This window comes from Curtobacterium sp. MWU13-2055 (assembly GCF_023242305.1).
Classification (GTDB): domain Bacteria; phylum Actinomycetota; class Actinomycetes; order Actinomycetales; family Microbacteriaceae; genus Curtobacterium.
Genome location: NZ_JALLIO010000007.1, coordinates 1 through 56,287, shown reverse-complemented (window position 1 = coordinate 56,287; position 56,287 = coordinate 1). Strand labels below are relative to the sequence as shown.

Annotated in this window: 56 protein-coding genes (1 of these 56 cut by a window edge); 39 read left to right on the top strand and 17 right to left on the bottom strand. The window is 71.3% G+C overall.

Going from position 1 to position 56,287, the window contains the following annotated elements; all coding sequences use genetic code 11:
• On the bottom strand, positions 1-816 hold the beginning of the coding sequence (locus tag M4960_RS14245; protein ID WP_248704575.1) for a S9 family peptidase. It extends 1,356 nt beyond the left edge of the window; the window shows 816 of its 2,172 coding nt (coding positions 1-816); its start codon is at positions 814-816; its stop codon lies off the left edge, out of view.
• 40 nt (positions 817-856) lie between these two features.
• Positions 857-2,239 (bottom strand): Fic family protein, encoded by a 1,383-nt coding sequence (locus tag M4960_RS14240; protein ID WP_248704574.1) that lies wholly within the window; start codon positions 2,237-2,239, stop codon positions 857-859.
• Positions 2,240-2,313: 74 nt separating this feature from the next.
• On the opposite strand from M4960_RS14240, the gene M4960_RS14235 reads away from it, so the two are divergent.
• Entirely contained in the window at positions 2,314-3,513 is a 1,200-nt protein-coding gene (locus tag M4960_RS14235) for an amidohydrolase (protein ID WP_111084558.1), read from the top strand.
• A 111-nt stretch (positions 3,514-3,624) separates the two neighbouring features.
• Here M4960_RS14235 and M4960_RS14230 read toward each other — a convergent pair whose 3' ends face one another.
• Positions 3,625-4,515: an aminodeoxychorismate lyase gene (locus M4960_RS14230; RefSeq protein WP_248704573.1), complete on the bottom strand. Its 891-nt coding sequence runs from the start codon at positions 4,513-4,515 to the stop codon at positions 3,625-3,627.
• A 46-nt stretch (positions 4,516-4,561) separates the two neighbouring features.
• Positions 4,562-4,912 (bottom strand): tryptophan synthase subunit alpha, encoded by a 351-nt coding sequence (locus tag M4960_RS14225; protein ID WP_111084560.1) that lies wholly within the window; start codon positions 4,910-4,912, stop codon positions 4,562-4,564.
• 64 nt (positions 4,913-4,976) lie between these two features.
• Between M4960_RS14225 and M4960_RS14220 the strand changes: the two genes are divergently transcribed.
• On the top strand, positions 4,977-5,495 hold the full coding sequence (locus M4960_RS14220) for an 8-oxo-dGTP diphosphatase (RefSeq protein WP_165932319.1): 519 nt from the start codon (positions 4,977-4,979) through the stop codon (positions 5,493-5,495).
• A gap of 14 nt (positions 5,496-5,509) precedes the next feature.
• Here the strand turns inward: M4960_RS14220 and M4960_RS14215 are convergent, their stop codons facing one another.
• From M4960_RS14215 to M4960_RS14205, 3 genes are all read right to left on the bottom strand, one after another.
• Positions 5,510-5,797: a hypothetical protein gene (locus M4960_RS14215; RefSeq protein ID WP_111084562.1), complete on the bottom strand. Its 288-nt coding sequence runs from the start codon at positions 5,795-5,797 to the stop codon at positions 5,510-5,512.
• A 158-nt stretch (positions 5,798-5,955) separates the two neighbouring features.
• On the bottom strand, positions 5,956-7,524 hold the full coding sequence (locus M4960_RS14210; protein WP_248704572.1) for an ABC transporter permease: 1,569 nt from the start codon (positions 7,522-7,524) through the stop codon (positions 5,956-5,958).
• Between the two features lie 51 nt (positions 7,525-7,575).
• Positions 7,576-9,264: a sodium:proton antiporter gene (locus tag M4960_RS14205; RefSeq protein ID WP_131878592.1), complete on the bottom strand. Its 1,689-nt coding sequence runs from the start codon at positions 9,262-9,264 to the stop codon at positions 7,576-7,578.
• A gap of 117 nt (positions 9,265-9,381) precedes the next feature.
• Here M4960_RS14205 and M4960_RS14200 point away from each other — a divergent pair, with 117 nt between their 5' ends.
• From M4960_RS14200 to M4960_RS14190, 3 genes are all read left to right on the top strand, one after another.
• The gene (locus tag M4960_RS14200) at positions 9,382-10,638 is read left to right on the top strand and encodes an inorganic phosphate transporter (protein WP_123938824.1); all 1,257 of its coding nucleotides are present in this window, start codon (positions 9,382-9,384) and stop codon (positions 10,636-10,638) included.
• A 55-nt stretch (positions 10,639-10,693) separates the two neighbouring features.
• Positions 10,694-10,990, top strand: coding sequence for a hypothetical protein (locus M4960_RS14195; RefSeq protein WP_133936696.1), 297 nt, complete (start codon positions 10,694-10,696; stop codon positions 10,988-10,990).
• A gap of 310 nt (positions 10,991-11,300) precedes the next feature.
• On the top strand, positions 11,301-12,791 hold the full coding sequence (locus M4960_RS14190) for an aspartate ammonia-lyase (RefSeq protein ID WP_248704571.1): 1,491 nt from the start codon (positions 11,301-11,303) through the stop codon (positions 12,789-12,791).
• Positions 12,792-12,855: 64 nt separating this feature from the next.
• Here the strand turns inward: M4960_RS14190 and M4960_RS14185 are convergent, their stop codons facing one another.
• Both M4960_RS14185 and M4960_RS14180 read right to left on the bottom strand, forming a co-directional pair.
• Positions 12,856-13,941: a YihY/virulence factor BrkB family protein gene (locus M4960_RS14185; protein WP_131878596.1), complete on the bottom strand. Its 1,086-nt coding sequence runs from the start codon at positions 13,939-13,941 to the stop codon at positions 12,856-12,858.
• Between the two features lie 237 nt (positions 13,942-14,178).
• Positions 14,179-15,498 carry an MFS transporter gene (locus tag M4960_RS14180; protein WP_248704570.1) on the bottom strand — a complete coding sequence of 440 codons (1,320 nt, stop codon included), beginning with the start codon at positions 15,496-15,498 and terminating at the stop codon, positions 14,179-14,181.
• Between the two features lie 69 nt (positions 15,499-15,567).
• Here M4960_RS14180 and M4960_RS14175 point away from each other — a divergent pair, with 69 nt between their 5' ends.
• The 3 genes from M4960_RS14175 (at position 15,568) to M4960_RS14165 (ending at position 19,092) form a co-directional block, all read left to right on the top strand.
• Positions 15,568-15,939: an FKBP-type peptidyl-prolyl cis-trans isomerase gene (locus M4960_RS14175; RefSeq protein ID WP_123293932.1), complete on the top strand. Its 372-nt coding sequence runs from the start codon at positions 15,568-15,570 to the stop codon at positions 15,937-15,939.
• A complete protein-coding gene (locus M4960_RS14170; RefSeq protein ID WP_248704569.1) occupies positions 15,939-16,775 on the top strand; it encodes an aldo/keto reductase in 837 nt (278 codons plus the stop codon). Before M4960_RS14175 ends, M4960_RS14170 begins: the two co-directional genes overlap by 1 nt.
• 73 nt (positions 16,776-16,848) lie before the next feature.
• Positions 16,849-19,092, top strand: a complete 2,244-nt coding sequence (locus M4960_RS14165; RefSeq protein WP_248704568.1) for an AAA family ATPase — start codon at positions 16,849-16,851, stop codon at positions 19,090-19,092.
• A 155-nt stretch (positions 19,093-19,247) separates the two neighbouring features.
• Here the strand turns inward: M4960_RS14165 and M4960_RS14160 are convergent, their stop codons facing one another.
• The 3 genes from M4960_RS14160 to M4960_RS14150 are packed head-to-tail and all read right to left on the bottom strand — an operon-like array spanning position 19,248 to position 21,708.
• Positions 19,248-19,523, bottom strand: coding sequence for a protealysin inhibitor emfourin (locus M4960_RS14160; protein WP_248704567.1), 276 nt, complete (start codon positions 19,521-19,523; stop codon positions 19,248-19,250).
• Positions 19,524-19,561: 38 nt separating this feature from the next.
• Positions 19,562-20,611: a M4 family metallopeptidase gene (locus M4960_RS14155; protein WP_248704566.1), complete on the bottom strand. Its 1,050-nt coding sequence runs from the start codon at positions 20,609-20,611 to the stop codon at positions 19,562-19,564.
• Between the two features lie 41 nt (positions 20,612-20,652).
• A complete protein-coding gene (locus M4960_RS14150; protein WP_248704565.1) occupies positions 20,653-21,708 on the bottom strand; it encodes a glycoside hydrolase family 6 protein in 1,056 nt (351 codons plus the stop codon).
• Between the two features lie 143 nt (positions 21,709-21,851).
• On the opposite strand from M4960_RS14150, the gene M4960_RS14145 reads away from it, so the two are divergent.
• From M4960_RS14145 to M4960_RS14110, 8 genes are all read left to right on the top strand, one after another.
• On the top strand, positions 21,852-22,298 hold the full coding sequence (locus M4960_RS14145) for a VanZ family protein (protein ID WP_123293926.1): 447 nt from the start codon (positions 21,852-21,854) through the stop codon (positions 22,296-22,298).
• A gap of 102 nt (positions 22,299-22,400) precedes the next feature.
• On the top strand, positions 22,401-22,670 hold the full coding sequence (gene rpsO, locus M4960_RS14140; protein WP_070416523.1) for a 30S ribosomal protein S15: 270 nt from the start codon (positions 22,401-22,403) through the stop codon (positions 22,668-22,670).
• A gap of 137 nt (positions 22,671-22,807) precedes the next feature.
• Positions 22,808-23,425, top strand: a complete 618-nt coding sequence (locus tag M4960_RS14135; protein WP_123938818.1) for a CE1759 family FMN reductase — start codon at positions 22,808-22,810, stop codon at positions 23,423-23,425.
• A 126-nt stretch (positions 23,426-23,551) separates the two neighbouring features.
• A complete protein-coding gene (locus tag M4960_RS14130; RefSeq protein ID WP_248704564.1) occupies positions 23,552-23,917 on the top strand; it encodes a hypothetical protein in 366 nt (121 codons plus the stop codon).
• 2 nt (positions 23,918-23,919) lie between these two features.
• A complete protein-coding gene (locus tag M4960_RS14125) occupies positions 23,920-24,879 on the top strand; it encodes an FAD:protein FMN transferase (RefSeq protein ID WP_248704563.1) in 960 nt (319 codons plus the stop codon).
• Positions 24,879-25,436 (top strand): ferric reductase-like transmembrane domain-containing protein, encoded by a 558-nt coding sequence (locus tag M4960_RS14120; RefSeq protein ID WP_248704562.1) that lies wholly within the window; start codon positions 24,879-24,881, stop codon positions 25,434-25,436. The genes M4960_RS14125 and M4960_RS14120 overlap by 1 nt, the downstream gene beginning before the upstream one ends.
• Positions 25,433-26,704 (top strand): NADH-ubiquinone oxidoreductase-F iron-sulfur binding region domain-containing protein, encoded by a 1,272-nt coding sequence (locus tag M4960_RS14115; protein ID WP_248704561.1) that lies wholly within the window; start codon positions 25,433-25,435, stop codon positions 26,702-26,704. Before M4960_RS14120 ends, M4960_RS14115 begins: the two co-directional genes overlap by 4 nt.
• Positions 26,705-26,742: 38 nt before the next feature.
• The gene (locus M4960_RS14110) at positions 26,743-26,952 is read left to right on the top strand and encodes a ferredoxin (protein ID WP_248704560.1); all 210 of its coding nucleotides are present in this window, start codon (positions 26,743-26,745) and stop codon (positions 26,950-26,952) included.
• Positions 26,953-26,962: 10 nt separating this feature from the next.
• Here the strand turns inward: M4960_RS14110 and M4960_RS14105 are convergent, their stop codons facing one another.
• Complete coding sequence (locus M4960_RS14105) at positions 26,963-28,177, bottom strand: lytic transglycosylase domain-containing protein (RefSeq protein ID WP_123293921.1); 1,215 nt, start codon at positions 28,175-28,177, stop codon at positions 26,963-26,965.
• A 281-nt stretch (positions 28,178-28,458) separates the two neighbouring features.
• On the opposite strand from M4960_RS14105, the gene M4960_RS14100 reads away from it, so the two are divergent.
• Positions 28,459-30,726: a polyribonucleotide nucleotidyltransferase gene (locus M4960_RS14100; protein ID WP_123293920.1), complete on the top strand. Its 2,268-nt coding sequence runs from the start codon at positions 28,459-28,461 to the stop codon at positions 30,724-30,726.
• 69 nt (positions 30,727-30,795) lie between these two features.
• On the opposite strand, the gene M4960_RS14095 is transcribed toward M4960_RS14100, so the two are convergent.
• A complete protein-coding gene (locus tag M4960_RS14095) occupies positions 30,796-31,323 on the bottom strand; it encodes a YbhB/YbcL family Raf kinase inhibitor-like protein (protein WP_248704559.1) in 528 nt (175 codons plus the stop codon).
• A gap of 248 nt (positions 31,324-31,571) precedes the next feature.
• On the opposite strand from M4960_RS14095, the gene M4960_RS14090 reads away from it, so the two are divergent.
• A complete protein-coding gene (locus M4960_RS14090) occupies positions 31,572-32,537 on the top strand; it encodes a ferritin-like domain-containing protein (protein WP_248704558.1) in 966 nt (321 codons plus the stop codon).
• A 255-nt stretch (positions 32,538-32,792) separates the two neighbouring features.
• Here M4960_RS14090 and M4960_RS14085 read toward each other — a convergent pair whose 3' ends face one another.
• Positions 32,793-33,440 carry a TetR/AcrR family transcriptional regulator gene (locus M4960_RS14085; protein WP_123341038.1) on the bottom strand — a complete coding sequence of 216 codons (648 nt, stop codon included), beginning with the start codon at positions 33,438-33,440 and terminating at the stop codon, positions 32,793-32,795.
• Between the two features lie 246 nt (positions 33,441-33,686).
• Here M4960_RS14085 and M4960_RS14080 point away from each other — a divergent pair, with 246 nt between their 5' ends.
• Positions 33,687-35,021, top strand: coding sequence for a pitrilysin family protein (locus M4960_RS14080; RefSeq protein ID WP_123938811.1), 1,335 nt, complete (start codon positions 33,687-33,689; stop codon positions 35,019-35,021).
• Between the two features lie 8 nt (positions 35,022-35,029).
• Positions 35,030-35,632, top strand: coding sequence for a histidine phosphatase family protein (locus M4960_RS14075; protein WP_111084585.1), 603 nt, complete (start codon positions 35,030-35,032; stop codon positions 35,630-35,632).
• On the opposite strand, the gene M4960_RS14070 is transcribed toward M4960_RS14075, so the two are convergent.
• Entirely contained in the window at positions 35,629-36,120 is a 492-nt protein-coding gene (locus M4960_RS14070; protein WP_248704557.1) for a GNAT family N-acetyltransferase, read from the bottom strand. The genes M4960_RS14075 and M4960_RS14070 overlap by 4 nt on opposite strands.
• Before the next feature lie 23 nt (positions 36,121-36,143).
• Between M4960_RS14070 and M4960_RS14065 the strand changes: the two genes are divergently transcribed.
• Together M4960_RS14065 and M4960_RS14060 are read left to right on the top strand one after the other, a co-directional pair.
• Complete coding sequence (locus M4960_RS14065; RefSeq protein ID WP_248704556.1) at positions 36,144-36,890, top strand: 4-hydroxy-tetrahydrodipicolinate reductase; 747 nt, start codon at positions 36,144-36,146, stop codon at positions 36,888-36,890.
• A 4-nt stretch (positions 36,891-36,894) separates the two neighbouring features.
• Positions 36,895-37,365: a tetratricopeptide repeat protein gene (locus M4960_RS14060; protein ID WP_374114422.1), complete on the top strand. Its 471-nt coding sequence runs from the start codon at positions 36,895-36,897 to the stop codon at positions 37,363-37,365.
• A gap of 7 nt (positions 37,366-37,372) precedes the next feature.
• On the opposite strand, the gene M4960_RS14055 is transcribed toward M4960_RS14060, so the two are convergent.
• A complete protein-coding gene (locus M4960_RS14055) occupies positions 37,373-38,293 on the bottom strand; it encodes a TIGR01777 family oxidoreductase (RefSeq protein WP_248704555.1) in 921 nt (306 codons plus the stop codon).
• Positions 38,294-38,347: 54 nt separating this feature from the next.
• On the opposite strand from M4960_RS14055, the gene M4960_RS14050 reads away from it, so the two are divergent.
• The 17 genes from M4960_RS14050 to dapF all read left to right on the top strand — a co-directional run bounded on the left by M4960_RS14050 (position 38,348) and on the right by dapF (position 56,212).
• Entirely contained in the window at positions 38,348-39,178 is an 831-nt protein-coding gene (locus M4960_RS14050; RefSeq protein ID WP_248704554.1) for a thymidylate synthase, read from the top strand.
• Entirely contained in the window at positions 39,178-39,663 is a 486-nt protein-coding gene (locus tag M4960_RS14045) for a dihydrofolate reductase (protein ID WP_248704553.1), read from the top strand. The genes M4960_RS14050 and M4960_RS14045 overlap by 1 nt, the downstream gene beginning before the upstream one ends.
• A 212-nt stretch (positions 39,664-39,875) precedes the next feature.
• Entirely contained in the window at positions 39,876-40,853 is a 978-nt protein-coding gene (gene dapA, locus M4960_RS14040) for a 4-hydroxy-tetrahydrodipicolinate synthase (protein WP_111084638.1), read from the top strand.
• Between the two features lie 49 nt (positions 40,854-40,902).
• A complete protein-coding gene (locus tag M4960_RS14035) occupies positions 40,903-42,579 on the top strand; it encodes a ribonuclease J (RefSeq protein ID WP_131878632.1) in 1,677 nt (558 codons plus the stop codon).
• Between the two features lie 137 nt (positions 42,580-42,716).
• Complete coding sequence (locus M4960_RS14030; protein ID WP_248704552.1) at positions 42,717-43,718, top strand: efflux RND transporter periplasmic adaptor subunit; 1,002 nt, start codon at positions 42,717-42,719, stop codon at positions 43,716-43,718.
• Complete coding sequence (locus M4960_RS14025) at positions 43,715-44,413, top strand: ABC transporter ATP-binding protein (protein ID WP_248704551.1); 699 nt, start codon at positions 43,715-43,717, stop codon at positions 44,411-44,413. The genes M4960_RS14030 and M4960_RS14025 overlap by 4 nt, the downstream gene beginning before the upstream one ends.
• Positions 44,410-45,639 carry an ABC transporter permease gene (locus M4960_RS14020; RefSeq protein ID WP_248704550.1) on the top strand — a complete coding sequence of 410 codons (1,230 nt, stop codon included), beginning with the start codon at positions 44,410-44,412 and terminating at the stop codon, positions 45,637-45,639. The genes M4960_RS14025 and M4960_RS14020 overlap by 4 nt, the downstream gene beginning before the upstream one ends.
• 68 nt (positions 45,640-45,707) lie before the next feature.
• Positions 45,708-48,617 (top strand): DNA translocase FtsK, encoded by a 2,910-nt coding sequence (locus tag M4960_RS14015; protein ID WP_248704549.1) that lies wholly within the window; start codon positions 45,708-45,710, stop codon positions 48,615-48,617.
• On the top strand, positions 48,614-49,282 hold the full coding sequence (gene pgsA, locus M4960_RS14010; RefSeq protein ID WP_173169677.1) for a CDP-diacylglycerol--glycerol-3-phosphate 3-phosphatidyltransferase: 669 nt from the start codon (positions 48,614-48,616) through the stop codon (positions 49,280-49,282). The genes M4960_RS14015 and pgsA overlap by 4 nt, the downstream gene beginning before the upstream one ends.
• Complete coding sequence (locus tag M4960_RS14005) at positions 49,279-49,824, top strand: CinA family protein (RefSeq protein WP_248704548.1); 546 nt, start codon at positions 49,279-49,281, stop codon at positions 49,822-49,824. The genes pgsA and M4960_RS14005 overlap by 4 nt, the downstream gene beginning before the upstream one ends.
• A 154-nt stretch (positions 49,825-49,978) precedes the next feature.
• Positions 49,979-50,287, top strand: a complete 309-nt coding sequence (locus M4960_RS14000; protein WP_027464765.1) for a helix-turn-helix domain-containing protein — start codon at positions 49,979-49,981, stop codon at positions 50,285-50,287.
• Between the two features lie 107 nt (positions 50,288-50,394).
• Positions 50,395-50,619, top strand: coding sequence for a DUF3046 domain-containing protein (locus tag M4960_RS13995; protein ID WP_111084594.1), 225 nt, complete (start codon positions 50,395-50,397; stop codon positions 50,617-50,619).
• A gap of 282 nt (positions 50,620-50,901) precedes the next feature.
• Entirely contained in the window at positions 50,902-51,963 is a 1,062-nt protein-coding gene (recA, locus tag M4960_RS13990) for a recombinase RecA (RefSeq protein ID WP_111084595.1), read from the top strand.
• Positions 51,960-52,823 carry a regulatory protein RecX gene (locus M4960_RS19805; protein ID WP_248704547.1) on the top strand — a complete coding sequence of 288 codons (864 nt, stop codon included), beginning with the start codon at positions 51,960-51,962 and terminating at the stop codon, positions 52,821-52,823. The genes recA and M4960_RS19805 overlap by 4 nt, the downstream gene beginning before the upstream one ends.
• A 26-nt stretch (positions 52,824-52,849) precedes the next feature.
• On the top strand, positions 52,850-54,343 hold the full coding sequence (gene miaB / locus M4960_RS13980) for a tRNA (N6-isopentenyl adenosine(37)-C2)-methylthiotransferase MiaB (RefSeq protein WP_123938804.1): 1,494 nt from the start codon (positions 52,850-52,852) through the stop codon (positions 54,341-54,343).
• A 70-nt stretch (positions 54,344-54,413) separates the two neighbouring features.
• Entirely contained in the window at positions 54,414-55,325 is a 912-nt protein-coding gene (miaA, locus tag M4960_RS13975; RefSeq protein WP_248704658.1) for a tRNA (adenosine(37)-N6)-dimethylallyltransferase MiaA, read from the top strand.
• On the top strand, positions 55,322-56,212 hold the full coding sequence (dapF, locus tag M4960_RS13970) for a diaminopimelate epimerase (RefSeq protein ID WP_123341027.1): 891 nt from the start codon (positions 55,322-55,324) through the stop codon (positions 56,210-56,212). The genes miaA and dapF overlap by 4 nt, the downstream gene beginning before the upstream one ends.
• Positions 56,213-56,287 lie beyond the last annotated feature (75 nt).

Genomic DNA, 56,287 nt, shown 5'->3' with positions numbered 1-56,287 from the left:
GGCGTCGAGCACCAGGGCCTCGGACGTGATCTTCGACCCGAGCTCGATGACGATGTACTGCGACGACCGGGTGACGCCGACGCCGACCCAGTAGCGGTCGTCGGGTTCCTCGAAGACCAGGACGTCGTCGGACGCGGCCGTGCCGACGGCGTGCCGCCAGATCTTGTCCGGACGCCACGACTCGTCGACGGTCGGGTAGAAGACGTACCGGCCGGCCGGGTCGAAGGTCGCGCCCGCCCCGGTGTTCGGGATGGCGTCGCCGAGGTCGGTGCCGGAGGCCAGGTCGCGCACGTGCAGGGTGTACCGCTCGTCGCCCTCGACGTCGATGCCGTAGACCAGGCGGGTGCCGTCGTCGCTGATGTCGTAGGTGCCGAGGGAGAAGAACTCGTGGCCGTCGGCCAGGGCGTTGCCGTCGAGGACGACCTGCTCGCCGGGGAGGGTCGACTCGCCCTCGACGACGGCCGGCGGGGTCCAGTCGTCCGGACCGGCGATCGGCGCACGGCAGTGCACGCCGTACTGGCTGCCCTCGGCCGTGCGGGTGAAGTACCACCAGTCGCCCATGCGCACCGGCACTGAGAGGTCGGTCTCCTGCACACGGTTCTTGACCTCGGCGAAGACGCGGTCGCGCAGCGGGGCGAGGTGGTCGGTGGCGGCGTCGGTGTAGGCGTTCTCGGCCTCGAGGTACGCCAGGGTGTCCGGCGACTCCTTGTCACGCAGCCACTCGTAGTCGTCGACGAAGTCGATGCCGTGGTGGGTCCGCGTCACGGGCCGCTTGGCGGCGGTGGGCGGGGTGGCCTGGGAGTGCTCGGTGCTCACCGTCCCACCCTATGCGCACGGCCCCGTGGCGAGCCGGGCGTCACGCCGCCCGGAACCGGTCGGACCGCGTCCGCCCGACCGCCCCGCCCGGAACCGGTCGCGCCGCGTCCGCCGGCCGCCCCGCCCCGAACCGATCGGACCGCGTCCGACCGGCCACCCCCGCGCGGACCCGCTGCTCGAAGGCCTCGAGCTCGTCCACGACGGCCGGTGCGACCCAGGCACGGTCACGCCGCCGCTCGGTGACCGGACGCAGCACCCCGGCGCGCACGAGGTCTGCGGCCACGCAGCCGGCCAGGTCCTCGTCGACCGGTCCGTCGTCGACACCGGCGAGGAGGTCCTGCAGTCGGGCCTCGGTCAGGACCGGGTCGTCGGAGAGCGCCCGTCCGACGGCGGCGTGGGCTCTCGTGGCACACGGACCCGCCATCCGGTCGGCCGCGTGCTCGTCGAGCAGCAGGGCGGTCACGGTCGCCTCGTCGCACACGGTGCCGATGGCGATCGCGACGTCTGCCACGAGGGCGTCCACGACCCCGTCGCGGTACCGCTCGAGGTGCCGGAAGTACCGGCCCCGATCCGCTGCGAGCGCGGTGGCGATCGGCGCGGTCACCGTCGTCGTGACGCCCCGGCGTCGCAGCACGGCGCTGATCAGCGCACGTCCGATCCGGCCGTTGCCGTCGGTGAACGGGTGGATGGACTCGAACTGGGCGTGCCCGATCGCGGCCTGGGCGATCGGGTGCAGGTCCGTCCGGTGCAGGAACGCGAACAGGTCGGCCATGAGGGGCGCGACGAGCTCCGGCGGCGGCGGGACGTACGTCGCCAGCCGCGGGGTGTCACCGCCACCGATCCAGTTCTGGACGCTGCGGTAGCGCCCGGCGTACCGCCCGTCGACCGGGTCGTCGCGCATGAGCAGCCGGTGCGCCTCGAGCAGCGCGGCCTCGGTGATCACGCCCGTGTCCGCTGCCGCGACCAACCCCTCGATCGCTCCGGCGGCGCGGACGACGACGGTCGCACTCGGGTTCGCGCGGATGCCCACGAGGGCTCGGGCGCAGTCGTCGAGCGACGCGGACTCGTCCTCGATCCGCGACGAGGCGACGGCCTCGGTCCGACCGATCACCGACCCGAGCGGGGCGAGCCGGGAACCGTGGTGGACGTCGAGCGACCGGAGCGCCGCGGCTGCGCGGTCGAGCAGCGCCTCGGTCCGGGCATCGGGCTCCCACCGAGCACGAGCGATCCGCGGCGGGAGCGACACCCGGACGGACGTGGTCATCCGATCGGCGCGGGAACCCCGGTGGGCGCTGCGCCACGGACGCTCCGCGCTGCCGTGCACGGGCCATCCGCGGTGCACGAGCACGCCGCTGTGCGCGGTCTGGCCCCCGAGCGCGGTCGAGCCGTCGTGGACGTCCGGGGTCTCGTTCCGATGCACCATGCCGGGAGCGTAGGGACCCCCGGACGCCCGACGCCAGGAATTCGTATTTCGCCGGTCCGCGTAGCGTTGGTGGCATGAGCAACTCCTTCGCGATCACCGGTGCCCACGTCGTCCCCGTCTCCGCCCCCGCCTTCGACGGCGGCGCGGTCGTCGTCGAGGACGGCCGCATCACCGCGATCGGCCCGGACGTCACACCACCCCCGGGGATCACCGTCGTGGACGCAGCCGGTGCGTGGCTCGTCCCCGGGTTCGTCGAGTCGCACGGCCACGTCGGCATCCACGAGGAGGCGAACGGCGAGGCCGGCAACGACACGAACGAGATGACCGGCCCGAACATGGCCGGGGTCCGTGCGATCGACGCGATCGACATCGACGACGAGGGCTTCCGCGACGCGCTCGCCGGGGGCATCACGAGCATCGTCGTGAAGCCGGGGTCCGGCAACCCGATCGGCGGCCAGACCGTCGCCATCAAGACCTGGGGCGGGCGCACCGTCGACGAACAGCTGATCTCGGACTCGGTGAGCATCAAGAGCGCGCTCGGCGAGAACCCGAAGCGGGTGTACGGCGGCAAGGGCCAGACGCCGTCGACGCGCCTGGGCGTCGCGAAGATCATCCGTGACGCCTTCGTCGAGGCCCAGAACTACCGTGCCGCCCGTGACGCCGCCGCCGCGAAGGGTGAGCCGTTCGCGCGTGACCTGACGAAGGAGGCGCTCGTCCGGGTCCTCGACGGCGAACTCGTCTGGGACCAGCACACCCACCGCCACGACGACATCGCCACCGCCATCCGGCTGTCCGAGGAGTTCGGCTACCGCCTGGTCGTGAACCACGGCACCGAGGCGCACAAGATCGCCAGCCTGCTCGCCGAGAAGGACATCCCGGTCATCTACGGCCCGCTGTTCACGAGCCGCTCGAAGGTGGAGCTCCGTGACCGGGGGATCCCGAACCTCGCCACCATCGCCGCCGCCGGCGTCCGGGTCGCGATCACCACCGACGCCCCTGTCGTGCCGATCGGCATGCTCGTCGACCAGGCCACCGCCGCGGTGAAGGAGGGCCTGCCCGCACAGACCGCGCTCGAGGCGCTCACCGTCAACCCAGCCGAGTTCCTGGGCTTCGGTGACCGTGTCGGTCGGCTGGCCGTGGGCCACGACGCCGACCTCGTGCTCTGGGACGGCGACCCGCTCGACGCGACCAGTCGCGCGACACGTGTCTGGATCGACGGCCGGCAGGTCTTCGAGTGGGCGGACGGCGTCGGCGTCACCACCCCGCGCTGGTAGCGGGGGAGAGCCGGGAGGCCCGGATCGCGACGTGCCCGCACGTCGCGATCCGGGCCTCCCGTCCGTGGCGCCGGGGGCGCTGGGTGGTGACGGCCGGCGGACCCGGCCGGCTCAGACCTCGCGCGCCAGCAGGAACTCGTTGATGCGGTCCGTCAGGTCCGCGTCGATCGCGCGGGCGTCGCCGTTCACGGAGCGGATCGGCGCCGCCTGGCGGACGCTCGACACGAGCCAGAGTGCGTCGGCGGCCTGCAGGTCGGCGAGCGTGACGAGTTCGTAGGCGGTCTCGATGCCCTCCTGCTCGGCGAAGCGGAAGACGTCGGCCTGCGTCGTGCCGGCCAGGATCCCGATGTCGGTGCGCGGCGTGACGAGCCGGTCGCCGACCTTCAGGATCAGGTTCGCGCGCGTGCCCTCGAGCACGTAGCCGTCGCTCGACACGAACAGGGCGTCGTCGGCACCGCGCCGGGCGGCCTCGCGCAGGGCGGCCATGTTGACCGCGTACGACAGGGTCTTCGCGCCCTGCAGCAGCCACGGCGAGGTGCGCTCCACGTCGTGGCGGTAGCCGCGGTCCAGCACGACGACGGAGATGCCCTCGGTGCGCGCGGCGGTCGAGTCGACGGACGGCGCGGCGTACACCCAGCCGGTGGGTCGGTCGGTGCCCTCGACGCCACGGGTCAGGACGGTCTTCGCGAAGGCCTCGCGGACCGGGTCGAGCCGGGCGCAGACGGCTTCGATCGCCTGCCGCCAGGCGTCGGGGTCCGGCGCGGGCAGGTCGAGCATCGCGGCGGAGCGGCCGAACCGGGCGAGGTGGGCCTCGAGGGCCTGCGGACGACCGTCGACCACCGTGATCGTCTCGAACACGCCGTCGCCCCGGGTGACGCCGAGGTCCTGCACCTGCAGGTGCTCCTCGAGCGGCTTCGCCCAGGTGAAGGCGTCCGCTGCGGGGTCGTGCGGCGCGGCGTCGCGGGAGGGCTGGTTGAGGATCGCGAGCACGGTTTCGGTCATGCGCCCATCCAACCGCACGCGCGTCCGCGCACGTTGTGCGTGGACGTCAGCTCGCGTCGGGCAGGGCACCCATGAGCTTCCACACCGCCGGCGTCAACTCGGGGTGCTGCAGCGCGATGCGGCGCAACCGGTGGTACTCCTCGCCGAGGACGGTGCCCTGACCGGACGCGGGGTGCATCGACCACTGGGCGTGCCGCTTGCCGATCGCGGCGTCGAGGTCGACCGCGTCGGCCCGGAGGATGAGCACGACCTGCTCGTCCACCGTGGGGAGCGTCGGCATGAACTCCCACGGGTCCTCGCCCTGACGGCTCCGGTGCTCGACGAGCATCGAGATCTCCTCGGCAGCCTCGGCGCGCAGCACTTCGAGGCTGCGCCCGGTCCTGCGGGGCTCAGCCATGGTGCCCCCGCAGCACGCCTGCCATGGGAAGAGCGTACGACACATCTTCGGCCAGACTGGACGGGTGACCCCGCGCGACGAGAGCAAGTCCCAGCACCCCCGAGTGGTCGTCGTCTACCTGCTGCGCGACGGCGCGAGCGGGCCCGAGGTGCTGCTCGGGGAGAAGCGCCGCGGCCTCGGTACCGGCCGGCTGGTCGGCCCGGGCGGCAAGCGCGAGCCCGGTGAGACGGCGGTCGAGACCGCCGTGCGCGAGGTGCGCGAAGAGGTCGGCCTGCGGCTCGAGACGGTCGACCTGGAGGCCCGTGGCACGTTGGACTACCGGTTCCCGTACCGGCCGTCCTGGTCCCAGGTCTCGGACGTCTTCGTGTGTCGCCGCTGGCAGGGCAGCCCGTCGGGCTCCGACGAGCTCGAGCCGCGGTGGATCCCGGTCGCCGACGTCCCCTACGAGGCGATGTGGGACGACGCGAAGTACTGGCTCCCCGGAGTGCTCCGCGGGGGGTCGGTGCGTGCACGCTTCACGTTCGCCGACGACGACGCGACGGTCGCGGGCTTCACCGGGACGGGTGTCGAGACGCCCGCGTAGAGCGGATCAGCGGATCAGCGGGTCTGCTGGGTGCGGGTGCTGCCGGTGCGTGCTTCCTCGGCGGCGGCGATGACCTCGGCGTCCCCGCTGCGACCGCCGAGGGGCCTGACGAAGAAGTCGATGATCCCGAACACGATCGCGCCGACCATGGCGAACATCGCCCAGCCGACGAAGAGCCCGGCGGTGTTCCGGCCGTCGGCGGGTGCGAGCACGATGCTCGCGACGTAGAAGCCGACCGTCAGCACGAGGAGCACGACGACGACGGTGACGAGGACGCGGTGCCAGGTGATGCGGGGGTTCATGCCCCCAGGATACGCGCCGCCGACGCCTCACAGGTCCGCGTGCCCGCACGGACGATGCACGTGCATCATGCGACAGAGCACGCGTTGTTCGACTGGTGCATCGTCGGAACTTGCGCACGCAGTCGGTCTGCGCGAGCGGCGCGATCGTCAGGAACGAGCTACCGGTCCGCGTGCCGGCCGTGCGGGAGCTCGTCCCCGGCGTCGACGCGAGCCGACGTGTCGGAGCGAGCCGGGGCCCTGGAGCCCTCGGCGCGTGGGACGGGACGCGTGCGCGGTCCGGTCCCCGCGCCTCCCGTGCGGTCCCCGGTCCGCTGCACGGGGATGCGGCCGGTGGGGGTGGTCTCGGTCTCGAGGCCGTCGCGGCCGCCGGTGAAGACGTCGCCGCCGACGCGGGCGTCCTCCCAGTCGTCGTCGCTCAGGACGCTCAGGGTGCCCGTCTCGGTGGACTCGAGGCCGTGGCGCTCGAGCTCGGCGTCGCGTTCCTTGCCGAGGAACTCACGGTTCGCGGTGTTGGCGTCCTGGAACATCGTCGTCCGGCCCGTGACGATGGCGCGGATGCGTCGGCGCTCCCACCACTTCTTGCCGAAGTACATGAGCACGAGGCCGACCGCGGCGTAGCAGCCCATCGTGATCAGGCCACGGGCCGGGCCGGGGCCGACGCCGTAGATCTGGTGCTTGATCATGTCGACCATGCTCGACCCGACCACGACGTTGTTGAGCCAGGCGAACGGCTCCGGCATGAACCACTTCGGGTACGCCCCGCCGGACGACGGCATCGACAGGAACACGAAGCAGATCATGGCGGGGGCGGCGATGAACCGGCCGACGAAGTAGCTCAGCCCGTTGACGGCGAGACCGATCGCGACGATCCACCCCCACGCGATGAGCACGAGCTGGATCCAGTGGCCGTGGATGGCGCCGACGACCGGACCGGCGAGCGTGTTCGTGATGAGGGAGATGACGAGGCCGCCGACGACGATGACGGTCATGCGGGTGCGGTGCCGGAGCGGGCCACCCATGATCCCGATGAACATCGCGACCATGTAGCCGCCGATGCACCAGGCGAGCATCACGTACATCGGGACGGTGCCGTACTCGTCCCACGCGGGCAGGGGAGCGAGCTCGGTGGTCTTCGGGGTCGCGACCCCGATCCCGGTCAGGACCGCGGTCAGCGTCGCCGGTACGAGGCTCGCGACCTGGAACTGGTGGGCGCTCGCCTTGAAGAACTCGTTCGTCGCGGGGTCGTACGCGACCGCCATCGAGCCGGCGATGACGTCACGCTTCGCTGCGGCCAGGGAGTCGTAGGTGTGGAACACGAACTCGCCCGGCAAGGCCTTCTGCACCGCAGCGACGAGTGTCGGGTCACTGCCGACCAGGGCGATCGGGACGTCGTGCGGGTGCGGTGCGTGGAACGCGAAGACGTAGCAGAGGCAGAAGCCGACGATGAAGAACAGCGGCATCCAGAGCTGCAGGCCGATGAGCTGGAGCGACGGGTGCAACGTCGAGTACCAGCGGCGGTACGCACCGTGCTGCTGCGGTGCCGGCACGGGTGCCTGTCGGCGCGGAGCCGGTCGGGTGGAACCGGCGACCTTCGCGCCGCGACGGGGCTTGGTCCCGCGGGCCGAGGGCCGGGTGCTGCGTGGCTTCGGCGCCGACGTCGGCCGGGACCCTCCGGGACGGTCCGGGGTGTCGTCGTTCCTGTTGACGTCGTTCCGCGGCGTGCTCACTCGGCGCTGTGCTCCTGTTCTCGGACGGAGCGCCAGGATACGCCGAGGCCCTCAGGAGCGGCTGCGTGACGCCTGCGCCGAGTCCATCGCGAGTTCTTCGGCGTCGAGGGTCACGAGCACGCGGCGCATGACCTCTTCGTCGAGGTTGCCCTTCTCGCGCTCCTCGAGCACGATCTCGCGTCGTCGGTCGAGCAGCTCGCGCCGGATGTCCTGGATCTGCGAGCCACGCAGGCGCATCGGGGCGTTGCGCTCCTCGACCTCTTCCTCGAGGGCGTCCTGCCGGAACGTCTCGACCTGCCGCTCGAGCCGTGCCTTCAGCCGGTTCACCACGGAGTCGACGGCGACGGCGCCGTACTGCTTCGACCAGTCCGGACGTCGCTTCTCGAGCAGCTCGATGGCGGCCTCGGTCGTGCGCTGGTTCAGTCGCATCTCGCTCCGGACGTCCTCTTCGCCCTCGGCCGGGTCCTGCACCTTGAGTGCACGGATGACGAAGGGCAGCGTCAGGCCCTGCAGCAGCAGCGTGCCGACGGTGACGAAGAACGCGATGATGAAGATCGTGTCCTGCGCGGGGATCTGCGTCGGGCTCGCGACCACGGACACCGCGGCGGCGAGGGTCACCACGCCGCGCATGCCGGTCCACGAGATGACGGTGAGCTCGCGCCAGTTGAGCTTCGGCTCGGCCGTCCCGCGCATCCACCGCAGTGACGGGTGGCCGCGGGAGAGCTTGATGCGCAGCGGACGGAGCCATCGCCCGTTGAAGCGGTTGCGCACGTACGACTCGAAGATGAAGAGGGGCCGCACCAGGATCACGACGCCGAGCACCACGGCCGCGGCGGTGAGCGTCTGGCCGAGACTCCGTTCGCTCTCGACCAGATCCTGCACCACGGTGTTGAGCTGCAGGCCGATCAGGGCGAAGACGAAGCCCTCGAGGATGACGTCGATGCTGGTCCAGAGCGGGCGCTCCTGCAGGCGGGTGGCGTAGCCCTCCTTCGGCGAGTTGTAGCCGATGTACAGGCCGGCCGTGACGACCGCGATGACGCCGGAGCCGGAGAGGTCCTCGGCCAGGATGTACGCGACGAAGGGCAGCAGGATGCTCATGATCGTCTCGACCACGGGGTCGTTGAGCCGCATCCGGATCCAGTGCACGACGACGCCGAGCACGATGCCGACGGCCAGGCCGACGCCGATCGCCAGGCCGAAGATGCCGAGGTCCTGCCAGATGGTGAGCGACGTCCCCGCGATGATCAGGGTGAACACGCGCACCAGGGTCAGGGACGCGGCGTCGTTGATCAGGCTCTCGCCGGACAGCACCGTCATCACCCGGCGGGGGAGCCCGAGCTTGCGACCGATCGCGGCGGCGGACACCGCGTCCGGCGGGGCGACGATCGCACCGAGCAGGATCGCCGCGGGCAGGGTCATGTCCGGGATCAGGAAGTACGCCACCGCGCCGACCACGAGTGCCGTCACGATGACCAGGAAGATGCCGAGACGCCGGATCTGCTTGATCGACGTCCGGAAGCTCTGCCACGACACGTCGAGCGCCGCCGAGTAGAGCAGCGGCGGCAGGATCACCGTCAGGATCACCTCGGAGTCGATCTCCATCGCGGGGAGTCCCGGCAGGAACGACGCTGCGAGCGCGACCGCCGTCACGAGCAGGGGAGCGGGGAGTCCCTTCGCCCGTGCGAACCCGGTCACCGCGAGCGATCCGACCAACAGGATGAGGAGCTCGACGGTGTCCATGGGACTCATTCTCGCATCGGCATGGTTCCGAATCTGAACGAGTCTGAAGCTCCGGTGAACAGCAGGTTGCCGATCAGGTTTGCTCCGGAGGCCGTCGATGGGGAACACTGGCCCGCGGTGGACATCACACTCATAGTCGTCCTGGTCATCGCGTTGGCCCTCTTCTTCGACTTCACAAACGGTTTTCACGACACCGCCAACGCGATGGCGACTCCGATCGCGACCGGGGCCATGAAGCCCAAGGTCGCGGTCACGGTCGCCGCGGTGCTCAACCTCGTCGGTGCGTTCCTCAGCACCGCGGTGGCGACCTCGATCTCGCACGGCCTCATCAACGAGGGCCCGGGCGGCGTCGCGATCTCACCGGAGATGATCTTCGCGGGGCTCATCGGAGCGGTCGTGTGGAACATGATCACGTGGCTCCGCGGGCTGCCCTCGTCGTCGTCGCACGCGCTGTTCGGCGGACTGATCGGAGCTGCGATCGTCGGCGCCGGGTTCCAGTCCGTCAACTACGTCGCGCTGCTGACGGTCGTCATCATCCCGGCCTTCGCGTCCCCGGTGATCGCGTCGCTCGTGTCGTTCCTGTCGACACGCATCGCGTACCGGATCACGAAGCGCCCGGTCTTCCCGAACGAGCGCGGCGGCTTCCGTGTCGGGCAGATCTTCACCTCGTCGATGGTGTCGCTCGCCCACGGCACGAACGACGCCCAGAAGACGATGGGTGTCATCACGCTGACGCTGATCGCCTCCGGGGCGCAGTCGTCGAACCAGGGCGTGCAGTTCTGGGTCGTCGTCGCCTGTGCCCTGGCGATCGCGCTCGGCACCTACACGGGCGGGTGGCGCATCATCCGCACGCTCGGGTCCGGCATCACCGAGATCCGGGCCACCCAGGGCTTCGCCGCCGAGGCCTCGACCGCCGCGACGATCCTGGCGTCCAGCCACCTCGGCTTCGCGCTCTCGACCACGCAGGTGTCCTCCGGCTCGATCATCGGCGCCGGGCTCGGCCGCCGCGGCTCGAAGATCCAGTGGTCCACCGCCGGCAAGATCGTCATCGCCTGGTTCATCACGCTGCCCGCCGCCGCAGCCGTGGGCGCGGTGGCCTCGGGCATCGCGCGCTTGGGCGTCATGGGGCTCGTCATCGATGCCATCGTCGGCGCCGCCGTGATCCTCGGCCTGTACCTGTGGTCGCTCCGGAAGCCGCACGAGGGTGCCTCGGCCATCGAGGTCGACGTCGCCGCGAACGCCGTGTACACCCGCAAGGAACTGCGCGATCTGCAGCGCAAGAAGCGCGCCGACGCCGTCGCGGACCGCCGCGCAGCGCTGAGCCGCGAGCGCACGCTCCGCCGCATGGCCGCACGCAAGGGAGGCCGTCGCTGATGGGAATCGCGCTTGACGGACGCCGTTTCGCATTCCTCACGGTGGGAGATCGCTGATGGGTATCGACTGGTTCGCGTTCGTCACCGTGGCGCTCGTCGCCGTGGTCTCGTCGTGCTTCGTCGTCGCCGTGTACTCCGTCGGTCTCCGGTTCTGGAGCGCCGCGGACACCCGCGCGGGCAAGTTCACCGTGAAGGACGACGGCACGATCGGTCCGGCGACCGCCGGGTTCCCGAACCCCGCCGGAGCGACGACCGCGGTGCGTGCCTTCCGTGCGCTCGCGATCCTCTGCTTCGCGGTCTGCGGCGCCGTCGTGCTGTACGGCATCTACCTCATCGTCCCCCAGTTCCACTGACGCGGGGCGCGCGCGACGCGCGCGCGACGCGCCTTTCGTGAGCAGAAATGGTCGAGTGCCCTCCGGCGACCCGACCATTCCTGCTCACCATCCACGGGCACGCGATCGCTCGCGTCCACCGGACGGGAGGCCCGTGGCGGCCTGGCACCGTGCCTCCCGTCCGGCTGGGTGTGGGCGGCGCTGACGCGACGCGCGCTTCGTGAGCAGAAATGGTCGAGTGCGTTCCGGCCACCCGACCATTCCTGCTCACCATGTGCGCGCTCCCGCCCGGCTCCCGGACCGGCCGGACGGACTGGGCTAGCCTCGACATGTGACCGGCAACGAAGCAGCACAGGCCCCCATCGGGGCGCAGACCCGTACCGAGAGCGACTCGCTGGGGTCGCGCGAGGTCCCGATCGACGCCTACTGGGGCATCAACACCCTGCGGGCCCTGGAGAACTTCCCGATCACGTCGGTGCCGATCTCGGTGTACCCGGACCTCATCGAGGCGCTCGCCACCGTGAAGCAGGCGGCAGCGCGGGCGAACCGGGCGATCGGTGTCCTCGACGACGAGCGTGCCGACGCCATCGACCGCGCTGCGCAGGAGGTGCGGGACGGCGCCCTGCGTGAGCAGTTCGTCGTCGACATCGTGCAGGGCGGTGCCGGCACGAGCACGAACATGAACACGAACGAGGTCCTGGCGAACCGGGCCCTCGAGCTCCTCGGCCACGAGCGGGGCGACTACGGGTACCTGCACCCGATCGACCACGTGAACCGCAGCCAGTCGACGAACGACACGTACCCGACGAGCATCAAGATCGCGATGATCTTCTCCGCCCGGCGGCTCATCGAGCAGCTCGAGCAGCTCTCCGCGGCGTTCGCCGAGCGGGGGAACGCCTTCTCCGACGTGCTCAAGGTCGGCCGGACGCAGCTGCAGGACGCTGTGCCGATGACCCTCGGGCAGGAGTTCACCGGCTTCTCGCACACGATCCAGGAGGACGCCGACCTGCTCCGCAAGGTCCTGCCGCTGCTGGCCGAGATGAACCTCGGCGCGACGGCGATCGGCACCGGGATCACGGCGGACCCGCTCTACCGCGACGAGGTCCGCCGGCAGCTGCAGGACGCCAGCGGCATCGACGTCGTGACGGCACCGGACCTGATCGAGGCGACGAGTGACGCCGGCGCCTTCATGACGCTGTCCGGCACGGTGAAGCGCAGTGCCGCGAAGCTCTCGAAGATCTGCAACGACCTGCGGCTGCTCGCGTCGGGGCCGCAGGCTGGTCTCGGCGAGATCACCTTGCCGGCGCGCCAGGCGGGCTCGTCGATCATGCCGGGCAAGGTGAACCCGGTGATCCCCGAGGTCGTGAACCAGATCGCGTTCGCCGTGGTCGGCGCCGACACAACCGTGACGATGGCGGCCGAGGGCGGTCAGCTCCAGCTCAACGCGTTCGAGCCGATCATCGCGCACTCGATCCTGCAGTCGCTGCAGTGGATGTCACGGGGCTGTGCGACGTTGCGCGAGCACTGCGTGACGGGCATCGAGGCGAACGAGGCGAAGCTCGCGGCGCAGGTCGACACGAACGTCGGGGTGGTCACGGCTCTGACCCCGTACATCGGCTACGCGGCTGCGGCGTCGATCGCGCACACGGCACTGACCACGTCGACGCCGATCTCGACGCTCGTCGTGGCCGCCGGCCTGATGGATGAGGACCAGGTGCAGCGCGTGCTGAGCCCGGCGCGGCTGTCCGGCATCGAGCTCGCCACCGGTGCGATCCCGGTGGTCACCGAGGAGATGCTGGACCAAGCGGCGCGCGAGCGCTGACGGGCTGGAAGCGCACGCGCAAGCGCACGAAGCGCAACGAACGAAGCGCAAGCGCGACCCCTCCTCAGGGCATCGGCGCCTCGCCGACGCGTACCTGCTGGGCCACGTCGCGCAGGTGTTCCTGCGCCGGAGTCGGCTCGGCGTCCTCGTCGGCGGCGACCTGGGCCGCGGTGGTCCGGACGTTCCGCGCCGCGGCGATGTCGGCGTCCCGCCAGCGGGCGAGCGTGAAGTTGCGCGTGACGTCGCGCAGCGGCAACCGGATCGACTCGTCGGCCTCGATGCCGGCCAGGAGCTGCCGCATCCGGATCACCTCGGAGTCGAGCTCACCGCCGACCACGAGCACGAAGTTCGAGATGTACAGGTAGACGAGCAGCAGGATCCCGCCGCCGAGCCACCCGTACGCACGGTTCCCGCCGCCGATCGTCTCGACGTAGACGGCGAAGCCGAGGGTCGCGAGCGCCCAGGTGACGATGGCGAACGCGGCACCGGCGGACACCCACCGCAGCTGCGGCGTCTTCACGTTCGGGGTCGCGTAGTACAGGACCGCGACCATCACGACGAGGTCGGCAGCGAGCACGGGCCACTTCACGACGTTCCACACGTCGTCGATCCACGGCGCCCACCCGAACGACGCGACGATCGCCGCCGAGATCGTCGGGGTGCCGAGCAGGATCACGATCGCGATCGCCCCGCCCGCCATCACGAGCAGGGTCACGAGGAGCATCATGCTGCGGAACTTCCAGATCCGCCGCCCCTCCTCGACCTCGTACGAGGTGTTCATCGCCCGCCCGAACGCCGTCGCGTACCCGGACAGCGACCACAGCGTCAGCACGACGCCGGTCGCGAAGCCGAGCCACGGGTTGTCGAGGGTCAGCAGCTGGCGCAGCGGGGTCTCGAGGTGCTGCGCCGTCTCCGGGCGCAGGATGAACCCGAGCACACCGATGATGTCGGCCAGGCTGTCGCCCTTGCGGTCGACGATCGACAGTGCGGAGACCACGGTCAGCGCGGTGGGGAACACGGTCAGCAGCGCGAAGAACGTCAGTGACGCGGCCGCGTCGACGACGCGGTGCCGGATGACCGAATGGTAGGTGCGCCGGACGACGGCGCGGACTCCCGTCCGCTGGAGGTCGCGCGATGCGCTGTCCGGCATGCGTTGTACGGTACCCGACACATGACGTCACGCCGTGCCGTGGTCGTGCCGCGGTGCGGACGGGAGGCCCGTGGCGGGCCCGCCCCGCGCCTCCCGTCCGCCCGTGGTCGCGTCGACCCCGTCAGGGCGACACGATCCCGCCACGGTCTGCCGTCCGTCTCGCGAGAGCGACAGACGCCCGCGGAAGGTTCGCGCAGATCTGTCGCTTTCGCGGGAGGGCCTGCGGCCGCTCGCCGGTCAGTTGGCGTGGGGGTGCAGGGCGTCGTAGCGGCGGAAGGAGGGGACGAGGCGGAGGAGCAGCGCGACGAGCGCCACGATGAGCACGCCGCCGATGATCGGCGGGTACGCGATGCCGGCCGCGACGACCAGGCCCGCGTAGAGGTCGCCGAGCCGCGGGCCACCGGTGACCACGACGATGAAGATGCCCTGCAGCCGGCCGCGCATGCCGTCCGGCGACGCCGCTTGCAGGATCGTGTTCCGGAACACCGAGCTGACGTTGTCCGCACCGCCGGCCGCCGCCAGGAACAGCGCCGCCAACCCGAGCGCGGGCAGGATCCCGACGGAGAACGACTCGCCCGAGCGTCCGCCGAGCACCTGCGCGAGCGCGATGACGACGCCGAACGCCGCGATCGCGCCGCCGTACGCGGTGATGGCCCAGCCGACCGCCTCGCCCTGGCGGCGCACGTGCCCGAGCGGCCCGGAGAAGACACTCGACAGCAGCGCGCCGATCGCGTAGGCGGCCGTGAGGGTGCCCACGGTGATCGATCCGCCGCCGATCACGAGCGCCCCGATCGCGGGGAACAGGACGCGGGGCTGACCGAACGTCATCGCGACGATGTCGAGCACGAACGTCATGGTGATGTTGCGCGACCTCCGCAGGAACCGCGCGCCCTCGACCAGGGAGCTCAGGCCCGGGCGGAGAGCACCGTGGTCGGCCGCCATCCGCGGCAGCGTGAACACCCCGAGGAACGCGAAGGTGAACAGGACGACGTCGATCGTGTAGGTCGGCGCGAACCCGACGCTCGCGATCAGGACGCCGGCGACAGCCGGTCCGACGGTGACCTGGAACCCGGAGGCGATCCCGCCCAGGGCGCTCGCCGCGGGCAGCAGGTCGGTGCCGACGAGTCGCGGGACGATCGCCGAGCGCGAGGCGTTGCTCACGGTCGCCGCGACGGCGTTCACGGTCGCCAGGACGTAGAGCAGTGCGACGCTGTGCAGTCCGAGCCACGAGTGGGTGGCGATGAGGGCGACCGCGACCCAGGCGATGATCGACGACACGAGTGCGACGGTGCGGCGGTCGAAGGCGTCGGCGAGCATGCCGCCGTACAGGCCGGCGACCACCATCGGCAGCAGGGCGATGACCCCCACGAGCGCCACCGCGAAGGTGGAGTGCGTGATCTCGTACACCTCGAGCCCGACCGCCACCGTGGTCATCTGCGTGCCGATCCCGGCGATCGCGGTGCCCGCCCAGAGCCGGGCGAAGGCGGGGGATCGGCGGAGCGGGGTGAGGTCGGCGAGCAGGCGGCGGCGCGGCGGTGCGGGAGTGGGTCGTGTCACGGTGGAACCATTCTGCGGCCTGGGTGGCCGTTGCGTCTGCCGTTGCCGCGCTCTGGTTGACTGGATCGCATGACTGACCTCAACAGCAAGCCCGAGTTCGACGCGCCCGAGGGCCCGGCCCCCACCGATCTCGTCATCACCGACATCGTCGAGGGCTCCGGCGAGGAAGCGTCCGCCGGCTCGACCGTCAAGGTGCACTACGCCGGCGTCGAGTACGAGACCGGCGAGGAGTTCGACAGCTCGTGGAACCGCGGTGAGCCCATCGACTTCCCGCTCGCAGCGCTCGTGCGCGGCTGGCAGGAGGGCATCCCCGGCATGAAGGTCGGCGGTCGCCGCAAGCTCGTCGTCCCGCCGGAGCTCGCCTACGGTCCCGCCGGTGGCGGCCACTTCCTGTCCGGCAAGACCCTGATCTTCGTGATCGACCTGCTCGGGGTGCGCTGATGCAGGTCGGTGCCCCGACCATCGAGCTGAACGACGGCCACCGGTTCCCGGAGCTCGGCCTCGGCACCTACGGCCTGAACGGCGACGAGGGTGCGGCCGCGGTCGGCACCGCGATCGCGAGCGGCTACCGGCTGCTCGACACCGCACTGAACTACGGCAACGAGGACGCCGTCGGCCGCGCCGTCCGCGAGTCCGACGTCGCGCGTGAGGACCTCGTCGTCACCTCGAAGCTCCCCGGCCGCCACCACGGCTACGACGAGGCGCACCGCTCGATCGACGAGACCCTGGGCAACCTCGGGCTCGACCACGTCGACCTGTACCTGATCCACTGGCCGAACCCGTCGGTGGACAAGTTCGTCGACACGTGGAAGGCGTTCGTCGACCTGCGCGACAGCGGCAAGGTCCGCTCGATCGGCGTCTCGAACTTCACCCCGGAGCACCTGCGCCGCATCATCGACGCCACCGGTGTCGCCCCGGCCGTGAACCAGGTCGAACTGCACCCGTACTTCCCGCAGGCAGAACTGCGGAAGGTGCACCAGGAGCTCGGCATCGTGACCGAGAGCTGGAGCCCGCTCGCCGTCCGGTCGGAGCTCCTCACCGAGCAGCCGATCACCGACGCCGCAGCGGCCCACGGTGTGACCCCCGGCCAGGTCGTGCTGCGGTGGCACGTCCAGCTCGGTGCCGTGCCGGTACCGAAGTCGGCCGACGCCACCCGGCAGCGAGAGAACCTCGACGTGTTCGGCTTCGAGCTGACCGACGCCGAGGTGCAGGCCATCTCCGCCCTCGAGCGCGGCCGGCTCTGGGACGCAGACCCGGACACGCACGAAGAGATGTGACCGACGACCCTTCGGGAACTGCGGGCCTCCAGCGGGCAGTACACTGGATTCCCCTCTTCCCGAAGGGTTGCGTGTGTCCGAACCGACCGAGATCGACCGCGAGCGCGGCTACGTGGACGGCCTCTTCCGCCGTCTCGACGAGCTGACCGCCGAGGCCGAGCAGCGTCTCGCCGAGACCCGTCGTCAGGCGGTCGGCGGGAACCACCAGAGCCGCAGCGAGCGCGACGCGTACGCCCGACTCTACGAAGACACCGTGGCGACGCTCGAGCGCGTGGGGGACCGTCTGGTCTTCGGCCGGCTCGAGGTCTCCGAGCCCGACAGCTCCGAGGACGCCTTCCGCTACATCGGCCGCGTGGGCCTGCGTGACGCCGACCACCGCCCACTCCTGCTCGACTGGCGTGTGCCCGGTGCCAGCGCGTTCTACCAGGCCACCGCGGCGCACCCGATGGGCATGCGCTCGCGTCGCCACCTGTCGCTCGAGGGCCGTCGGGTGGTCGGCGTCGAGGACGAGGTGTTCGACGCCTCGCTCTACGACGACGAGCGCACCCACCTGCAGGGCGAGGGAGCGCTGCTGGCCGCGGTGACCGCCGAGCGCACCGGCCGGATGACCGACATCGTCGCCACCATCCAGGGCGAGCAGGACCGGATCATCCGTTCCCCGCTCGAAGGCGTCCTGATCGTGCAGGGCGGCCCCGGCACCGGCAAGACCGCCGTGGCGCTGCACCGTGCCGCGTACCTGCTGTACTCGTACCGCGAGCGGCTGCGGGGCTCCGGCGTCCTGATGGTCGGCCCGTCGCCGGCGTTCCTGACCTACATCGAGCAGGTCCTGCCGTCGCTCGGTGAGACCGGCGTCGTGATGGCCTCGCTCGGTTCGCTCTACCCGGGGGTGCACGCGACGACGCACGACCCCCGCGACGTCGCCGCCGTGAAGGGCTCCGCGCAGACGGCCGCACTCCTGCGCCGCGCCGTGCGCTCCCGCCAGGTGGTGCCGACCGAGTCGGTGACGCTCGACGTCGAGGGTGAGCGGCTCGTCGTGACGCCGCAGCTCGTGGCCGACGCGATGAAGCGCGCCCAGGACCGCGGCAAGCCCCACAACGCCGCGCGCGTGACGTTCAACAAGCTCGCGCTCGACGCGATGACCCGGCTGCTCGCCGAACAGCTGCGCGAGCGCGGCACGACGGTGGACGAGGCCGACGAGAAGGTCCTGCGCGAGGACATCCGGAGCTCCTACGACGCCCGGGTGCTGCTCAACACCGCGTGGCTGCCGCTGCCGCCGGAGAAGTTCCTCGAGGACCTGTACGCCCGTCCGAACTGGCTCGCCTCGCTGACCCCGGACTGGACCCCGGAACGCCGTGCCCTTCTGCAGCGCGCACGCGGTGCTGCCTGGACGGTCGAGGACGTCCCCCTGCTCGACGAGGCCGCCGAACTGCTCGGCCCGTTCGACCCGACCGGCGGCGCCGCCAAGCGCGCGGCGAAGGCCAGCCGGAACCGTGACATCGAGAACGCGCGGCAGGCGATCGAGAACATGGGTGTCGAGGGCATCGTCACCGCCGAACAGGTCGCCGGCTCGTTCGCCGAGGGCGGCGACCCCCGCTCGACGGCGGAGCGCGCCGCCGACGACCGCGAGTGGACCTACGGGCACATCGTGGTCGACGAGGCGCAGGAGCTCTCGCCGATGCAGTGGCGCGTGCTCGCCCGCCGCAACCCGCTGCGCTCCTTCACGATCGTCGGCGACATGGCGCAGGGCTCCTCGCCCGGGGCCGCGCGCACCTGGGACGACGTGCTCGGCGCGCTCGCCCGCCGACGCCGTGGCCGGGCACCGCTCGTGCCGCTCGACCACCGCATCGAGCAGCTCACCGTGAACTACCGCACCCCGCGGTCGATCGTCGAGGCCGCCGGCGTCTTCGCCGACGGTGCCGGCCTGACCGTGACCCGCAACGAGGCCGTGCGCGACGGCGACCCCGTCGAGAGCGTCCGCGTCGCCCGCGCCGACCTGCTCGACACGGTCGTGTCGGTCGCCGACGCCGAACGGTCGCGGATCGGTGCCGGCACCATCGGCGTGATCGTCCCGGAGTCCGAGGTCGACGCCGTCCGGCAGCGGCTCCGGCGCACCGAGGCCGACGTGCGCGGGCTCGCCTCGCCGCACGCCGGGTCGCTCACGGTGCTGACGGGCGCGGACGCCAAGGGCCTCGAGTTCGACGGCGTGCTGCTCGTCGACCCCGACCGGGTCGGTGCCGACGCTGCGCGCCCGGCGGCCGCGGTCTACGTCGCGATGACCCGTCCGACGCGGCGCCTGACGGTCATCGACGTCGACTGAGGGGTCGCGTTCGCGCATCGCGCGCGGCCACTTCGTGAGCAGAAATGGTCGAGTTCGCCGCGCGGAGGCGACCATTCGTGCTCACGATCCGCGGTGGTACGGCCGGCGCGGTGCGGACGGGAGGCCCGTGGCGGCTCCGGCACGGGCCTGCCGTCTCAGGACTGGTCGCCTGCAGAGCGGACGCGCGCGACGAGGTCGGCCCACGCGCCGTCGAGGCGGCGTCCAGGGATCGTCACGGTCGTGCGCTCGACGGTGATCGTCCACGTGAAGTCGTCGGGGACCGGCGGCTCGGCCGTCGCCGTCGCGGGGGTCCGGGGGAGCGCGTCGACGACCTCGGACCACGCCGCGGGGTCGGCGCTCGTGTCGGTGTCGACCCGCCAGTGCCGCGTGGTACCGGCGAAGCCCCCGGAACGACGGACCTCGATGCGCATGCTCCCGACCGTACGCCGGTGCGTGGCGCTCGATCGTCTCAGACGAGGACGCCCACCGTCCGCCAGGCGTCCTGCACCGCGGTGTGCTCCGCGGAACCGGCGCCGAACCGGGACCCAGCGGCGTCGATCGTCACGGCGGCGAAGCCAGCGAAGTCGATCGAGGCGGTGACGGCGTCCGAGGTCAGGGCGTCCCACCACACGGCACCGGCGCCCTGCCAGGCGTACCCGCCGATCGCGGTCGCCGCCAGGAAGAACGCGTGGTTCGGGATGCCGGAGTTCGTGTGCACCCCACCGGCGTCGTCGGTCGTCACGACGAAGTCGGCCATCGTCGCGGGCTGCGGGTCCTTGCCGAGCACCGGGTCGTCGTAGGCGGTACCCGGGGCCCGCATCGAGCGCAGAGCGTCACCGTGCACGGCATCGGTGAAGAGCCCCTGGCCGATGAGCCAGCTCGCCTGCTCGGCGGTCTGCCCGGCCGCGTACTGCGCGACGAGTGAGCCGAACACGTCGCTGATCGACTCGTTGAGCGCCCCGGACTGCCCCTGGTAGGTCAGGTCGGCGGTGTACTGCGTGACGCCGTGCGCCAGTTCGTGCCCGATGACGTCGAGCGCGATGGTGAAGCGCCGGAAGACCTCGTCGTCGCCGTCGCCGAACACCATCCGGCTGCCGTCCCAGTAGGCGTTGTCGTAGTCCTGCCCGAAGTGGACCGTGGCGTCGAGGGGGAGTCCGGCACCGTCGATCGACACCCGGCCGAAGACGTCGAGCCAGAAGGCGTGGGTCGCACCCAGGCCCGCGTACGCCTCGTCGACGGCCGCGTCGCCGGTGTCGGGGGCGCCCTCGCTCCGGACCACCGTGCCGGGCAGGGTCGTCGTGCCGCGGGCGTCGGCGATCGTGCGCTGGGGCGACCGGTCGACCGTGCCGCTGACACGGCGCGGGGCGACCAGGTGCTGGTGCTTCGGGCTCTGCACGAGCTCGAGCGACGCCAGTGCGGTGCGCGCGGCAGACGCCGCCCGGGGGAACTCGGCCGCCTGGGCCACGGCGTGGAGCAGGTAGGGCGGGACGACGGAGCGCCGGCTGTCGGTCGGGGTCATGCGCTCATGCAACCACCGGGCACCGACACCCCGGCACCGGCTCAGTCGCGCTTGCGGTTCTCGACCAGGCCGAGCGCGTAGGACTCCCACCACTGCCCGGCGGCCGGTCCACCGTTGCACGTGCCGTCGCTGAGCCCAGGGGTCTTGACCCAGAGCAGGGCGTCGAGCCGGCTCGATCCGCCGGTGACGTGCGGCGCCTGGCCGAGACCCGCACCCTCGGGATTGCACCACGTCCCGCGCCAGCCCTGACCGTTCCGGGAGACGTCGATGACGAAGTGCGGATCCCCACCGATCGCGTCGGCGAGTTCGTCGGCGTAGGCGCCTTCCTGGTCGACGCGGTAGAAGTTCGACACGTTCGTGAAGAAGCCCTGCACCTCGTCGACGCCCGCCTGCCGCAGCCAGTCGGCCATCGTCGCGGTCGGGACACGGTTCTCGTTGCCGCCGTCGAGGTACACCGTCAGTCCGTGCCCGGTCAGGGCGTCCACGGCCTCGCGGAGCAGGGGGAGTCGGGAGTCGCGGAGGCGCTCGCAGTTCTGGATCTGTGCGATCGCGTCCGGTTCGACGAGCACGACGGCCTTCGAGCCGGCCATCGCGCGGACGGCGGAGCGGACCCACGGCAGGTACGCGTCGTCGGTGGTGCCGCCCTTCGAGTAGCTGCCGCAGTCGCGGTCCGGCACGGTGTACAGCACGAACACCGGGGTGGCCTGCTGCTGCTCGGCGTTCCGGACGACGGTGCGGATCGTCGTGCGCGTCTCGGACCGCGAGGTGTTCGTGAGCCAGGTCGCGATCGGCTGGTCGGCGATACGGGCGATCTGCGCCGCGGTGTCGTCGTGTCCGGCGGCGCGGGCCTGGCGCTCGCGGATGCCCGGCTGGTTCACGTCCGACGGCTGGTGCGCGAGGCCGCCGGGGAACGCCTGCTCCGCGGTCTTCCGCGTCACGACGTCCCGTCCGCTCTTCGGCGGGTCGGCATCCGGGCCGCCGCCGTGCGGCACGACGACCACGAGCGCCGTCACGACCGCCGCGACACCGACGACCGCGGCCGCGATCCACAGCCACTGACGTCGCGCGGACGCACGCTTCCCCTGGTGCTCCGGCATCCGGCGGTCCTCCCTGTTCGCACCCATGCTGACAGGTGCGGGGGAGTCCTGACCAGGACACCGGGGTGTTCGTTCAGGTCGGCCGACGGCTTCTGCCAGGAGCGCTCCAGCGACCCCGCAGGACGGTGTTGCAGAATACCGGGATGTTCCGTCGACTCCTCCTCCTCGCCGTGACCGCGGCGTACGCCTGGGTGATCTGGCGGATGACGCTGACCCCGCAGGTCTTCACCTCGGCACAGAACTCGTTCGTGCTGCACGCGATCGCCTGGGTGCAGCAGCTGCCGCACGGCACCTGGTTCACGTACGAGCGCACCGAGTTCCTGGCCAACATCGCGATGTTCGTGCCCGTCGGCATGCTCGCCGCACTCTGGCTGCCGCGGCGCTGGTGGATCCTCGGGGCCCTGGTCGCGGTCGCCCTGTCGACCGGCATCGAGTTCGCGCAGGCCACCTACCTGCCCTACCGCGTCGCCGACCCCCGCGACGTGCTGTCGAACGGCCTCGGCGGACTGCTCGGCGCGACGCTCGTCGGACTCGTCCGCAGTCTGCTGCCGGCGCCCCGTCGTCGTCGCCTGCGCGCCAGGACCGCCTAGGACTCTGGTAGTCTTGCGCGGTTGCCGTCGAACGGCCGCGGACAAAGAGCGCTCGTGCATCAGGCACGGGCACCGCGCAACGGACTGAAAGGGGATCTACGCATGGCACTTGACGCGAAGGTCAAGCAGGAGATCATCGAAGAGTACGCGACCCACCCGGGCGACACCGGTTCCCCCGAGGTCCAGGTCGCCGTTCTGACGCGTCGTATCAACGACCTGAACGAGCACCTCAAGGAGCACAAGCACGACCACCACTCGCGTCGTGGTCTGCTGCTCATGGTCGGTCAGCGTCGCCGTCTCCTCGGGTACCTCTCCGACGTCGACATCGCCCGCTACCGTGCGCTCATCGAGCGCCTCGGCCTGCGCCGCTAGTCGACGCCTCACGGCTTGACTGAACGCCCCGGTCCTCCTCGCGAGGACCGGGGCGTTCTCCGTTTCCGGGAATGGTTGCGCGCGGCGCACGGTTCGGTACGATGTTCATGCAAACGCATCGAAAGTCGGGAACCACCATGACCACCATCGCCGTCGTCTCCGCCGGACTCTCCGAGCCCAGCTCCACCCGCCTGCTCGCCGACCGCCTGGGCGAGGCCGCCGTCGCCGCGCTCGTCGCCGAGGGCACGCCCGCGCACGTCCTGCACGTCGAGCTCCGTCCGCTCGCACACGAGATCACCGACGCGATGCTCACCGGCTTCGCGGCGCCCGCGCTGTCCGCCGCCATGGCGGCAGTGGTCGAGGCCGACGCCGTCGTCTTCGTCACGCCGATCTTCACGGCCGGCGTGAGCGGTCTCGCGAAGTCGTTCCTCGACGTCCTCGACAAGGACGCGCTCGCCGACCTGCCCGTCCTGCTCGGCGCCACGGGCGGGACCTCGCGGCACTCGCTCGCCATCGACCACGCCCTGCGTCCGGTCTTCGCGTACCTCCGCGCAGCGGTGGTGCCGACCGGCGTGTTCGCCGCGACCGACGACTGGGGGAGCGACGGCGACGCCGCGGCCCTGGACGGACGCATCCGCCGGGCCGGAGCGGACCTGGCCTGGGCGATCCGGGCCTCCCGGCGGGCCCCGCAGGAAGCCGACGCGCTCCCCGCGACCGCGGACTTCGCGAGCCTGCTCGGTGGCCTCGGGCACTGACCCGGACCACTGACCCCGCGGCGCGCTCTTAGGCGGACCACAGGGTTCATGGGGTCGGAGTGCGGCCGGCTGGCGGCTCGCTCATCGGTGGGCTCGGGAACCTCGTCATGACGACGAGGAGGACCGATGGACACCAGAGGCAACGGCAAGCGATCCGCGCGGGTCACGAGTGCGCTCGTGAGCCTGGGCGGACTCGCGGTCGCAACGGTCACGGGTGCCGGGCTGTGGTTCGGGCACGAGCAGGCCAGCACGACGACGACCGACACGTCCACGAGCACCTCGACGGATTCCGGTTCGGGTACCGGGACGTCGAGCGACGCCACCACCGACTCCGGGTCCTCGTCCTCCTCGTCGTCGAACGACACGTCGACCGACACGTCGACCGACACGTCGACCGACTCGTCGACCGACAGCGGCACGAGCAGCAGCGACACCGGCGTCTCGCAGGGCACCACCGGTGGGTCGTCCGACACGACGACGACGGGATCGTGACCGTGCGCGCCGCCGCAGAGTGGGACCTCTGGACCACCACCGCCCGGGTCGTCCTCGACCACCGCGACCGCCGCCACCTCGCCGCCGCGGAGTCCTGCGCCCGCGAGGTCACGGCCGCCGTCGACGCCGCGTGCAGCCGGTTCCGCGACGACTCCGAGCTCCTGTCCCGCGCCGACGACCTCGTGCGCGGCACCGAGGTCTCGCCGTTGCTGGCGACGCTCGTGCACCAGGCCGTCGACGCCGCACGGCTGTCCGACGGGGACGTCGACCCGACGCTCGGCCGACGGATGGTGTCCCTCGGGTACGACGCCGCGTTCGCCGACGCGCTACCGGTCCCGTCACCCGACGCCGTGGCCCGATCGCTCGACGACCGCCCGGCGTGGCAGCGGATCCTGCTGTCCGGCACGTTCCTGCGGGTCCCCGAGGGCGTCACGCTCGACCTCGGTGCCACGGCGAAGGCCGCCGCCGCGGACATGGCGGCCGCGAGCATCACCGCGCGGCTCGGCGTCGGTGCCCTCGTGTCGCTCGGCGGGGACGTCGCCACGGCCGGCCCGGACCCCTCCGGTGGCTGGCAGGTGCGCGTGCAGGACCTGGCGGACGACCCCGTCGACCACGTCCGCATCGCCTCCGGGTGGTCCGTCGCGACCTCGAGTACGCAGAAGCGCCGCTGGGAGCAGGACGGGACCGCGCGGCACCACATCCTCGATCCCCGGTGGGGCCTGCCCGCCGACCCGGTGTGGCGGTCGGTGACGGTCGTCGCCCCCTCGTGCACCACCGCCAACACGATGACCACCGCCGCGGTCGTCCGGGGGCACGGCGCCGTGGAGTGGCTCCGGCAGAGCGGTCGTGCGGCCCGGCTCGTCGCGGCCGACGGCTCGGTGCTGCGGCTCGGCGGCTGGCCGGAGGACCAGGCTGCCGACGGTGCCGTCACTGACACCTTGGACGGGGCGGACGCCGCCTGATGGACACCGCGCTCTGGGTGGTCGGCCGCGGCACGGGCGTCGCCGCCGTCGTGCTCCTGACCCTGACGGTCCTGCTCGGCATCGTGACCCGCGGCGGCCGACCGCTCCCCGGCCTTCCGCGGTTCGGCGTGCAGCTCGTGCACCGGGACGTCGCCCTCGCATCCACCGTGTTCGTGGCCGTGCACGTGGTGACGCTGCTGCTCGACACCGAGGCCGAACTGCGCCTGCTGGACGCCGTCGTGCCGTTCGTCGGTGCGTACCGCTGGTTCTGGCTCGGGCTCGGCACCCTGGCGGTCGACCTGCTCGTGGTGCTCGTCGTCACGGGGATGCTCCGCCGGGTGATCGGTCCGCGGGTGTTCCGCGCCGTGCACTGGGCCGCCTACGCCATGTGGCCGATCGCGATGGCGCACGCGATCGGCACCGGGACCGACGGCACGTCCGCCTGGTTCCTGGTGGTCGCCGGGGTCTGCGCCGCCGCCGTCCTCGGCGCCGTGGCCTGGCGCTGCACGGCCGGCGTCACCGCGTTCCGTCCGACCCCGAAGGAGGCCCTCCGATGACCCTGACCCACCCGCTCACCGTGTCGCCACCGACCGGCACGCAGCGACTCCTCGCCGCCCCCGGCCCAGGCCTCGACGCCCACCACCGCACGCACGGGACGCTCCCGCGCGTGGGGCCCGGGATCATCGACGAGATCGGCCTCGCCGGGGTCGACGGCCGTGGCGGAGCCGGGTTCCCGCTCGCCCGCAAGCTCGACGCCGTGGCGGGCCGGACCCGGCGCGGCAGCCGTGGTGCCCCGATCGTCATCGCCAACGGCGCCGAGGGGGAGCCCGCCAGCCGGAAGGACGCCGTCCTGCTCGAACGCGCACCGCACCTGGTGCTCGACGGCATCGTGGTCGCGGCGCTCGCGATCGGTGCGAACGAGGCCGTGGTCGCCACGAGTGCGCGGCTCGCCGACCGGGTCCGGCAGGCACTCGCTGAACGCACCGACGGCCGGCGTGGCAGCGGCACCGACCCGGTCGCCATCGAGGTCCGAGCTCTGCCCCACACCAGCTTCGTCGCCGGGCAGGCCACGGCGCTCGCCTCGGCCGTCGCCGGAGGACGCGGCCTTCCAGGGGACCGTGTCGTGCGGCTCGCCGACCGTGGACCGAGCGGTCGCCCGACCCTCGTGTCGAACGTCGAGACCCTCGCCCAGGCGGCACTCGTCGCACGGTACGGGGCGGCGTGGGCGCGGAGCGTCGGCAGCGCGAGTGCTCCCGGCACCCGACTCGTGACGGTCAGCGACGTGACCGACCCGGGTGGTGCCGTGGTGCTGGAGACCGACGGGGGTGCGCCGCTCGGGCAGCTGCTGGGGGCCTCCCGGCTGTCGGCGGCCGACCCGCGACGGACGCGAGCCGTCCTGCTCGGCGGGTGGGGCGGCACCTGGGTGCCGGCCGCAGCGCTCGACGCGCCCTTCGACGTTGACGGGCTCGCACCGTGGGGTGCGGCGCCCGGGGCGGGCGTGCTGGCCGTGCTCGACGACCGCACCTGCCCGGTCGGGGTGACGGCAGGCCTCGCCGCGGCACTCGCCGGGGCGTCCGCCGGCCGCTGCGGGCCGTGCGTGAACGGGTTGCCGCGGATCGCCGACGTGGTCGCCGACCTGGCCTCCGGGCGTCGGGCGGGCGACCTGGCCGGCGAGGTCCGGCGGATCGCTGCCCTGGTCGACGGACGCGGGGCCTGCCACCACCCGGACGGCGTCGCGCGGATGGTGCGGAGCGCCCTCGACGTGTTCCACGACGACGTGCAGGCGCACCTGCGGGGCGCGTGTCTGGTCGGGGGACGACGGTGAGCGGCGCACCGGGCGGTGCAACCGCAGCCGGTCCCGTCGTGCTGCACGTCGACTGGACCCGCTGCCGGGGACGCGGCCTGTGCACCGAACTCTTCGCCGAGCGGCTGGCGCGCGACGAGTGGGGCTACCCGATCGCACGGGACGGCGGCGGCACCCGCGACGTGCCGGTGCGGCCGGACGAACGCGCCGCCGCTGCGGACGCGGTGGCGATGTGCCCGCTGCAGGCACTGCGAATGGTGGAGCAGTGAGCGGTCGTGCTCAGTACCAGTGCGGGTTGACGCTCATCTCGTGGCCCCACGCACCGCACGGCGACCCGTAGGCGCTCTTGATGTAGGCGAGTCCCCAGTTGATCTGCGTGTTCGCGTTCGTCCGCCAGTCCGCCCCCGCCGCCGACATCTTGTCAGCGGGCAGGGACTGCGGGATGCCGTAGGCGCCGCTCGAGGCGTTCAGCGCGTTCGCCCGCCAGCCGGACTCCTGCGTCCACAGCGACACCAGGCAGGAGAACTGGTCGTCGCCCCACCCGTACGAGCCCAGGGCGCTCCGCGCGTAGGCCTGCGCGGCCGCGGGGTCCACGACGACACCGCCGGTGCTCGGGTAGCTCGTGCCCCCGCCGCCACCGGCGCTGGTGCTCCCGCCGCTACCGGTGTCGGCGCTCGCCGAGGCTGCTGCCGCCGCCTGTGCCGCGGCGGCCGCCGCACGCTTGCGCTGCTGTTCGGCCTTCTGCGCCGCGACCTTCTGCCCGAGCTCGTACCCGGCGGCCTGCTTCGCGGTGGTGTCCCGGAGCGACGCGAGCTGCGCGTACAGCTCGTCGCTGTGCTGCTCGGTCGACTCGACCGCGGCGTTCGCCACGGCCTCGGCGGACTTCGCCGCCGCGGACCGTTCCTCGGCCGCCTGCGCACGCGTCGCGCGTTCGGTCTCGGCCCGTTCGGCCTGTTCGTGCAGTGACGATGCCGTTCCGGCCGCGACGGACGCCTCGTCCATCACGCCGGACCACGTGGACGACAGCTGGTCGAGCGCGCCCAGCTGGTAGAGCAGCTGGTCGGGGTTCCCCGCGGTCGCGATCCGGGTGGTCATCTGGTTCGTGCTGCCGTCGCGGTACAGGTTCGCCGCCAGCTGCCCGGCGCGTGTCTGCGCACGCTCGGCCGTCTCGGACGCGCGGTGCGCCTGGGCCTGGAGGCTCGTGGCGGCCTGGGTGGCCTCCGCCAGCTCCGCCTCGGCCGCGTCCGCCTTCGACGAGGCCGTCAGCGCGGCCTGCGACTTCACTGCCGCCTCGTCCTGCGCCGACTGCAGCGCGGCCTGCACCTTGGTGACCTCGGCGCGCTTGGCGGTCTCGTTCCCCTTGGCCTGCTGCACGTCCTGCCAGGTCGGGTACTCCGTCGCGGACGCCGGGACAGCGGTGAGGACCGGGGCGACGAGCGCGCCGACGACCACGGCGGCCGCGACGAGCACGCCCCGCGAGGGGGTGAGACGCATGGCAGCAGGTTACCGAGGCTCGCCCGGCCGTCAGCGAGCCGCGCCGCCGATTCCCTGTGGACTGGTAAAGTCCATCGTGTCCGAGGACCGTTTCCCCGGATGTTCGACACAACACTGCGCAGGCCGGGCACGGAGCTGGTCATCGGTGGTGGCTCGCGGGCCGGAACGGTTTCCCGAGTGCTTCTACTGCTGGCCAGACATGCGTCCGGAACGATCGGCGCGCACGCACCATCGAGTGCCGTCGCCACGGCCTGCCGAACACACATCAAGGAGGCACCCTTTTGGAGGGTCCCGAGATCAAGTTCGCCGAAGCCGTCATCGACAACGGCAAGTACGGCAAGCGCACCGTCCGGTTCGAGACCGGTCGGCTCGCACAGCAGGCGCAGGGCGCGGTCGCCGCGTACCTCGACGAGGAAACGATGCTCCTCTCGGCCACCAGCGCCGGCAAGCACCCGCGTGAAGGATTCGACTTCTTCCCGCTGACCGTCGACGTCGAGGAGCGCTCCTACGCCGCCGGCAAGATCCCCGGTTCGTTCTTCCGCCGCGAAGGCCGCCCGTCGACCGAGGCCATCCTGGTCTGCCGACTCATCGACCGGCCGCTGCGCCCGTCGTTCGTCGACGGCCTGCGCAACGAGGTCCAGATCGTCATCACCGTCCTGAGCATCGCTCCGGACGAGTTCTACGACGCGCTGGCCATCAACGCCGCGTCCGCGTCGACGCAGATCTCCGGTCTGCCGTTCTCCGGCCCGATCGCCGGTGTGCGCCTCGCGCTGATCGGCGAACAGTGGGTCGCGTTCCCGAAGGCATCGCAGCTCGCCGACGCCGTCTTCGACCTCACGGTCGCCGGCCGTGTCGTCACCGACGAGGCGGGCAACGAGGACGTCGCCATCATGATGGTCGAAGCCGAGGCCACCGAGCACAGCTGGGAGCTCATCCAGGGCGGCGCCACCAAGCCCGACGAGGCCGTCGTCGCGCAGGGTCTCGAGGCGGCCAAGCCGTTCCTCAAGTCCCTCGTCGACGCCCAGGCGAAGCTCGCCGCGCAGTCCGCCAAGGAGATCCAGGACTACCCGGTCTTCCCGCCGTACGCGCCCGAGGTCTACTCGGCCGTCGAGGCCATCGCGCTCTCCGAGCTCGGTGACGTCTACAAGATCGCCGCCAAGACCGAGCGCCAGGACGCCGACGACGCACTCAAGTCACGCGTCAAGGAGGCCATCGCGGCGAAGGTGTCGGCGGGCGAACTGCCCGACGTCGCCAACTCGCAGGTCAGCGCCGCGTACAAGTCGGTCACGAAGAAGGTCGTCCGCGGCCGCATCCTGACCGAGCAGGTCCGCATGGACGGTCGCGGCCTCGCCGACATCCGTCCGCTCGACGCCGAGGTCGCCGTGATCCCGCGCGTCCACGGTTCGGCGATCTTCCAGCGCGGCGAGACGCAGATCCTCGGCGTCACCACGCTGAACATGCTCAAGATGGAGCAGCAGATCGACTCGCTGTCGCCCGTCACGAAGAAGCGCTACCTGCACCACTACAACTTCCCGCCCTACTCGACCGGTGAGACCGGCCGTGTGGGTTCGCCGAAGCGTCGCGAGATCGGGCACGGCTTCCTCGCCGAGCGCGCCCTCGTGCCGGTGCTGCCGACGCGTGAAGAGTTCCCGTACGCCATCCGTCAGGTCTCCGAGGCGCTCAGCTCCAACGGCTCGACCTCGATGGGTTCCGTCTGCGCCTCGACCCTCTCGCTGCTCAACGCCGGTGTGCCCCTCAAGGCCCCGGTCGCCGGCATCGCGATGGGCCTGGTGTCCGACACCGTCGACGGTCAGACCCGCTACGCGGCGCTGACCGACATCCTCGGTGCGGAAGACGCACTCGGCGACATGGACTTCAAGGTCGCCGGTACCTCGGAGTTCGTCACCGCGATCCAGCTCGACACCAAGCTCGACGGCATCCCGTCGACGGTGCTCGACGCGGCGCTGAAGCAGGCCAAGGAGGCCCGCTCGGCCATCCTCGGTGTGCTGAACGAGGCGATCGACGCCCCCGACGAGATGGCGGACACCGCTCCTCGCGTCATCTCGGTGCAGATCCCCGTCGACAAGATCGGCGAGCTGATCGGCCCGAAGGGCAAGACGATCAACGGCATCCAGGACGAGACCGGTGCCGACATCTCGATCGAGGACAACGGCACCGTCTACATCGGTGCCGTCGACGGACCGTCGGCCGAGGCCGCTCGTGCGTCGGTCAACGCGATCGCCAACCCGACCAACCCGGAGATCGGGGACCAGTTCCTCGGCACCGTCGTGAAGATCGCCACGTTCGGCGCCTTCGTGTCGCTGCTCCCGGGCCGTGACGGTCTGCTCCACGTCTCCGAGGTGCGCAAGCTCGCCGGTGGCAAGCGTGTGGAGAACGTCGAGGACGTCCTGGGCGTCGGCCAGAAGGTCCTGGTCGAGGTCACCAAGGTGGACGACCGCGGCAAGCTGTCGCTCGCGCCGGTCGTCGCCGAGGAGTCGGACACCGACTCCAGCGGTGCCCGCGAGGAGTCGACGGACGCCACCGTCTGATCCACCCCTGGCACACGAACGGCCGTCGTCCCTTCCGGGGCGGCGGCCGTTCGTCGTTGCTGGGTCGTCCTACGTGGCGGGGGTCTCCTGCGTGCCGACGAGCTGCGCGCGACCGAGCAGGTGCTCGCGCAGCACGAACCCGACGACCGCGGGGGTCGCGTCGGCCGGCGCCTCGAGCAGCGGCACGTCGAGGGCGCTCAGCGTGAAGAAGTAGCGGTGCACGCCGTGGCCCGCGGGCGGAGCGGCGCCGAGGAACGTGTCGGTGCCGAACTCGTTGCGGCGGCGCAGGGCTTCGGCCGGCAGCAGGGCGTCGTCGGTACCGGCGCCGGCGGGCAGCGAGGTCGCCGAGCCCGGGATGTCGGTCAGGCTCCAGTGCCAGAAGCCCGAACCGGTCGGGGCGTCGGGGTCGTACACGGTGAGCACGAAGCTCTTCGTGCCCTCGGGAGCGCCGGACCACTCGAGTGCGGGAGAGCGGTCCTCGCCTCCCGCGTCGGTGCCGCGCGCCGAGGTCGGCAGCTCGCCGCCGTCGGTGAAGTCGGGGCTGGTCAGGGTGAACGAGGGGACCTCGGGGAGGTTCCAGTTGGGGTCGTTGGCCATGCGCCCAGCCAACACCCACCGCCTCGGCGGCCGCCCGACGCGGCGGCCCGACGCGACCGCCCGACGCGGCCGCCCGGTGCGGTGGCCCTGTCCGAACTCCGCCGAATGACCGGGAACGGTGGAGGCACCCCCCTGTTCGGGGGTATCTTCGCCGCACGATCGACCATCCCGCCGATCGCGGCTCGACCGACCCGTTTCCCTGCAGCGTCGGTGGGGTCCCGTGCTGCCAGCACGACATGAGGACAACGATGTTCGACAAGCGTTTCATCCACCACGCCATCGATCGCAGCGCCGAGAACGCGCTCGACCGACGACGGTTCTTCGCAGCCGCCGGCGTCGCCGGCGCCTCAGCCGGCATCGCCGCGCTCGGCTCGTCGGTGCTCACCACCGACCGCGCCGCCGCCACCCCGGAAGAGGACGGTGCCGTCTCCGACGCCGCAATCCTCAACTTCGCCCTGAACCTCGAGTACCTCGAGGCCGAGTTCTACCTGCATGCCGTGTTCGGCGCGGGCCTCGCCGACAGCATGATCACCGGCATCGACCCGCAGGGGCCGGTGATCGGTGGCAAGAAGGTGCCGTTCAAGACCGCGGCCATCCGCGGCATCGCCACCGAGATCGCGAACGACGAGCGCGCGCACGTGGCGTTCCTCCGATCCGCCCTCGGCGGTGCGACGGTCTCACGTCCGAAGATCGACCTCGTGTCGAGCTTCACCGCGGCGGCGCGCGCTGCGGGTGTGGTCGGCCCGACCGGCACCTTCGACCCGTTCGCCAGCGAGGAGAACTTCCTGCTCGGGGCGTACATCTTCGAGGACGTCGGGGTCACCGCCTACAAGGGGGCCGCGCCGCTCATCACCAGCAAGACGTACCTCAGTGCCGCGGCGGGCATCCTCGCCGTCGAGGCCTACCACGCCGGGATCATCCGGTCGAAGCTCTCGGACAAGGGGCTGCAGGTGCCGGCGAACAAGATCTCCGACGCCCGTGACTCGCTCGACGGTCCGACCGACGACGACCAGGGGGTGACGACCCGGTCGGGAGCGGTGAACCTCGTGCCGACGGACTCGAACTCGCTCGCCTACGGCCGCACCGCGGAGCGTGTCCTGAACGTGGTGTTCCTGAACCCGAACCAGATCGACAAGGGCGGGTTCTTCCCGGACGGCGTCAACGGGTCGATCGTCTCGAGCGGCAACCCCGGGAGTGCCACCGGACCGGCCTGATCCGCGCGACGCGACCGGTCGCGGTGAGCGCGACCACAGTGCGGACGGGAGGCACGGTGCCAGCTGGCACCGTGCCTCCCGTCCGCACTGTGGTCGCGCCGGGCTGGCGCCGACGGCTGACGCGACAAGGTCGACGTCGTACGACGTCGAGGCTGTCGTTCGTGCGCGCCTGCGACTGTTGCGGCCGCGGTGGAGCGACAAAGCCGACGTCGTACGACATCGGGGGTGTCGTTCTGCGTCGACGGCAGCCGGACGTCAGGCGGCGAGGACGCGGTCGACGACGCGACCGAGCGCTGCCGTCGCCGCGATGGCGTCACCGGCGTAGGCGCCGGCCATCGCACCGTCGCGCGCGAGCATGAGCTCGTCGGCACCGTCGCCCGGCAGCTGGTGGCCGGACTCCTGCAGCAGGGTGGCGAGCCGGTCGGTGTACCAGTCGCGGTGGGTGGCGACCACCTCGCGCACGGGGTCGCGGGGGTCGTGGTACTCGGCGGCGGCGTTGAGGAACGCGCACCCGCGGAAGTCGGGGTCGTTGACCTCGTCCGCCAGGGCGGCGACCCACGCTCGGACCGCTGCGGCGGAGGAGCCGGCGTCGGTGACGAGCTGTTCCAGACGTTCCTGCACGCGCTCGTGCTGCGTGCGGATGTAGGCGAGGATCAGGTTGTCCTTCGACCCGTAGTGCTTGTAGAACGTCGCCTTCGTGACGCTCGCCTCGGAGATGAGGCGGTCGACGCCGACGCTGTGGATGCCCTCTTCGTAGAAGAGTCGCGTGGCCGTCTCGAGGATGCGGACCTTCGCGCCGCCGGAGCGGGGAGTCGGGGGGACGCTCGACCCGTCCGGCGACGCGAGGTTCGTGCTCGGACCAGGGAGACGCTGGACGGCCGGTTGGGGGGAATCGACCGTCACAGCGTGGCTCCTTGGTTCATCGGCTCCGCGGACGAGTGGGGGGACTCGTGGCCGCGAGGACTGATGTCCCGAGCCGCCGGATCGGAACTTAGGGGGGCTTTCGATCCGGCGTGAACGACTGTACCACAAGGAGGACAGACAGACGAGTCGGTCTGTCCGCAATTTCTGTACCCCTCTTCGAGTGACAGTCCGTGGGCCTGTGGAAACTGGGCGGTGGGCTCCGGAGCATCAGTAGGCTCGTCTGCGATGAACCAGCCAGTGCCACTGCCGCTCGGGGCCCCGGACACGTCCTTCCTGACGTCCGGAGGAGCCTTCGTCCGCCGCACCGTGCTGCCGTCGGGTGTCCGTGTGCTGACCGAAGCCGTGCCCGGTGCCGCTTCGACGAGCATCGGGTTCTGGGTCGGCGTCGGTTCGCGCGACGAACGCGACGGACAGTTCGGATCGACCCACTTCCTCGAGCACCTGCTGTTCAAGGGCACCGAGACCCGGTCGGCGCTCGACATCGCGATCGCGTTCGACTCGGTCGGCGGCGAGCACAACGCCGCGACGGCCAAGGAGTACACCTGCTACTACGCACGGGTGCGGGACGCCGACGTCCCGATGGCCGTGCAGGTCATCGGTGACATGGTGACCGGCTCGGTGCTCGACCCCGAGGCGTTCGCCGTCGAGCGCGGCGTCATCCTCGAAGAACTCGCGATGGCCGCCGACGACCCGGCCGACGTCGCGGGCGAAGCGTTCTTCGCCGCGGCCTTCGGCGGACACGCGCTCGGTCGCCCGATCGGCGGGACCCCGGACAGCATCCGCGCGGTCCAGCGGGACGAGGTCCTGGCCCACTACCGCGAGCACTACGCACCGAACGGCATCGTCGTGACCGCCGCCGGTGCCGTCGACCACGACCGGTTCTGCGACGCGGTCGCCGCGGTGTTCCACGACGCCCCGCCCGCCGAGCCGCTCGCGCGCCGGACGCCGCAGACCGTCGCCGACCCCATCGAGCCCAAGCTGTCGGTGGTCCACCGTCCGACGGAGCAGGTCAGCATGCTGCGCGGCTCGCAGGGACTCGACCTGCGCGACGACCGCCGGCCGTCCCTCAGCGTCCTGAACGCCGTGCTCGGCGGGGGCATGAGCTCCCGGCTCTTCCAAGAGGTCCGCGAGCGACGCGGCCTCGCCTACGCGGTGTCGTCCTTCGCGCCCGCCTACCTCGACAACGGCGCCTTCGGCGTCTACGCGGGCTGTGCGCCCGACAACGTCCCCGGGGTCATCGAGATCATCGACGCCGAGTTCCGCCGCATGGTGGACGACGGCATCACCGACGACGAGCTCCGCCGCGCCAAGGGCCAGATCGAGGGCGCCCTGACGCTCTCGCTCGAGGACTCCGACGCCCGGATGACCCGCCTCGGCCGGTCCGAGCTCGGCACCGGGGAGTACACCGACCTGTCGACCGCACTGGAGCGTGTCGACCGGGTCACCACCGACGGCGTGCTCGAACTCGCCCGCGACCTCCTGACCCGCCCGACGATCACGTCGGTGGTCGGGGCGGTGCAGCAGGACGAGCTCGCCGCAGCGATCGGGATGGGCAGCTGAGCACGGACATGTCGCACTACCTGTACCTCGTCCGGCACGGCGAACACCAGGACGCCGAGCACGGCCTCCGCGACGGCAAGCTGTCGGAACGCGGCAAGCGCCAGGCCATGCTCGTCGCCGACCGTCTCGGCGGGCTGCCGTTCGACGGCGTGTACCACTCCCCGTTGGAGGCCCCGAGCGAGACCGCCGCGTTCCTGGCGCAGCGACTGCCGTCGATCCAGCCCGAACCGTCGACGCTGCTGTTCGACTGCGTCCCCTCCGGCCCGACCCCGGACATGCCGCACGCCTACCAGGGCTGGTACGGCGGCGTGACGGAAGAGGAGATCATCGCCGGCCAGGCACAGATGGGCGACGCCGTCTCCGAGTGGTTCACCCCGGCGCGCGAGGACCGGCACGACCTGCTCATCACCCACAACGCCGTGATCGGCTGGTTCGTGCGCGAGGCGTTCCAGGCACCCGAGTGGCGCTGGATGGGCACGAACGTCGCGCACACCGCGCTCACGATCATCCGGATCCGTTCCGCGAAACCGGCCGAGGTGGTCGCCCTGAACGACCTGGCCCACCTGCCGGTGGAACTCCGCACCGGGCTGCCGGTCGACCAGCCCGTCTAGCGGGAGACCGGCTTGCGGAACCAGGTGGTCGCGTTCAGATTGTCGTTGAACGGCGCGACACGCTCGTAACCCCGGCTGCGGTACATCGCGCCCGCCGCGACGAGCGAGTCGTTCGTGTCCAGCACGATGCTCGTCGCCCCCAGCGCGGCGCCTTCCCGTTCGAGCGCGTCCATCAGCGCCGTGGCCACGCCCTTGCCCCGTCCCGCCGGGGTGACGAAGACGTGCTTGACCTCGAACCGGACGTCCGTGGTGGTCGCGTCGGGGTCGTCCGCGATCCGCCGAAGGCCGCCGCAGCCGACCGCGACCCCGCCGTCGTACGCCACCGCGAAGACCCCGTTCGGCGGCGTGAACTCCGCCGCCGGGGTGCGCTTCCGCGAGTACGCGCCCTGCGCACTGGGGAACGTCGCCTCGCGCTCGTCGAGGTACGCGTCGAGCAGGACGTCGACCTCGGGCAGATCGGCCGGCACGGTCCTGACCTCGACTGACATGCGTCGATCCTAGGATGGACCGCATGGTCACTCCCGTCGCCGTCGTCGGCGCCACCGGTCGTCTCGGGGGCCTCGTGGCCTCCGTCGTCGAGGAACTCCCGGAGTTCGAGCTCGTCGCCCGTCTGTCGTCGAAGGACGGTGCCCACGAAGCACCGCCGTCGGTGTTCGGCGGCGCCGCGCTCGTCGTGGACGTGACGGTGCCGGCGCTCAGCCCCGCGATCGTCGAGAACGCGCTGTCGAGCGGGGCGAACGTGCTCGTCGGCACGTCCGGGTGGTCCGCCGACCGCCTCGCGAAGCTCCGTACCGCCCTGCAGGAGCGTCCCGACCAGGGCGTCCTCGTGGTGCCGAACTTCTCGATCGGGTCGGTGCTCGGCACTCACCTGGCCACCATCGCGGCGCCGTGGTTCCCCTCCGTCGAGATCGTCGAGACGCACCACGCCGGCAAGATCGACTCGCCGTCCGGCACCGCGGTGCGCACCGCCGAGCTCATCGCCGAGGCCCGTCGCGACGTCGGCCCGGTCGAGGCCCCGCACGTCGACCAGCGCGCCCGCGGCCAGCAGGTGGCGAGCGTGCCGATCCACTCGCTCCGGCTGCCCGGGGTGAAGGCCGTGCAGGACGTCCTGCTCAGCGGCCCCGGCGAGACCCTGACGATCCGGCACGACACCAACGACGACGTCGCCTACGTCGCCGGGATCCGGGCGGCGTTGTCCGCCCTCGGACCCGCCCGCGGGCTCACCGTGGGCCTCGGCAGCGTCCTCGGCATCGGCTGACCCGGTGGGACGTGCAGCGCGGGCCGGCCGCGCGATCCGGTCGCCGTTCTGGGGCGCAGCGCTGATGACCCTGCTGTTGGCGCTCTACATCGTGCTCGTCGGGCAGCGGGCCGTGGCGTTCATCGCCACCGGCATCCCGATCGGGATCGGCATCGGCGTCGCCCTGTTCGTCGTCGCCGCGATCGGGGCGCTGTTGCTCGTGCTCGAGTTCCGCTTCGGCATCCGGATCACCCGGCTCGGCTCCCGGCTCGAGGCCGAGGGCGGTGCACCGGAGGACGTCGTGCCCGTGCGTCCGTCCGGGCGTCCGACGCGAGAGGCCGCTGACGAGCTCTTCCCGCAGTACAAGGCCGCCGTCGAGCAGGACCCGGCGGACTGGCGCGCCTGGTACCGGCTCGGGGTGGTCTACGACGCCGCGGGGGACCGCAAGCGCGCTCGAGCCGCGATGCGCACGGCCCTGTCGCGATCGAGCGCCTGAGACCTGGTCAGAGGACCGCGTCGACGGCGTCCACGGCACGCGTGTACCGGAACGTGTAGCCGGACTCGAGCAGCTTCGTCGGCACCATCCGCTGACTCGACAGCAGCATCTCGTCGGCGGCGTCCTGCAGCGCGAGGCGCAGCGCGAACTCCGGGATCCGGAACAGGTACGGCCGGTGCAGGTCCTCGGCGACGCGCTTCGTGATGCGGTCGGCGACGACGGCTTCCGGCCCGGAGAGGTTCACCGGTCCGCTGACACCGGACGCCGACGGGCTCGTCGCCAGGTGCACGATCGCCCCGACCTCGTCCTCGAGTGCGATCCACGGCCAGTGCTGCCCGCCGGTGCCGAGGCGACCGCCGAGCCCTGCCCGGGTGAGCGGGATGAGGGGTGCGAGCGCGCCGCCGCCCTCGCCGATCACGATGCCCGTGCGCAGGGTCACCACGCGGACGCCGTCCGGGGCAGCGTTCGCCGCGGATTCCCACGCGGTGCAGACCTCGGCGAGGAACCCGGTGCCGGGGGCCGCGTCGTCCTGCAGGACGTCCGCCGGGCGGTCGCCGTACACGCCGGACGCCGATCCGGACAGGAACAGCGCCGGGGGAGTGCTGGCGTGCCGCATGGCCTCGACCAGGGTGTCGGTCGCGTCGACGCGGGAGCGCCGGATCTCCTCGCGGTACTTCGCGGTCCAGGGCAGCTTGCCGATGTTCGCCCCCGCCAGGTTGATCACCACGTCGGCACCGTCGACGATGGCCGGGTCGAGCGGCCGGCGACCCGGAGCCCAGCGGAACTCGGTGGCCGTGTGCGGCTCGCGCCGGACGAGCGTGGTCACGTGGTGGCCCGCCTCGCGCAGCGCGGGGACGAGCGGGGTGCCGATGAAACCGGACGCGCCGGCGATCAGGATCGAGAGGGGCTCTGCCGCCGTGTCTGCCATGCCGGCAACGCTACTCATGCTGCCGTTGGCTTTCGCCGACGTAGGCTTCTGTGTGTGAGCGACAGCGAGACCGTGCAGCCCGACCCCACCGTGCCGACCCCGTACGAGGACCTGCTCCGCCGGGTCCTGACCGAGGGCACGCCGAAGGGTGACCGCACCGGCACCGGGACCCGCAGCCTGTTCGGCGCGCAGCTCCGCTACGACCTGTCGAAGGGCTTCCCGCTCGTGTCCACGAAGCGCGTGCACTTCAAGTCGATCGCGTACGAGCTGCTCTGGTTCCTGCGCGGCGACGGCAACGCCACCTGGCTGCAGGAGCACGATGTCCGGATTTGGAACGAGTGGGCGGACGAGGACGGCGACCTCGGCCCCGTCTACGGCGTGCAGTGGCGTTCGTGGCCGACCCCGTCCGGCGAGCACGTCGACCAGATCGCCCAGGTCATCGACCAGATCCGCACGAACCCGGACAGCCGCCGGCTCATCGTCTCGGCGTGGAACGTCGCCGAGATCCCGGACATGGCGCTCGCGCCGTGCCACGCGTTCTTCCAGTTCTACGTCAACGACGGCAAGCTCTCGTGCCAGCTCTACCAGCGCAGCGCCGACATGTTCCTCGGCGTCCCGTTCAACATCGCGTCCTACGCCCTGCTCACCCACATGATCGCCGCGCAGACCGGGCTCGAGGTCGGCGACTTCGTCTGGACCGGCGGCGACTGCCACGTCTACGACAACCACGTCGAGCAGGTCGAGGAGCAGCTGTCCCGCACGGCGTACGCCCTGCCGACGATCGAGCTCGCGCCTCGCGACTCGATCGACGACTACGAGTACGAGGACTTCACCGTCGTCGGCTACCACCACCACCCGGCGATCAAGGCCGCGGTCGCCGTCTGATGATCGGCATGGTCTGGGCCCGGTCGACCGACGGGGTCATCGGGGCCGACGGCGGCATGCCCTGGCACGTGCCCGAGGACCTCGCGCACTTCAAGCAGGTCACCGGCGACGCCACGGTGCTCATGGGCCGACGCACCTGGGAGTCCCTGCCGGAACGCTTCCGTCCGCTGCCCGGTCGCCGCAACGTGGTGCTCACCCGCGACGCGTCCTGGACCGCCGACGGCGCCGAGGTCGTGCACGACCTCCGAGCCGCGCTCGACGGTGCCGCCAGCCCCGTCTGGGTCATCGGCGGCGGCCAGGTCTACGCCGCGGCGCTGGACCGTGCCGAGCGCGTGTCCGAGACCGTCATCGACGTCGACGTGCCCGGCGACACCGTCGCACCGACGCTCGACGAGGCGGCCGGCTGGACGCTCACCGACGAGGGCCCGTGGCAGGTGTCCCGCACGGGGACCCGTTACCGCTTCCTCGAGTGGCGCCGCGCGTAGCGCAGCACAACCAAAGTGCGTGCGAACCACGCGTTCCCGTGGTTCGCGATGACTTTGGTTGTGCGGACGGCCGCGGGCGGCCCTGGACGCACCCGCGACACCGGGCGTGAGCGGCAGGACGGACGCGATCCGGGCCTCCCGTCCGCGCCGCAGGCAGGCGACCGTCCACCCGGACGGCGGCCATCGCGCCCATCCCCGGTACGCTGGTGCCCGTGTCCCCGCGTGAGAATCCCTTCGGTCAGGTCCTCGTCGCCCTCGTGACCCCGTTCACGGCCGACGGCGAGGTCGACTGGCCCGGCGTCGAGCAGCACATCGACGACTGCATCACCGCCGGCGCCGACGGCATCGTCGTCACCGGGACGACCGGCGAGACCAGCACCCTGACCGACCCCGAGAAGCTCCGTCTGGTCGAGGTCGGCAAGTCCGTCGCCGCCGGCCGCGCGAAGATCATCACGGGTGGCGGGTCGAACGAGACCGCGCACGCGATCCACCTGTACAAGCAGAGCGAGAAGGCCGGCGCGGACGGTGTGATGATCGTCACGCCGTACTACAACAAGCCGACCCAGTCGGGTGTGCTCACCCACTTCCGGATGATCGCCGACGCCACCGACCTGCCGGTGATCCTGTACGACATCCCGGGGCGCACCGGCATCCCGATCACGTACGAGACGATCGTGCGGGCGTCGCACCACCCGAACATCCTCGCCGTGAAGGACGCCAAGGGCGACTTCGCCGAGGTGTCCCGCGTGCTCAACAACACCGACCTCATGTACTTCTCCGGCGACGACACCAACGTGCTCCCGCACCTGTCGATCGGCGCGACGGGCCTGATCGGCGTCACCGCGAACATCACGAGCACGCCGTACCGCACCATCATCGACGCCGTGAACCGCGGCGACCTGGCGACCGCCACCGCCGAGCACAAGCGCGTCGAGCCCCTCGTCCGCGCCGTGATGACCCACGTGCCCGGCACGGTCGCGGCGAAGTACATCCTCCACGGGCTCGGTCGCATCGGCAGCCCGCGCGTCCGTCTGCCGCTCGTCGGCCCCGAGGACTCCGAGGCGTACGCCATCGAGACCTCGCTCGAAGCCGTGCGCGACGTGCCCGGCGCCGACTTCTCGAACTTCCGCCCCGACCGCAACGCTGCGGCCGGCGGCGCACTGCCAAAGGTGCCAGGCACCACCCGCTAGCGAACACCGCGGCGCGCTCCTCGCGCGTCGCCTGAATCCGTAGGACCGAATGCCCACACAAGTCTCCACACCGCAGCCGCTCGAACCCGGCACCCTCCGCGTCATCCCCATCGGGGGACTCGGCGAGATCGGTCGCAACATGACCGTCTACGAGTACGAGGGCAAGCTCCTCATCGTCGACGCCGGCGTGCTCTTCCCCGAGGAGCACCAGCCCGGGGTCGACCTGATCCTGCCGGACTTCGCGCCGATCCGTGACCGTCTCGACGACGTCCTCGGTGTCGTGCTCACGCACGGCCACGAGGACCACATCGGTGCCGTCCCGTACCTGCTGAAGCTCCGCGACGACATCCCGCTGATCGGCTCCACGCTGACCCTCGCGCTCGTCGAGGCGAAGCTCAAGGAACACCGGATCAAGCCGTACACGCTCGTCGTGGCCGAGGACCAGACCGAGCAGCTCGGCCCGTTCCACCTCGAGTTCGTGGCCGTGAACCACTCCATCCCGGACGCCCTCGCCGTCGCGATCACGACCCCCGCCGGTCGTGTCCTGCACACGGGTGACTTCAAGATGGACCAGCTCCCGCTGGACGACCGCATCACCGACCTCCGTGCGTTCGCCCGTCTGGGCGAGGCCGGCGTCGACCTGTTCCTGCCGGACTCCACGAACGCCGACGTGCCGGGCTTCACCGCCCCCGAGCGCGACATCGGCCCGGTGCTCGAGAACATCATCACGCGCGCCCGCAAGAAGGTCGTCGTGGCGAGCTTCTCGTCGCACGTGCACCGTGTGCAGCAGGTCCTCGACGCCGCCGCGGCCGCGAACCGCAAGGTCGCGTTCATGGGGCGCTCGATGATCCGCAACATGACCATCGCCGCCGACCTCGGCTACCTCCGCGTGCCCGAGAACGTCCTCATCGACACCAAGAAGGCGAAGAACGTCCCCGACGACCAGATCGTCTACATGTCGACGGGGTCGCAGGGCGAGCCGATGGCCGTGCTCGCGCGCATGGCGAACCTCGAGCACCAGATCGAGATCGGCGAGGGCGACACCGTCATCCTCGCCTCGTCGCTGATCCCGGGCAACGAGAACGCCGTGTACCGCGTCATCGACGGGCTGACGAAGCTCGGCGCGAAGGTCGTGCACAAGGGCAACGCCAAGGTGCACGTCTCCGGACACGCCTCGGCCGGCGAACTGCTCTACTGCTACAACATCCTGCGTCCGCGCAACGTCCTGCCCGTGCACGGCGAGCACCGCCACCTGTACGCGAACGCCGACCTGGCGATCCAGACGGGTGTGCCGCCGCGCAACGTGATCCTCGGGCAGGACGGCATCGTCGTCGACCTGAAGGACGGCGTCGCGACGGTCGCCGGGCAGCTCGACATCGGCTACGTGTACGTCGACGGCTCGACCGTGGGCGAGATCACCGATGCCGACCTCAAGGACCGCCGCGTGCTGTCCGAAGAGGGCTTCATCTCGGTCTTCGCCGCGGTGGACTTCACCACCGGCCAGTGCGTCATCGGCCCGGAGATCCAGTCGCGCGGCTTCGCCGAGGACGACTCCGTGTTCGACGACGTCCGTCCGCAGATCGCCAAGGCGATCGCCGAGGCTGCCGCGAACGGTACGCGCGACTCGCACGCGTTCGCGCAGGTCGTCCGCCGCACGGTCGGCCGCTGGGTCAACACCAAGCACCGCCGTCGTCCGATGATCGTCCCGGTGGTCATCGAGGCGTAGCGCGTCGGTCGCGTTCGCCGCGTTCGTCGCGGTCGACCGGGAGGCCCGTCCAGCGTCCGTCACGGATGCTGCGGCGGGCCTCCCGTCCGTTTCAGGGTGGTCGTCATAGACCGACATGACACCGCTAGTATTCCAGGGTGATCCTCCTGCGTCGCTGGGTCTGGCCCAGCCTGAAGTTCCTCGTGTTCGCTGCCATCGCCGTGGCCCTCGTCCGTCTCGCGTTCTTCGCGGCCCAGCCGGAAGCGGCCGAGGCCGTTCCGACCGGGCAGATCGAGGACCCGACCGTCGACGTCGTGACGGGCGACATCGTGAACGACGTCGAGGCCACCGGCTCGATCCGCTCGGTGTCCTCCACCGCCGTGCGGTCCGTTGCCGAAGGCACCGTGAACAAGCTCTTCGTCGCGAACGGGACGCACGTCGAGCAGGGGGCCCCGCTCATCGACGTCCGCGTCGAGACGCCGTCGACGACGACCGACGACGACGACGAACCACTCCCGCCCGTGGTGACCTTCTCGACGGTGACGGCGTCGGCGTCCGGCACGGTCTCGGGGCTCGACCTCGTCACCGGGCAGCCGGTGGCGATCGGCGACACCGTGGCCCGCATCGCCCCGGAGGCGTACCGCGCCAGCGCCACGCTCGAGGCAGCGCAGCTCTACCGGTTGACCACCCGTCCATCGCGGGCGACCGTCACGATCACCGACGGGCCGGCACCGTTCGTGTGCACCAACGTGTCGCTGACCAGTGCGGCATCGGGTGCTGCGCCGGAGACCGACGGCTCCGGGGCCGGTGACGAGCCGGACGGAGCCGCCGGCACCCGGCTCGAGTGCGACGTCCCGTCGAGCGTGACGGTGTTCCCCGGGCTCGAGGTCACGGTGAGCGTCCCCGCCGGCACCGCCGAGGGTGTCCTGACGCTGCCGACGACCGCGGTGCAGGGCAGTGCGCAGAAGGGCGTCGTCACGGTGGTGGACGACGAGGGTGAACGGCACGAGAAGACCGTCGTGCTCGGACTGAACGACGGCGAGCAGGTCGAGATCCGGTCCGGTCTGGTCGAGGGTGACACCGTGCTGCAGTTCGTGCCGGGCAAGGAGCAGGCGGAGGACGACGCGTTCGCCGACGACGGTTCGGTGGTGATGGGTTGAGCCTCGTCAGCGTGCGCGGGCTGGAGAAGTCGGTGGTGCTGCCGGACGGCACGCGACTCGAGATCCTCCGCGGCATCGACCTCGACATCGACGACGGTTCCCGCACGGCGATCGTCGGGCGGTCCGGATCCGGCAAGTCCACCCTGCTCAACATCCTGGGGCTGCTCGATGCCCCGAGCAGCGGACTGCACGAGTTCGACGGCGTCGACGTCGGGCGGACCAGCGGCCTGCGTCGCGACCGGTTCCGCGGGGCCGACGTCGGGTTCGTGTTCCAGCAGTTCAACCTGTTGCAGGGCCGCACCGCCGTGGAGAACGTCGAGGTCCCGTTGCTCTACGCCCGCGGACGCGACTTCTGGCACCGTCGACGCCTCGCCCTGGAGATGCTCGATCGCGTCGGCCTGGTCGACCGCGCGGACACCCAGCCGCACCGGTTGTCGGGCGGCGAGCAGCAGCGGGTCGCGATCGCCCGTGCACTCGTCCGGGCTCCGCGGCTCATCCTTGCCGACGAACCGACCGGGGCGCTCGACGTCGACACCGGTCGTACGGTCATGGAGCTCCTCGAGACGGTCGCGACCGAGACCGGAGCGGCGCTCGTGACGATCACACACGACGCGGCGGTCGCGGCACGCGCCGACGTGGTGCGTCGGATCGACCACGGCGTCGTGGCCGATGCGGTGCAGGGTGTGGCCGCATGACCGGGGTGTTCACCACGCTCGTCGGCACCGTGGTCGAGTCGTGGCAGGAGCTCAGGGTGCACCGCGCCCGGGTGGTGCTCAGCCTGGTCGGCGTCACCATCGCGGTCGCGTCGCTGGCCGTCGCCGTCGGCTTCGGTTCGCTGGCCGAGCGCGCGACCGCGGCGCTCGGCGAGCAGTTCGGCGGACGTCCGGCGACGTTCTCGCTCTCCGCCTCGACGAGCACCGGTGAGCTGGTCCCCGACGAGGACGCACTCTTCGCGCAGTACCGGGCGGCCGCCCAGCGGTACGGCGTGCGGTACGCGAGCGAGGCGACCGAGGGCTCGACGAACGTCCAGTTCCCGGACGGCGTCGGTGACGTGTACACGCGGATCGTCGACCCGACGTACGCGGAGATGCACCGGGTCCGGCTCGAGTCCGGGACGTGGTTCACCGCGTCCGATCGTGAACGGCTCGCCCCCGCGGTGGTGGTGAACCGCGCCTTCCTCGACCGTCTGGGCGGTCCGGACCTCGTCACCCACCCGACGATCCGCCTGCCCGGGACCCCCGGTGTCGTGGCGGTCGTGATCGGCGAGTACGCGACGAGCGAGTGGGACACCGAGCCGGCGATGTACCAACTCTCCCGATCGGCGGCGGCCGACGCTGCCGTGGCGGATCCCGAGGGTGGCATGAACCGGACGTTCGAGGTCTGGGTCCCGCAGCAGGGAGGCGACCGACTCGCCGAGCGGATCGCCGCCGACGCCGAACGCGTGGCGGGGGACTCGATCACGGTGTCGGCCGACCGGATGGACGCAGCCGGCATGGTCGAGGGGGATCCCCTCGGTCCGCTGCGGTACGTCATCGCCGCGGTCTCGGTCCTCGTCCTCGTGCTCGGTGGTCTCGGCCTCCTCAACGTCTCCCTGGTGAGCGTCCGTCAGCGGATCCGAGAGATCGGCATCCGGCGTGGCGTCGGTGCGTCAGCCGGACGGGTGTTCGTGGCGGTCCTGCTGGAGAGCGTGCTCGGCACCGCCGTCGCGGGCGGGATCGGCGTCATGCTCGGTGCCGCCGTGTTGAGCAACGGGGGCGTCCGCAGTGCGATCACGAACGGGGTCGATGTCGGTGGAGCGCCGTTCCCGCTCGAAGCGGCCCTCGTCGGGATCGGCTCCGCGGTGCTCGTCGGAGTCCTCGCGGGAGTCCTGCCCGCTGTGGTGGCGGTCCGTGTGAAGGTCATCGACGCGATCCGGTACTGACCGCCGCCGTCTCCGGCCTGCGGCGGGCCTCCCTTGGTTTGTCCTGGGAGGGGATTAGGGTTCTGCCCATGGCCGGAGGCACCAAGTCGACCACGCGCTCGCGCGCGTCCACGTCGTCCCGTGGGAACGGGACGCGCGGTTCGTCGCGCACCCAGGCCACGACGAAGAAGCTGCCGCAGGCGGCACCGACACCGGTGTTCCGCGAGCAGAACCCGCTCGTGACGTTCTGGCTCGCGATGGCGCACGGCGTCGGCGCGATGTTCCGACTGCTCGGCAAGGAGTCCCTCGAGAAGGACCAGCGGCGTGACGGGTTCCCGTTCCTGCTGTTCGTGCTGGCCATCGCCGGTGCGGTCGTCGAGTGGCTCAACCCGACGAACGGGGTGTCGGTCGCCCTCGACGCGTACACGTTCGGCGGGCTGTTCGGCCGGTTGGCGTTCGCTCTGCCGGTGATCATGATCGTCTTCGCCGGATGGCTGTTCCGGCACCCGGCCTCGGTGCACGACAACACCCGGATCGGCATCGGCCTCGGGATCCTGCTCGTCGCGATCGCCTCGCTCTGCCACGTCTTCGGCGGGCAGCCGAGCGCAGCGGACGGCATGCCCGCCCTGGCTGCGGCCGGCGGTGTGCTCGGCTGGGTCGTGATCGGCTGGCTCGTCACGATCGCGACCGCCTGGGTCGCGGTCCCGGTGGCGATCGTGCTGCTCGTGCTCTCCCTCTTCATCATCACCAAGACGCCGCCGAACAAGGTCGGGCGTCGGCTGCACGAGCTGTACGCGTACCTGTTCGGAGCGCCGGCCCCGGCCGCCGAGCCCGAGGTCGAAGCGGCAGCAACGGCACCCGCCGCCCGCACCAAGACGACCAAGCGCGGCAAGAAGGGCGACACCGACTTCCAGCTGTTCGACGACCTCGGCTTCGGCGAGGAGCAGGCCGCTGCCGACGGTGACGCCGGCGGCGACAACGTGCCGTGGTGGCGGCGGAACAAGTCCGGGCGCGAAGAGGACCCGGCGTACGACAGCCCCGTCCTGCCCCCGGCCACCGGTGTCGCACCGACGGCCCCGCCCGCCGCGGCGGCTGCACCCGCTGCCCCGGTGGTCAACCCCAACGCGGGCGCTGCGGCCGGTCTCGTGGACCTGACGCCGGCCGAACCCGCGTCGGTCAACCTCAACGACTCCGTCGAACAGGACCTGCAGGTCGCCGAGCAGGCCCTGCGGGACTTCGGCACCGACGTCCCCGCGCGTCCGGAGCCGACCGCGGCGATCCGCCCCGCGGTGCCCGACGTGATCGCGGCACCCCTCGTCGAGGACCCGGTCGTCGACGAGCCCGAGGAACTCTCCGCGGCGGCGACCGACGACGACCCGTCGAAGCCGTACCGCCTGCCGGCCGCCACCACCCTGAGCTCCGGCACCCCCTCGGTCGCTCGCAGCCAGGCGAACGACGACATCGTCGCCGCCATCACCGGCGTGCTGACGGAGTTCAAGGTCGACGCGAAGGTCACCGGGTTCTCCCGCGGTCCGACGGTCACCCGCTACGAGATCGAGCTCGGCCCGGGTGTCAAGGTCGAGCGCGTCACGGCGCTGTCGAAGAACCTGTCGTACGCGGTGGCCTCCAACGAGGTCCGGATCCTCTCGCCGATCCCGGGCAAGAGCGCCATCGGCGTCGAGATCCCGAACTCCGACCGCGAGATCGTGTCCCTCGGCGACGTGCTGCGCTCGAACGCGGCGCGGAAGTCGAAGCACCCGATGACGATCGGCGTCGGCAAGGACGTCGAGGGTGGCTTCGTCGTCGCGAACCTGGCGAAGATGCCGCACCTGCTCGTCGCCGGTTCGACCGGTTCCGGCAAGTCGGTCTTCATCAACTCGATGATCACGTCGCTGCTCATGCGGGCGAAGCCGTCCGAGGTCCGCATGGTCCTGGTCGACCCGAAGCGCGTCGAGCTCTCGATCTACGCGGGTGTCCCGCACCTCATCACGCCCATCATCACGAACCCGAAGAAGGCGGCCGAAGCGCTGCAGTGGGTCGTGAAGGAGATGGACATGCGGTACGACGACCTGGCGTCGTTCGGGTTCCGCCACGTCGACGACTTCAACAAGGCGATCGAGAACAACGAGATCGTCCTGCCCGCGGGCAGCGAGCGGAAGCTCAAGCCGTACCCGTACCTGCTCGTCGTCGTCGACGAGCTCGCGGACCTCATGCTCGTCGCCCCGCGCGACGTCGAGGAGTCCATCGTCCGCATCACCCAGCTCGCCCGTGCTGCCGGCATCCACCTGGTGCTCGCGACGCAGCGCCCGTCGGTGGACGTCATCACCGGCTTGATCAAGGCGAACGTGCCGTCCCGCATCGCCTTCGCGGTGACGAGCGTCACGGACTCCCGCGTCATCCTCGACCAGCCGGGCGCGGACAAGCTCATCGGCCAGGGCGACGCGCTCTTCCTGCCGATGGGGTCGTCGAAGTCCCTGCGCGTGCAGGGCGCGTGGGTGCAGGAGGGCGAGGTCGCCGAGGTCGTCCAGCACGTCACCCGCCAGGCCCAGCCCGAGTACCGCCAGGACGTCCAGGCCGTGGTCGAGCGCAAGGAGATCGACGCCGACATCGGCGACGACCTCGAACTGCTGCTCGCGGCGGTCGAACAGGTCGTCTCGACGCAGTTCGGCTCGACCTCGATGCTGCAGCGCAAGCTCCGGGTCGGCTTCGCCAAGGCCGGTCGCCTGATGGACCTGATGGAGTCCCGCGACATCGTCGGGCCGTCCGAGGGGTCGAAGGCCCGGGACGTGCTCGTCACGACCGACCAGCTGCCCGCGGTGCTCGCGAAGCTCCGCGGCGAGGAGCCACCGGCTGCTCCGGCGCCCGTGGCCCCCGTCCCCGGCCCGAGCGACGACGGCGACCGCTACGGCGCCGACCCCGTGGGCGACATGACCCGCGGGTACGATGAAGTGCACGACGAGCCCGATGAGGACGCGTGGGGACTGACGGGCAGGGAGTGAAGGCGATGACCGCCTCGGACGGCACGGAGACGACGGACGGCGCCACGACACACGGCGCGAAGTTCCCCTGGCGCGGGCGACTGCTCCGCAAGGGTCCCGGCCCCGCATCGACGGCGAACGTCGCGAACATCATCACCGTGGTGCGCATCCTGATGGCGCCGCTGTTCTTCGTGCTGCTCCTCGCCGACGCCGGCGACGACGGCCCGCTGCGCATCTGGGCGGCGATCGTCTTCGTCGTCGCGATCGTGACCGACAGCGCCGACGGCATCATCGCCCGGCGGCAGAACCTGGTCACCGACTTCGGCAAGCTCGTCGACCCGATCGCCGACAAGGTCCTGATCGGCGGCGCGCTCGTCGCCCTGTCGATCCTGGCCGAGCTGCCCTGGTACGTGACGGTGCTCATCATGGTGCGCGAGATCGGCATCACGGTGTTCCGCTTCGCGGTGCTGTCGGACCGGGTGATCCCGGCCAGCCGTGGCGGCAAGATCAAGACCGTGCTGCAGGCCGTCGCGCTGACGTCGGCACTCTTCCCGTGGTGGGAGCTCGTCGGTGACTGGGCGCACTGGGTGAACGTGGTGCTGATGAGCGCCGCCTTCCTGGCGACCGTGCTCAGTGGCATCGACTACCTGTACCAGGCGTGGAAGCACAACCGGACCACCGCGTGACGCAGGCCGACGACGCGACCGGCGCCGTGCCTCCCGGCCCTGCCGACACGGTCGACGCGATCGCGCGGGACCTGGTCGCCGACCTGACGCGTCGCGGGGAGACCGTCGCCGTGGCGGAGTCGCTCACCGGCGGGTTGGTGGTGTCGACGCTCGTCGGTGTTCCGGGGGCGAGCGCCGTGGTGCGCGGGGGAGTCGTGGCCTACGCGACGCCCGTCAAGCACACCGTGCTCGGGGTGTCGTCGGCGTTGCTGGCGGCCAACGGGGCCGTCGATCCCGAGGTCGCGCGGCAGATGGCGGCCGGTGTCCGCATCGCGCTGTCCGTCGACGGTGAGCCGGCGACGTGGGGAATCAGCACGACCGGTGTCGCCGGGCCGGACCCGCAGGACGGCAAGCCGGTCGGCACCGTCTACGTCGGCATCGCGTCGGCGGACGGCGCCACTGCCTGGGAACTCCACCTCGACGGGGACCGCGGTGCAATCCGCACGGCGTCCGTCTCCGAACTCCTGACACGGATGTCGTCCGTGGTCCGGGGCCGGGAATAGGTCCCGTTTCCACTGGGTTACATCTCACGCAATCTCCAGCAGGACGGCAGCCAGCCTGGTTAGCATGCTTCAACCGGCAACGCTAAAGTTGCTGAACCCGAACTCGATCCTCCGGATCGGGCGGGCGCGGAGACGACAGAGAGGAGGAGTTCTCATGGTTCTCGTTCGTCAGGAAATCGGCGATGTTCTTCGGGACTTCCGCTTGCAGAAGGGCCGGACCCTCCGTCAGGTCGCGTCCAAGGCCAGTGTGGCTCTCGGGTACCTCAGTGAGGTCGAGCGTGGTCAGAAAGAGGCCAGCTCGGAGATCCTCGCGTCCGTCGCGGACGCGCTGGACACCCCCATCTCCACGATCATGCGCGAGGTGGGCGACCGCCTCGCGATCGTCGAGGGACTCACTCCCGTCCCCGACACGCTCCCGGACGACCTCGTCGCCGAGTTCGACAACGACCTCGCGGTGCGCTGAGCGCCTCGCACTGAACGCCCCCGCCGGAACCTCCCGGCGGGGGCGTTCTGCGTTCGGGGCGCTGTGCACGGGGCGCTGTGTGCTCGGGGACGCTTTAGGCTTGTCGGATGCGGGTGAGTGAGTTCTGGCGTGCCGTCGACCAGGTGTTCGGCGAGGCCTACGGGTCCGTGGTCAGCCGTGACGTCGTGCTCGAGGACCTCGGTGGCCGCTCGGCCGTGGACGCCCTCGCCGCCGGCATCGACGCCCGCCGGGTGTGGGACGCCCTCTGCGACTCGCAGGACGTCCCGCTCGACCGGCGGCACGGCAAGGGGTTGGCCGAGCCGCAGAACTGAGGCGTCCGCGCTCCGTCGCGCCGCCGCCACCGCCCGAAACTGTGTTCGGCGTGTTGCTCGAACGGGTGTTCGATCGGTGGTACGTTCCTCCACAGCGGCGTCGCCCAGGTGTTCCATCCACAGATCGCGTGACCGTCGGCAGTGATGTCGGTGGCCAGCCATAGGTTGATGGACATCGGGAACAGCCCGAAGCCTTGTCGCAGAACCATCGGCCTTGCACCACCGGCCGGCGTGGACGCGACAGCCTACAGGCGGCCGAACACGAGCACGAAGGAGCACCCCATGCCATCACCGGCAGACCGCGAAAAGGCCCTCGAGACCGCACTCGCACAGATCGACAGGCAGTTCGGCAAGGGTGCGATCATGCGCCTCGGTTCGGACGAACGCGCACCCGTCAACGTCATCCAGACCGGGTCGGTGGCGCTCGACGTCGCGCTCGGCATCGGGGGACTGCCCCGCGGCCGCATCGTCGAGATCTACGGCCCGGAGTCCTCGGGCAAGACGACCCTCACCATCCACGCCATCGCCAACGCCCAGCGCGCCGGTGGCATCGCGGCCTTCATCGACGCCGAGCACGCGCTCGACCCGGAGTACGCCAAGAAGCTCGGTGTCGACATCGACGCCCTGCTCGTGTCGCAGCCGGACACCGCCGAGCAGGCGCTCGAGATCGCGGACATGCTCGTCCGCTCCGGCTCGATCGACCTCATCGTGATCGACTCGGTCGCAGCACTGGTACCGCGCGCCGAGATCGAGGGCGAGATGGGTGACTCCCACGTCGGTCTGCAGGCCCGCCTCATGTCCCAGGCGCTGCGCAAGCTCGCCGGTGGGCTGAACCAGACGCAGACCACGATGATCTTCATCAACCAGCTGCGCGAGAAGATCGGTGTGTTCTTCGGTTCCCCGGAGACCACCTCGGGCGGTAAGGCACTGAAGTTCTACGCGTCCGTCCGCCTCGACATCCGTCGCATCGAGACGCTCAAGAGCGGCACCGACGCGGTGGGCAACCGCACGCGTGTCAAGGTCGTCAAGAACAAGATGGCGCCGCCCTTCAAGCAGGCCGAGTTCGACATCCTGTACGGCGTCGGCATCTCGCGCGAAGGCTCGCTGCTCGACTTCGGTGTCGACCACGGCATCGTCAAGAAGTCGGGTGCCTGGTACACCTACGACGGCGACCAGCTCGGGCAGGGCAAGGAGAACTCGCGTTCCTTCCTGATCCAGAACCCCGACACCGCGGCTGAGATCGAGGGCAAGATCCTCGCCAAGCTCGGCGTCGGTGGCGCCAAGGCGGAAGAGGCTCCGGTCGAGTCGATCGCGCCGAAGCTCGCGGAGCGCAAGGGCGCGTGAGCACCGACGACGACGACGGCCTCGCACCGGTCACCGACCTGTTCGGTGCGAGGTCCCGTCGCCGGGCCCCGGCAGCTGCGGAGCCCACCCCCGAACCCGAGCAGACGGTGCCCAGCATTCCGGAGCCCGTGCTCGAAGACGATGCGGACACCCCCGTCCCGTTGCCCATCCGTGGGCCGCGTGCCCAGGCCGACTGGGTCTCGCCGGTCATCGGCGACGGTTCCGGCCGGACCGCGCGGGCCGAGCAGGACGGCTACGACGACGACGGGGCGGACGCCACGACGGCGTCGGTCTTCTCGATCGCCGGTGGCGAAGAACTCGACCCTGCGGATGCCCCGCGTCCCCTGGACGAGCAACGCGCCGACGCCGAGCGGCTCAGCATGCGGGCGCTCGGCCGCAAGGGCGTGAGCGAGTCCGAGATGCGGACACTGCTCACCCAGCAAGACCTCGACCCCGACGTGGTCGAGCACGAGATCGAACGCCTGACCCGCGTCGGGCTGCTCGACGACGTCGCCCTCGCCACCGACCTGGTGGACCGCCTGCACGCCCGCAAGGGTCTGGGGCGGCAGGGCGTGGTCACCGAGCTGCGTCGTCGTGGCATCGACCAGATCGCGATCGACACCGCGCTCGACGAAGCCGCCGACGACGAGGACGACGAGTTCATCCGCGCCCAGGAGCTCGCCGACAAGCGTGCGCCGCAGATGCGTGGGCTCGACCGTGCGACCGCCGAGCGTCGGTTGTCGGGGTTCCTGATGCGCAAGGGCTACGGCTCGGGCGTGGTTCGGATCGCCGTCCAGCGGGCCCTCGACGGCGGCGGACGCCGCCCTCCGACGGGCCGCGGGACCGTGCGCTTCGAGTAGTCGCCCCGACCTACACTGGGACGACCATGGCCACCGTCGCAGCGCGCCAGCGCACCTACGAAGTCCGCACCTACGGGTGCCAGATGAACGTCCACGACTCCGAGCGGCTGAGCGGGTCGCTGCAGGCAGCGGGCTACACGGCGGCCGACGGCGAGCAGGCCGACGTCGTCGTGATCAACACCTGTGCGGTGCGCGAGAACGCGGACAACCGTCTGTACGGCAACCTCGGACAGCTTGCCGGCATCAAGCGCGACCACCCCGGCATGCAGATCGCCGTCGGTGGGTGCCTGGCGCAGAAGGACAAGAACGTCATCCTCGAGAAGGCGCCGTGGGTGGACGTGGTCTTCGGCACGCACAACATGGGCTCGTTGCCGACGCTGCTCGAACGTGCGCGGCACAACGACGAGGCGCAGATCGAGATCCTCGAAGCGCTCGACGTGTTCCCGTCGACGCTGCCGACCAAGCGTGACTCGACCCACAGCGGTTGGGTGTCGATCTCGGTCGGGTGCAACAACACGTGCACGTTCTGCATCGTCCCGTCGCTCCGCGGCAAGGAGAAGGACCGCCGCCCGGGTGACGTCCTCGCCGAGATCCAGGCGCTCGTCGACGACGGTGCGATCGAGGTCACGCTGCTCGGGCAGAACGTGAACTCGTACGGGGTCGAGTTCGGCGACCGTCAGGCGTTCGGCAAGCTGCTGCGCGCGGCCGGCGCCATCGACGGCCTCGAGCGCATCCGCTTCACGAGCCCGCACCCGGCAGCCTTCACCGACGACGTCATCGACGCCATGGCCGAGACCCCGAACGTCATGCCGCAGCTGCACATGCCGTTGCAGTCCGGGTCCGACCGGGTCCTCAAGGCCATGCGGCGGAGCTACCGGAGCGAGCGGTTCCTCGGCATCCTCGACCGGGTGCGCGCCAAGATCCCGAACGCGGCGATCTCGACCGACATCATCGTCGGGTTCCCCGGCGAGACGGAAGAGGACTTCGCGGACACCCTCCGCGTCGTCGAGCAGGCTCGGTTCGCCAGCGCCTTCACGTTCCAGTACTCGATCCGCCCCGGCACCCCGGCGGCGACGATGGACGACCAGCTGCCGAAGCACGTCGTGCAGGAGCGGTACGAGCGGCTCGTCGCGCTGCAGGAACGCATCACCGCGGAAGAGAACGCCGCGCAGGTCGGCCGGAGCGTCGAGGTCCTCGTCGCGACGGGCGAGGGGCGGAAGGACGACGCCACCCGCCGGTTGTCCGGACGCGCCGAGGACTCGCGGCTCGTGCACTTCGCCGTGCCGGAGGGCTCCGCGGTCCCGCGACCCGGCGACGTCGTGACGGTCGAGATCACCCGAGCGGCCCCGCACTTCCTGATCGCCGACGACGACGCTCCGCTGCGCATCCGACGCACCCGTGCGGGCGACGCCTGGGACCGCGCCGAGGCCGAGAGCTGCGGCGTGCCGACGCCGGCGGCGCCTGGCGACGGTCCGCGCCCGGTGTCGCTCGGGCTGCCGACGCTCCGTGTCGGGCGCTGACGCCCCCGCCGGGGACGGCCCCGAGCGCGACTCGGCCCGGCACCGCGGGCTCGACGCCTCCGACGCTGATCTGATCGCCGTCGTCGGGGCGACCGGGACGGGCAAGTCCGACCTCGGGATCGCGATCGCCGAACGCCTCCGCGCCGCCGGCCGGAACGCCGAGATCGTCAACGCGGACGCCATGCAGCTGTACCGGGGCATGGACATCGGCACCGCGAAGCTGTCGTTCGACGAACGGCACGGCATCCCGCACCACCAACTCGACGTGCTCGACGTCACCGACGAGGCGAGCGTCGCCGTGTACCAGGTGGCTGCCCGAGCCGACGTGGACCGGATCCAGGCGGACGGCGGCGTCGCCGTGCTCGTCGGGGGCAGCGGGCTCTACGTGTCGTCCGTCCTGTTCGACCTGGCGTTCCCCGGCACCGACCCGGAACTCCGCGCGCAGCTCGAGCGCGAGCACGACGAGCTCGGTCCGGGCATCCTGCTCGAGCGGCTCCGCGGCATGGACCCGGCGGCCGCAGCGACGATCGATGCACGCAACCCACGGCGGTTGATCCGGGCACTCGAGATCGCGAGCCGATCCGAGGTCGTGACCCCGAGCCTCCCGTCCGCGCCCCGCGCCTGGCGACCGTCCCGCATCCTGCACCTGCGACGGGACCGTGAGCAGCTCGTCACGGCGCTGCACGCGCGTGCAGCGGGCATGTTCGCCGCCGGACTCGTCGACGAGGTCGCGGCTCTGCGCGAGCAGGGCATCGAGCACGGGAAGACCGCGCGGGCCGCGATCGGGTACTCGCAGGCGCTCGACGTGCTGCGGGGGACCTCCACGATCGAGGCCGCGGTCGAGGCGACCGGCATCGCGACGCGCAAGTACGCCCGACGGCAGGTGTCCTGGTTCCGCCGCTACGCCGACGCCGAGACCCTCGACGTCACCGGAGCCGACCGCGGGGACCTGTCGGCACTGGCCCGTAGGATCGTCCCGTGACCGAGCTGCACTTCACCAAGGGCCAGGGGACCGGCAACGACTTCGTCCTGTTCGCCGACCCCGACGCCACCGTCGACCTGACCCCCGAGCGGATCCGCGCGATCGCGGACCGACGCTTCGGCGTGGGCGGCGACGGCGTGATCCGTGCGGTGCGGTCCGAAGCGATCCCCGAAGGTCGCGCCCTGGTGGCCGTCGAACCCGCGGCGACGTGGTTCATGGACTACCACAACGCCGACGGCACGATCGCCGAGATGTGCGGCAACGGGATCCGGGTGTTCGCGCGGTACCTGACCGAGTCCGGCCTGGTCGAGCTCGCACCCGGCGAGACCCTGACCGTCGGCAGCCGCAAAGGCCTGGTCGACATCCAGCGGACCACGAACGGCTTCGCTGCCGACCTCGGCCGGTGGGGGCTGGGCATCGAGGACGGCGGCTCCGACGACGTCATGGTGCGCGCCAAGAACCTCGACGGTGCCCGGCCCGGCATCGGCATCGACGTCGGCAACCCGCACGTCGTCGTCGCCGTCGCGACCGAGGACGAACTCGCCGACCTCGACCTGACCTTCCTGCCCGTGCTCGACCCGGCGCCCGAGCACGGCGCCAACGTCGAGTTCGTGCTGCCCGGCGACCCCCTGATCAACGACGGCGTCGGCGAGATCACGATGCGGGTGCACGAGCGGGGCAGTGGCGAGACGCTGTCGTGCGGCACCGGTGCGGTGGCTGCGGCCCTCGCGACGCGGTACTGGGTGGGCTCCGGTGCGCCGGACACCTGGCGCGTGCGGGTTCCCGGTGGCGTCGTGACGGTGCGGATGTTCGCGGCGGAGGACGGCGAGCACGTCTCGCTGTCCGGTCCCGCCGAGCTGGTGTTCTCCGGCGACCTGACGGTCTGACGCAGGGCGCGCGGGGGCCGCGGGGCGGGGGCCGCGGGGCGGGGCCGCGGGGCGGGGCCGCGCCGCGCGCTTCGC

Bases quoted from the DNA above. Each gene is read 5' to 3' on its own strand.
- M4960_RS14090 (WP_248704558.1), top strand. From the start codon at position 31,572: ATGTTCGACAAGCGTTTCATCCACCACGCCATCGATCGCAGCGCCGAG.
- M4960_RS14130 (WP_248704564.1), top strand. From the start codon at position 23,552: ATGGACACCAGAGGCAACGGCAAGCGATCCGCGCGGGTCACGAGTGCG.
- M4960_RS14045 (WP_248704553.1), top strand. From the start codon at position 39,178: ATGATCGGCATGGTCTGGGCCCGGTCGACCGACGGGGTCATCGGGGCC.
- miaB (WP_123938804.1), top strand. From the start codon at position 52,850: ATGGCCACCGTCGCAGCGCGCCAGCGCACCTACGAAGTCCGCACCTAC.
- M4960_RS14070 (WP_248704557.1), bottom strand. From the start codon at position 36,120: ATGTCAGTCGAGGTCAGGACCGTGCCGGCCGATCTGCCCGAGGTCGAC.
- M4960_RS14170 (WP_248704569.1), top strand. From the start codon at position 15,939: ATGCAGGTCGGTGCCCCGACCATCGAGCTGAACGACGGCCACCGGTTC.
- M4960_RS14195 (WP_133936696.1), top strand. From the start codon at position 10,694: ATGGGTATCGACTGGTTCGCGTTCGTCACCGTGGCGCTCGTCGCCGTG.
- M4960_RS14185 (WP_131878596.1), bottom strand. From the start codon at position 13,941: ATGCCGGACAGCGCATCGCGCGACCTCCAGCGGACGGGAGTCCGCGCC.
- M4960_RS14015 (WP_248704549.1), top strand. From the start codon at position 45,708: ATGGCCGGAGGCACCAAGTCGACCACGCGCTCGCGCGCGTCCACGTCG.
- M4960_RS14240 (WP_248704574.1), bottom strand. From the start codon at position 2,239: ATGGTGCATCGGAACGAGACCCCGGACGTCCACGACGGCTCGACCGCG.
- M4960_RS14105 (WP_123293921.1), bottom strand. From the start codon at position 28,177: ATGCGTCTCACCCCCTCGCGGGGCGTGCTCGTCGCGGCCGCCGTGGTC.
- M4960_RS14230 (WP_248704573.1), bottom strand. From the start codon at position 4,515: ATGACCGAAACCGTGCTCGCGATCCTCAACCAGCCCTCCCGCGACGCC.
- M4960_RS14035 (WP_131878632.1), top strand. From the start codon at position 40,903: ATGCCCACACAAGTCTCCACACCGCAGCCGCTCGAACCCGGCACCCTC.
- M4960_RS14175 (WP_123293932.1), top strand. From the start codon at position 15,568: ATGACTGACCTCAACAGCAAGCCCGAGTTCGACGCGCCCGAGGGCCCG.
- M4960_RS14055 (WP_248704555.1), bottom strand. From the start codon at position 38,293: ATGGCAGACACGGCGGCAGAGCCCCTCTCGATCCTGATCGCCGGCGCG.
- M4960_RS14145 (WP_123293926.1), top strand. From the start codon at position 21,852: ATGTTCCGTCGACTCCTCCTCCTCGCCGTGACCGCGGCGTACGCCTGG.
- rpsO (WP_070416523.1), top strand. From the start codon at position 22,401: ATGGCACTTGACGCGAAGGTCAAGCAGGAGATCATCGAAGAGTACGCG.
- M4960_RS14135 (WP_123938818.1), top strand. From the start codon at position 22,808: ATGACCACCATCGCCGTCGTCTCCGCCGGACTCTCCGAGCCCAGCTCC.
- M4960_RS14215 (WP_111084562.1), bottom strand. From the start codon at position 5,797: ATGAACCCCCGCATCACCTGGCACCGCGTCCTCGTCACCGTCGTCGTC.
- M4960_RS14095 (WP_248704559.1), bottom strand. From the start codon at position 31,323: ATGGCCAACGACCCCAACTGGAACCTCCCCGAGGTCCCCTCGTTCACC.
- M4960_RS14065 (WP_248704556.1), top strand. From the start codon at position 36,144: ATGGTCACTCCCGTCGCCGTCGTCGGCGCCACCGGTCGTCTCGGGGGC.
- M4960_RS14020 (WP_248704550.1), top strand. From the start codon at position 44,410: ATGACCGGGGTGTTCACCACGCTCGTCGGCACCGTGGTCGAGTCGTGG.
- M4960_RS14150 (WP_248704565.1), bottom strand. From the start codon at position 21,708: ATGCCGGAGCACCAGGGGAAGCGTGCGTCCGCGCGACGTCAGTGGCTG.
- M4960_RS14000 (WP_027464765.1), top strand. From the start codon at position 49,979: ATGGTTCTCGTTCGTCAGGAAATCGGCGATGTTCTTCGGGACTTCCGC.
- recA (WP_111084595.1), top strand. From the start codon at position 50,902: ATGCCATCACCGGCAGACCGCGAAAAGGCCCTCGAGACCGCACTCGCA.
- M4960_RS14120 (WP_248704562.1), top strand. From the start codon at position 24,879: ATGGACACCGCGCTCTGGGTGGTCGGCCGCGGCACGGGCGTCGCCGCC.
- M4960_RS14160 (WP_248704567.1), bottom strand. From the start codon at position 19,523: ATGCGCATCGAGGTCCGTCGTTCCGGGGGCTTCGCCGGTACCACGCGG.
- M4960_RS14115 (WP_248704561.1), top strand. From the start codon at position 25,433: ATGACCCTGACCCACCCGCTCACCGTGTCGCCACCGACCGGCACGCAG.
- M4960_RS14080 (WP_123938811.1), top strand. From the start codon at position 33,687: ATGAACCAGCCAGTGCCACTGCCGCTCGGGGCCCCGGACACGTCCTTC.
- M4960_RS14235 (WP_111084558.1), top strand. From the start codon at position 2,314: ATGAGCAACTCCTTCGCGATCACCGGTGCCCACGTCGTCCCCGTCTCC.
- M4960_RS14225 (WP_111084560.1), bottom strand. From the start codon at position 4,912: ATGGCTGAGCCCCGCAGGACCGGGCGCAGCCTCGAAGTGCTGCGCGCC.
- M4960_RS14205 (WP_131878592.1), bottom strand. From the start codon at position 9,264: ATGGACACCGTCGAGCTCCTCATCCTGTTGGTCGGATCGCTCGCGGTG.
- M4960_RS14155 (WP_248704566.1), bottom strand. From the start codon at position 20,611: ATGACCCCGACCGACAGCCGGCGCTCCGTCGTCCCGCCCTACCTGCTC.
- M4960_RS13995 (WP_111084594.1), top strand. From the start codon at position 50,395: ATGCGGGTGAGTGAGTTCTGGCGTGCCGTCGACCAGGTGTTCGGCGAG.
- M4960_RS14075 (WP_111084585.1), top strand. From the start codon at position 35,030: ATGTCGCACTACCTGTACCTCGTCCGGCACGGCGAACACCAGGACGCC.